Origin of the sequence: Massilia aurea, from assembly GCF_040790145.1 — a bacterium.
Taxonomy (GTDB): Bacteria; Pseudomonadota; Gammaproteobacteria; order Burkholderiales; family Burkholderiaceae_D; genus Telluria; species Telluria aurea_C.
Genome location: NZ_JBFMMP010000002.1, coordinates 399,683 through 456,296 on the forward strand (window position 1 = coordinate 399,683; position 56,614 = coordinate 456,296).

The 56,614-nt window shown below is 65.2% G+C and carries 54 protein-coding genes (2 of these 54 cut by a window edge); 32 read left to right on the forward strand and 22 right to left on the reverse strand.

Features of this window, described 5'->3' with window-relative positions:
• Positions 1 to 1,002, reverse strand: the 5' portion of a protein-coding gene (locus tag AB2N08_RS06330; protein WP_367609782.1) for a TonB-dependent receptor. It extends 1,212 nt beyond the left edge of the window; 1,002 of the gene's 2,214 nt are visible here — the first part of the coding sequence; its start codon is at positions 1,000 to 1,002; its stop codon lies off the left edge, out of view.
• Between the two features lie 281 nt (positions 1,003 to 1,283).
• Positions 1,284 to 2,339, reverse strand: a complete 1,056-nt coding sequence (astA, locus tag AB2N08_RS06335; protein WP_367609783.1) for an arginine N-succinyltransferase — start codon at positions 2,337 to 2,339, stop codon at positions 1,284 to 1,286.
• Positions 2,340 to 2,685: 346 nt separating this feature from the next.
• On the opposite strand from astA, the gene AB2N08_RS06340 reads away from it, so the two are divergent.
• Entirely contained in the window at positions 2,686 to 3,246 is a 561-nt protein-coding gene (locus AB2N08_RS06340; protein ID WP_367609784.1) for an Lrp/AsnC family transcriptional regulator, read from the forward strand.
• 17 nt (positions 3,247 to 3,263) lie between these two features.
• Here AB2N08_RS06340 and AB2N08_RS06345 read toward each other — a convergent pair whose 3' ends face one another.
• Positions 3,264 to 3,677: a VOC family protein gene (locus AB2N08_RS06345; protein ID WP_367609785.1), complete on the reverse strand. Its 414-nt coding sequence runs from the start codon at positions 3,675 to 3,677 to the stop codon at positions 3,264 to 3,266.
• 75 nt (positions 3,678 to 3,752) lie between these two features.
• On the opposite strand from AB2N08_RS06345, the gene AB2N08_RS06350 reads away from it, so the two are divergent.
• From AB2N08_RS06350 to AB2N08_RS06360, 3 genes are all read left to right on the forward strand, one after another.
• Entirely contained in the window at positions 3,753 to 4,436 is a 684-nt protein-coding gene (locus AB2N08_RS06350; protein WP_367609786.1) for a helix-turn-helix transcriptional regulator, read from the forward strand.
• A 66-nt stretch (positions 4,437 to 4,502) separates the two neighbouring features.
• On the forward strand, positions 4,503 to 6,212 hold the full coding sequence (locus AB2N08_RS06355; RefSeq protein ID WP_367609787.1) for a PQQ-dependent sugar dehydrogenase: 1,710 nt from the start codon (positions 4,503 to 4,505) through the stop codon (positions 6,210 to 6,212).
• A 63-nt stretch (positions 6,213 to 6,275) separates the two neighbouring features.
• Complete coding sequence (locus AB2N08_RS06360; RefSeq protein ID WP_367609788.1) at positions 6,276 to 6,707, forward strand: hypothetical protein; 432 nt, start codon at positions 6,276 to 6,278, stop codon at positions 6,705 to 6,707.
• Between the two features lie 514 nt (positions 6,708 to 7,221).
• Here AB2N08_RS06360 and AB2N08_RS06365 read toward each other — a convergent pair.
• A complete protein-coding gene (locus tag AB2N08_RS06365; protein ID WP_367609789.1) occupies positions 7,222 to 8,232 on the reverse strand; it encodes a hypothetical protein in 1,011 nt (336 codons plus the stop codon).
• A 7-nt stretch (positions 8,233 to 8,239) separates the two neighbouring features.
• Here AB2N08_RS06365 and AB2N08_RS06370 point away from each other — a divergent pair, with 7 nt between their 5' ends.
• Together AB2N08_RS06370 and AB2N08_RS06375 are read left to right on the forward strand one after the other, a co-directional pair.
• On the forward strand, positions 8,240 to 8,665 hold the full coding sequence (locus AB2N08_RS06370; RefSeq protein WP_367609790.1) for a histone: 426 nt from the start codon (positions 8,240 to 8,242) through the stop codon (positions 8,663 to 8,665).
• A 115-nt stretch (positions 8,666 to 8,780) separates the two neighbouring features.
• Positions 8,781 to 9,311, forward strand: a complete 531-nt coding sequence (locus tag AB2N08_RS06375) for a YggT family protein (RefSeq protein WP_367609791.1) — start codon at positions 8,781 to 8,783, stop codon at positions 9,309 to 9,311.
• Positions 9,312 to 9,381: 70 nt separating this feature from the next.
• Here the strand turns inward: AB2N08_RS06375 and AB2N08_RS06380 are convergent, their stop codons facing one another.
• From AB2N08_RS06380 to AB2N08_RS06415, 8 genes are all read right to left on the reverse strand, one after another.
• Positions 9,382 to 10,323: a carbohydrate kinase family protein gene (locus tag AB2N08_RS06380; protein ID WP_367609792.1), complete on the reverse strand. Its 942-nt coding sequence runs from the start codon at positions 10,321 to 10,323 to the stop codon at positions 9,382 to 9,384.
• Positions 10,324 to 10,333: 10 nt separating this feature from the next.
• A complete protein-coding gene (locus tag AB2N08_RS06385; RefSeq protein ID WP_367609793.1) occupies positions 10,334 to 11,644 on the reverse strand; it encodes a DUF3426 domain-containing protein in 1,311 nt (436 codons plus the stop codon).
• 4 nt (positions 11,645 to 11,648) lie between these two features.
• Positions 11,649 to 12,602 carry a 50S ribosomal protein L11 methyltransferase gene (gene prmA, locus AB2N08_RS06390; RefSeq protein WP_367609794.1) on the reverse strand — a complete coding sequence of 318 codons (954 nt, stop codon included), beginning with the start codon at positions 12,600 to 12,602 and terminating at the stop codon, positions 11,649 to 11,651.
• The gene (gene accC, locus AB2N08_RS06395; protein WP_367609795.1) at positions 12,599 to 13,999 is read right to left on the reverse strand and encodes an acetyl-CoA carboxylase biotin carboxylase subunit; all 1,401 of its coding nucleotides are present in this window, start codon (positions 13,997 to 13,999) and stop codon (positions 12,599 to 12,601) included. The genes prmA and accC overlap by 4 nt, the downstream gene beginning before the upstream one ends.
• Positions 14,000 to 14,118: 119 nt before the next feature.
• Positions 14,119 to 14,577 (reverse strand): acetyl-CoA carboxylase biotin carboxyl carrier protein, encoded by a 459-nt coding sequence (gene accB / locus AB2N08_RS06400; RefSeq protein ID WP_367609796.1) that lies wholly within the window; start codon positions 14,575 to 14,577, stop codon positions 14,119 to 14,121.
• A 94-nt stretch (positions 14,578 to 14,671) separates the two neighbouring features.
• Complete coding sequence (gene aroQ, locus AB2N08_RS06405; protein WP_367609797.1) at positions 14,672 to 15,103, reverse strand: type II 3-dehydroquinate dehydratase; 432 nt, start codon at positions 15,101 to 15,103, stop codon at positions 14,672 to 14,674.
• Between the two features lie 131 nt (positions 15,104 to 15,234).
• Positions 15,235 to 15,801: a TlpA family protein disulfide reductase gene (locus tag AB2N08_RS06410; RefSeq protein WP_367609798.1), complete on the reverse strand. Its 567-nt coding sequence runs from the start codon at positions 15,799 to 15,801 to the stop codon at positions 15,235 to 15,237.
• The gene (locus tag AB2N08_RS06415; RefSeq protein ID WP_367609799.1) at positions 15,798 to 16,427 is read right to left on the reverse strand and encodes a hypothetical protein; all 630 of its coding nucleotides are present in this window, start codon (positions 16,425 to 16,427) and stop codon (positions 15,798 to 15,800) included. The genes AB2N08_RS06410 and AB2N08_RS06415 overlap by 4 nt, the downstream gene beginning before the upstream one ends.
• A gap of 88 nt (positions 16,428 to 16,515) precedes the next feature.
• Between AB2N08_RS06415 and mpl the strand changes: the two genes are divergently transcribed.
• The 8 genes from mpl to corA all read left to right on the forward strand — a co-directional run bounded on the left by mpl (position 16,516) and on the right by corA (position 24,796).
• The gene (gene mpl / locus AB2N08_RS06420; protein WP_367609800.1) at positions 16,516 to 17,892 is read left to right on the forward strand and encodes a UDP-N-acetylmuramate:L-alanyl-gamma-D-glutamyl-meso-diaminopimelate ligase; all 1,377 of its coding nucleotides are present in this window, start codon (positions 16,516 to 16,518) and stop codon (positions 17,890 to 17,892) included.
• Complete coding sequence (locus AB2N08_RS06425) at positions 17,889 to 18,506, forward strand: YqiA/YcfP family alpha/beta fold hydrolase (RefSeq protein ID WP_367609801.1); 618 nt, start codon at positions 17,889 to 17,891, stop codon at positions 18,504 to 18,506. The genes mpl and AB2N08_RS06425 overlap by 4 nt, the downstream gene beginning before the upstream one ends.
• 89 nt (positions 18,507 to 18,595) lie before the next feature.
• Positions 18,596 to 19,114 (forward strand): chorismate--pyruvate lyase family protein, encoded by a 519-nt coding sequence (locus tag AB2N08_RS06430; RefSeq protein WP_370662401.1) that lies wholly within the window; start codon positions 18,596 to 18,598, stop codon positions 19,112 to 19,114.
• 2 nt (positions 19,115 to 19,116) lie between these two features.
• Entirely contained in the window at positions 19,117 to 21,141 is a 2,025-nt protein-coding gene (locus tag AB2N08_RS06435) for a ribonuclease catalytic domain-containing protein (protein WP_367609803.1), read from the forward strand.
• 167 nt (positions 21,142 to 21,308) lie between these two features.
• Positions 21,309 to 22,163 (forward strand): energy transducer TonB, encoded by an 855-nt coding sequence (locus AB2N08_RS06440; protein WP_367609860.1) that lies wholly within the window; start codon positions 21,309 to 21,311, stop codon positions 22,161 to 22,163.
• Positions 22,160 to 22,978 (forward strand): shikimate dehydrogenase, encoded by an 819-nt coding sequence (gene aroE, locus AB2N08_RS06445; protein WP_367609804.1) that lies wholly within the window; start codon positions 22,160 to 22,162, stop codon positions 22,976 to 22,978. Before AB2N08_RS06440 ends, aroE begins: the two co-directional genes overlap by 4 nt.
• A gap of 12 nt (positions 22,979 to 22,990) precedes the next feature.
• Positions 22,991 to 23,734 carry a monofunctional biosynthetic peptidoglycan transglycosylase gene (mtgA, locus tag AB2N08_RS06450; RefSeq protein WP_367609805.1) on the forward strand — a complete coding sequence of 248 codons (744 nt, stop codon included), beginning with the start codon at positions 22,991 to 22,993 and terminating at the stop codon, positions 23,732 to 23,734.
• Positions 23,735 to 23,830: 96 nt separating this feature from the next.
• On the forward strand, positions 23,831 to 24,796 hold the full coding sequence (corA, locus tag AB2N08_RS06455; RefSeq protein WP_367609806.1) for a magnesium/cobalt transporter CorA: 966 nt from the start codon (positions 23,831 to 23,833) through the stop codon (positions 24,794 to 24,796).
• A 177-nt stretch (positions 24,797 to 24,973) separates the two neighbouring features.
• Here the strand turns inward: corA and hemL are convergent, their stop codons facing one another.
• Together hemL and thiD are read right to left on the reverse strand one after the other, a co-directional pair.
• Positions 24,974 to 26,272 carry a glutamate-1-semialdehyde 2,1-aminomutase gene (hemL, locus tag AB2N08_RS06460; RefSeq protein WP_367609807.1) on the reverse strand — a complete coding sequence of 433 codons (1,299 nt, stop codon included), beginning with the start codon at positions 26,270 to 26,272 and terminating at the stop codon, positions 24,974 to 24,976.
• Between the two features lie 61 nt (positions 26,273 to 26,333).
• Positions 26,334 to 27,137 (reverse strand): bifunctional hydroxymethylpyrimidine kinase/phosphomethylpyrimidine kinase, encoded by an 804-nt coding sequence (gene thiD / locus AB2N08_RS06465; RefSeq protein WP_367609808.1) that lies wholly within the window; start codon positions 27,135 to 27,137, stop codon positions 26,334 to 26,336.
• Between the two features lie 98 nt (positions 27,138 to 27,235).
• On the opposite strand from thiD, the gene AB2N08_RS06470 reads away from it, so the two are divergent.
• From AB2N08_RS06470 to AB2N08_RS06495, 6 genes are all read left to right on the forward strand, one after another.
• Positions 27,236 to 27,388 (forward strand): rubredoxin, encoded by a 153-nt coding sequence (locus AB2N08_RS06470; RefSeq protein WP_029755924.1) that lies wholly within the window; start codon positions 27,236 to 27,238, stop codon positions 27,386 to 27,388.
• 139 nt (positions 27,389 to 27,527) lie between these two features.
• Positions 27,528 to 27,923: a response regulator gene (locus AB2N08_RS06475; protein WP_367609809.1), complete on the forward strand. Its 396-nt coding sequence runs from the start codon at positions 27,528 to 27,530 to the stop codon at positions 27,921 to 27,923.
• Between the two features lie 26 nt (positions 27,924 to 27,949).
• Entirely contained in the window at positions 27,950 to 28,348 is a 399-nt protein-coding gene (locus tag AB2N08_RS06480) for a response regulator (protein ID WP_367609810.1), read from the forward strand.
• Positions 28,345 to 28,890: a chemotaxis protein CheW gene (locus AB2N08_RS06485; protein WP_367609811.1), complete on the forward strand. Its 546-nt coding sequence runs from the start codon at positions 28,345 to 28,347 to the stop codon at positions 28,888 to 28,890. Before AB2N08_RS06480 ends, AB2N08_RS06485 begins: the two co-directional genes overlap by 4 nt.
• Positions 28,891 to 28,947: 57 nt before the next feature.
• A complete protein-coding gene (locus AB2N08_RS06490) occupies positions 28,948 to 31,203 on the forward strand; it encodes a methyl-accepting chemotaxis protein (protein WP_367609812.1) in 2,256 nt (751 codons plus the stop codon).
• A 7-nt stretch (positions 31,204 to 31,210) separates the two neighbouring features.
• A complete protein-coding gene (locus AB2N08_RS06495) occupies positions 31,211 to 36,553 on the forward strand; it encodes a hybrid sensor histidine kinase/response regulator (RefSeq protein WP_367609813.1) in 5,343 nt (1,780 codons plus the stop codon).
• Positions 36,554 to 36,708: 155 nt separating this feature from the next.
• On the opposite strand, the gene AB2N08_RS06500 is transcribed toward AB2N08_RS06495, so the two are convergent.
• Entirely contained in the window at positions 36,709 to 38,184 is a 1,476-nt protein-coding gene (locus AB2N08_RS06500) for a cryptochrome/photolyase family protein (protein ID WP_367609814.1), read from the reverse strand.
• A gap of 194 nt (positions 38,185 to 38,378) precedes the next feature.
• Between AB2N08_RS06500 and AB2N08_RS06505 the strand changes: the two genes are divergently transcribed.
• The 6 genes from AB2N08_RS06505 to AB2N08_RS06530 are packed head-to-tail and all read left to right on the forward strand — an operon-like array spanning position 38,379 to position 43,019.
• Complete coding sequence (locus AB2N08_RS06505; protein WP_367609815.1) at positions 38,379 to 39,035, forward strand: YqgE/AlgH family protein; 657 nt, start codon at positions 38,379 to 38,381, stop codon at positions 39,033 to 39,035.
• Positions 39,036 to 39,061: 26 nt separating this feature from the next.
• Entirely contained in the window at positions 39,062 to 39,448 is a 387-nt protein-coding gene (gene ruvX, locus AB2N08_RS06510; RefSeq protein WP_367609816.1) for a Holliday junction resolvase RuvX, read from the forward strand.
• Positions 39,449 to 39,452: 4 nt separating this feature from the next.
• On the forward strand, positions 39,453 to 39,983 hold the full coding sequence (gene pyrR, locus AB2N08_RS06515) for a bifunctional pyr operon transcriptional regulator/uracil phosphoribosyltransferase PyrR (RefSeq protein WP_367609817.1): 531 nt from the start codon (positions 39,453 to 39,455) through the stop codon (positions 39,981 to 39,983).
• Positions 39,964 to 40,938, forward strand: coding sequence for an aspartate carbamoyltransferase catalytic subunit (locus tag AB2N08_RS06520; protein ID WP_367609818.1), 975 nt, complete (start codon positions 39,964 to 39,966; stop codon positions 40,936 to 40,938). The genes pyrR and AB2N08_RS06520 overlap by 20 nt, the downstream gene beginning before the upstream one ends.
• Positions 40,935 to 42,221 (forward strand): dihydroorotase, encoded by a 1,287-nt coding sequence (locus AB2N08_RS06525; protein ID WP_367609819.1) that lies wholly within the window; start codon positions 40,935 to 40,937, stop codon positions 42,219 to 42,221. The genes AB2N08_RS06520 and AB2N08_RS06525 overlap by 4 nt, the downstream gene beginning before the upstream one ends.
• A 54-nt stretch (positions 42,222 to 42,275) precedes the next feature.
• On the forward strand, positions 42,276 to 43,019 hold the full coding sequence (locus AB2N08_RS06530) for a lysophospholipid acyltransferase family protein (protein ID WP_367609820.1): 744 nt from the start codon (positions 42,276 to 42,278) through the stop codon (positions 43,017 to 43,019).
• A gap of 39 nt (positions 43,020 to 43,058) precedes the next feature.
• On the opposite strand, the gene AB2N08_RS06535 is transcribed toward AB2N08_RS06530, so the two are convergent.
• Positions 43,059 to 43,907, reverse strand: coding sequence for a symmetrical bis(5'-nucleosyl)-tetraphosphatase (locus AB2N08_RS06535; protein ID WP_367609821.1), 849 nt, complete (start codon positions 43,905 to 43,907; stop codon positions 43,059 to 43,061).
• Positions 43,908 to 44,172: 265 nt separating this feature from the next.
• Here AB2N08_RS06535 and AB2N08_RS06540 point away from each other — a divergent pair, with 265 nt between their 5' ends.
• The 6 genes from AB2N08_RS06540 to AB2N08_RS06565 all read left to right on the forward strand — a co-directional run bounded on the left by AB2N08_RS06540 (position 44,173) and on the right by AB2N08_RS06565 (position 50,140).
• Positions 44,173 to 45,267 (forward strand): MraY family glycosyltransferase, encoded by a 1,095-nt coding sequence (locus AB2N08_RS06540; RefSeq protein WP_367609822.1) that lies wholly within the window; start codon positions 44,173 to 44,175, stop codon positions 45,265 to 45,267.
• Between the two features lie 102 nt (positions 45,268 to 45,369).
• On the forward strand, positions 45,370 to 45,681 hold the full coding sequence (locus AB2N08_RS06545; protein WP_367609861.1) for an H-NS histone family protein: 312 nt from the start codon (positions 45,370 to 45,372) through the stop codon (positions 45,679 to 45,681).
• A gap of 246 nt (positions 45,682 to 45,927) precedes the next feature.
• The gene (locus AB2N08_RS06550; RefSeq protein WP_367609823.1) at positions 45,928 to 47,310 is read left to right on the forward strand and encodes a phosphomannomutase/phosphoglucomutase; all 1,383 of its coding nucleotides are present in this window, start codon (positions 45,928 to 45,930) and stop codon (positions 47,308 to 47,310) included.
• 10 nt (positions 47,311 to 47,320) lie between these two features.
• Positions 47,321 to 48,301 (forward strand): lipopolysaccharide heptosyltransferase I, encoded by a 981-nt coding sequence (waaC, locus tag AB2N08_RS06555; protein WP_367609824.1) that lies wholly within the window; start codon positions 47,321 to 47,323, stop codon positions 48,299 to 48,301.
• A gap of 1 nt (position 48,302) precedes the next feature.
• Positions 48,303 to 49,583, forward strand: coding sequence for a lipid IV(A) 3-deoxy-D-manno-octulosonic acid transferase (waaA, locus tag AB2N08_RS06560; RefSeq protein WP_367609825.1), 1,281 nt, complete (start codon positions 48,303 to 48,305; stop codon positions 49,581 to 49,583).
• A 50-nt stretch (positions 49,584 to 49,633) separates the two neighbouring features.
• The gene (locus AB2N08_RS06565; protein ID WP_367609826.1) at positions 49,634 to 50,140 is read left to right on the forward strand and encodes a YcxB family protein; all 507 of its coding nucleotides are present in this window, start codon (positions 49,634 to 49,636) and stop codon (positions 50,138 to 50,140) included.
• Between the two features lie 189 nt (positions 50,141 to 50,329).
• Here AB2N08_RS06565 and AB2N08_RS06570 read toward each other — a convergent pair whose 3' ends face one another.
• The 6 genes from AB2N08_RS06570 to lnt all read right to left on the reverse strand — a co-directional run.
• On the reverse strand, positions 50,330 to 51,232 hold the full coding sequence (locus AB2N08_RS06570) for a M48 family metallopeptidase (RefSeq protein WP_367609862.1): 903 nt from the start codon (positions 51,230 to 51,232) through the stop codon (positions 50,330 to 50,332).
• Between the two features lie 44 nt (positions 51,233 to 51,276).
• Entirely contained in the window at positions 51,277 to 52,017 is a 741-nt protein-coding gene (locus AB2N08_RS06575) for a lysophospholipid acyltransferase family protein (RefSeq protein WP_367609827.1), read from the reverse strand.
• Between the two features lie 51 nt (positions 52,018 to 52,068).
• Entirely contained in the window at positions 52,069 to 52,638 is a 570-nt protein-coding gene (gmhB, locus tag AB2N08_RS06580; RefSeq protein ID WP_367609828.1) for a D-glycero-beta-D-manno-heptose 1,7-bisphosphate 7-phosphatase, read from the reverse strand.
• A 26-nt stretch (positions 52,639 to 52,664) separates the two neighbouring features.
• A complete protein-coding gene (gene glyS, locus AB2N08_RS06585) occupies positions 52,665 to 54,761 on the reverse strand; it encodes a glycine--tRNA ligase subunit beta (protein WP_367609829.1) in 2,097 nt (698 codons plus the stop codon).
• 17 nt (positions 54,762 to 54,778) lie between these two features.
• Positions 54,779 to 55,693 carry a glycine--tRNA ligase subunit alpha gene (glyQ, locus tag AB2N08_RS06590; protein WP_367609830.1) on the reverse strand — a complete coding sequence of 305 codons (915 nt, stop codon included), beginning with the start codon at positions 55,691 to 55,693 and terminating at the stop codon, positions 54,779 to 54,781.
• Between the two features lie 96 nt (positions 55,694 to 55,789).
• Positions 55,790 to 56,614 carry the 3' portion of an apolipoprotein N-acyltransferase gene (gene lnt, locus AB2N08_RS06595; protein WP_367609831.1) on the reverse strand. It continues 756 nt past the right edge of the window, so 825 of the gene's 1,581 nt are visible here — the last part of the coding sequence; its start codon lies off the right edge, out of view; it ends in the stop codon at positions 55,790 to 55,792.

Consider the following 56,614-nt stretch of genomic DNA (forward strand, 5'->3'; position numbering starts at 1 on the left):
GGTCTGCGTCTTCTTGTTCTGCGCGGCGATGGCGGTCAGCTTGGCGAAGCCGAAGTCGTGATCGAGGCGCGCGCTGTGCAGCGCGAAGTTCAGGTCGAACCTGGTCGGCAGCGAGGTCGAACGTTCGAGTTCGCCGTAGCGCGTCATGCGGTACGACGCGTCGTCGGCGTCCGAGTCCTGCCACAGGCTCAGCCAGCTCAGTTTCGTGTGGGCGCCCGGGGTCCAGACCACCGACACGCGGCCGTCTTCGACCTTGTTGTCGTTGCTGCCCTTGCGGTTGATGCCGATATTGTCCAGATAGCCCGGCATCTCGCGGCGGCTGACGACGAAACGCGCCGCCAGTTCATCCTTGATCAGCGGGACGTTGAGCATGGCCTTGCCGGTATAGCCGATGCTCTTGGTATTTTTGGTGGTGCTCAGCGACGTTTCGACGGCGGCGTCGACGCCGCCGGCATCGGCTTCCTTGGCCACGTAGTTGATCGCGCCGCCCAGCGACGAGGCGCCGTACAGCGTGCCTTGCGGGCCGCGCAGCACTTCGACGCGGCTCACATCGAAGGTGTCGATGTCGGGAATCGACACCGCGTAACCGGGCTCGCTCAGCGGAATCTCGTTGATGTAGTAGCCGGTCGGGCCCTGGCCCTGGTCCAGGCCTGCGGTGGTGCCCACGCCGCGGATGACGGCGGTGGAGTTGCCGCTTGGGCCGGCGTTGAAGACGACGCCCGGCAGCTTGCCCAGGTAGTCTGCATACGATTGCGCGCCCATCCTGGTCAGGTCGGTGCCGCTCATGACGCTGGCGCCGCCGGCGATGTTCGCGACGCTCTGTCCGCGTTTGCCGACCACCACGACTTCTTCGACCGGCGCGCTCGCGGCGGGGGCCTTGTCCGTGCCCGGGGCCGGGGCAGCGGTGGAGGTTTGTGCGTGGGCCTGACCGGCGAACAGGCTCAGGGGCAGCGCCAGCGAACAGGCAGTGTGACGCAGCAGTGCAGAAGATCTTGGTTTCATTCCAGGTGACTTTCCGTAGCAGTGGGGCAGCGTGTTGGGAAGGGCGGCTCCAGCTCTCATGCGGCTGAATGCCGGTGTTGCAATGCCGTTCCACTGTAGGGTCAATCGCAGCGGTTAGTCCATCCTCCCCGGCGCTACCCAGCATCACCTATGTCATTGAGTTGTAATGCCTTTTTTATCGCGAACAGCAGATTCGCCGCATCCGGCCACCCCATAAACGCAGAACCGGCGCGATTGGACCGTTGAAATACGCAGTTCCTGCACCACGGGGGAAAATCGCCTTAGCTCATGCGTGCGCCAAACTGAGGCGCGGGGGGCGATGCGGCCATGCGCAGCACGCGAATGGTGCAGCCGGTGTCGCATTGCAGTGCATGCTGTTCGGCGCGCGTCAAACGCAGCGCGCCGTCGGTCGCCGCAGCGCCGGTCGCAATCACCCGGAAACCACTCGCGCGCGTGGTGCAGGCCAGTGACTGTCCGTCGCCACCGGGCCGCTCGAGCGGCTCGCCCAGGCGCACCTGCACGCTTTCGCGCGTGGCGCGCAGCGACGCGGCGTCGGCCAGCAGCACGGGGCCGCCGTCGAAGATGTCGATGTACTGGCTGGCCTGCAGGCCTTCCTGTTCCAGCAGGCGCCGCGCCGGCGCGGTGTCGACGTGGGTCTGGCCGATCACCGCGCGCGCGGCCTCGGACAGCAGGCAGGTATAGATCGGATAGCGTGGCATCAGTTCGGCGATGTAGCTCTTGCCGCCGGGCTGGCACAGATCGTCGGCGCGGTCGAAATCCATGCCGAAGAATGTGCGGCCGATGCTTTCCCAGAACGGCGAGACGCCTTGTTCGTCCTGGAATCCGCGCATCTCGGCGAACACGGTGCGCGCACACAGGTGCGGGAACTGGGTGATGAACAGGAGGCGGCTTTTCGAGAGCAGCTTGCCGTTGCCGCCGCGGCGGTAGTCCGGGTGCAGGAACAGCGAGCAGAGTTCGGCGCAGCCGGTCAGGTCGTGCGACAGGTACAGCACCTCGTGCTTGACGTAGACGTCGGCGGCGGCGGCCGACTGCACCAGCGTGCCGCGGCGGTAGTTGTAGAACGGTTCATCCAGGCCCACCGCGCCCTTGATCGCGGCGATGCCGGCCACGCGGCCGTTGGCGCAATCTTCGAGGATGAAGACGTAGTCGCGCTGTTCGAGCGGGACGGTTTGCAGGAACGAGGCCTGCGCCAGCGCGAGACGTTCGCCCAGGGCTTCGCGGTTGGCCTTGAGCGTGGTCATGCCGGCGCCCGCCGCTTCGGCCAGGGCCAGCACGCCATCGAGGTCGGACGGGCGCGCGGTGCGCACGACTAGCATGATGCACCTGGCCAGCGCTGGAGGTGGGTAGGGACGTGGGGCAGCATGCCGGACTCCGTGGTTGTTGGCAGAGACGAAAAGGGTAGGGTGAAACCGGCTGTCCGTCCAATCGCCGCAGGCGTCCTCAAGAATTTGCAGGTGCTTGATTTGACATGGTATTTTATCGAGTGCGCGCAAGTTTCACGCCGTCGCCAGGGGTATTTAAGGCCGATTCCAGCGGTATCGCCCCGCGATTTCGGCAGTTCCTGCACCTTGCAATGGGCATGGATCTTGCACTCGGCAGTAGAGCGGCGCTGCCGGCTGCATGAAGCCGATGACGCGCACGCCACCAGGAGCGTTACCCGACATGACCCAGAAAGACATCGACCGCATCGATCGCAAGATCATGGACCTGCTGCAGCAGGATGCGCGCGTGACCAACCAGGCGCTGGCCGACCGCGTCGCGCTTTCGCCCAGCGCCTGCCTGCGCCGCGTGCGCGACCTCGAAGACCGCGGCTTCATCAAGGCCTATCGGGCGCAGATCGCCGTCGACAAGATCCAGAACGTGCTGATCGTGATGGCGCAGGTGTCGTTCGAGCGTCATACCCTGAGCGACTTCGGTTCGTTCGACGACTGCATCGCCGGCCTGCCCGAGATCGTCGAATCGTGCCGCGTCAGCGGTTTGTACGACTACATGCTGCGCGCGGTCGTCGACGACATGCAGGAATGGAAGCGCGTGATGCTCATCCTGCTCAATGGCGGCTACGGCGTCGAGAAGATCGTGTCGCATTTTTTGATGGACGAGATGAAGTCGTTCAGCGGCTACCAGCTGATCAAGGAGCCGGCCAGGGATGCGAAGAAGCCGGCGCGCGTGCGCGAGGCAAGCGAGCCGGCGATCGAACACGCGCCGCAGATTACGGCGCGCTGATCCGGAGAGTCAAGCCGTCAAGCCGTCATCACGTCGACCACCCACACGACGCCGAACCGGTCCTTCAGCATGCCGTACAGCGGCGACCAGCCGGACGGCGCCAGATCATGCACGACGGCCGCGCCGTCGGCCAGCTTGCCCCACAAGTCCGTGATTTCTTCTTGCGTGTCGCCGCGCAGGGACACGTAGAACGCATTTTCTCCCTGCTGCCACGGCGCGCCGCTGGCGACATCAAAGGCCATGATGCGAAAGCCGTTGGGCGCCTCGACCTGGCCCCAGACGATCAGGTCGAGGTCGAGCGGATTGGCCGTGCGGCCCGCATCCTGGTACGTGAACTGCAGCAGCTGGCCGCCAAAGACGCTTTGGTAGAAGGCCAGCGCGGCGCGCGCCTGGCCCTGGAAGTTGAGGTGGGTGGTCGTTTGTACGGACATGAATAACTCCTTGTGTTGGTTGAGAAGACAGGTGCTACGATAGCAATCCCTCCTGTCACTTCCTGTCAGTTGCCAATGTCCCGTCCGAACCGCCTGTTTCACCTGCTAGATGCCTTGCGTCGCCTGCCGTCACCGGTCACGGCAGCGCAGTTGGCGCACGCTACCGGCGTCTCGGTGCGCTCGGTCTACCGCGACATCGAGACGCTGCGCGCGGGCGGGGCCGATATCGGCGGCGAGCGCGGGTTCGGCTATACCCTGGTCGACGACGGCACGCTCCGTCCGCGCACGTTCAGCCGCATCGAGATCGAGGCGCTCACGCTGGGCCTGGGCGAAGTGCGGCAGATGGGCGACCCGGCGCTGGCGCTGGCGGCCGACGCGGTGCTGGCCAAGGTGGCGGCGACCTTGCCGTCGCTCGGCCAGCAGCATCTGCTGCATGCGGTGTCGCAGGTCCACCGCTTTGGCCAGCGCTTTACCAGCCTGCCCGACATGGCCACGATCCGCACCTGCTGCTGGCGCGAAGAAGCGTTGGCGATCGATTACCGCGACCGCCATGGCGCCCTCAGCACGCGCACCATCTGGCCGCTGGCCATCGTCTACCTCGACGGCATGCTGGTCGTGCTGGCGCGTTGCTGCCTGCGCGACGACTTTCGTATGTTCCGCGCCGAGCGCATCGCCGCGCTGGCGCCGACCGGTGCGACATTCCGGCCACGGCGGGCGGCGCTGCTGCGCGACTACCGGGCCATTCTCGACGCCAGGTAATTACGTACACAGACGATCGGTGTTGACCTATGATGACGATTTTTCACGTCCAACCAGGAGACACCTTTGCACGCCAACTCCCTGTCGCTCGCCCTCACGTTTGCCGGCCTGGCGATGGTATCTGTCGCCCAGGCTGCGCCCAAGGCTGCGCCCAACGTCGCCGCCGGCCGCACCATCTTCCAGAACAACTGCGCCAGTTGCCACACGGTCGACGCCGCGCTGGCGCCGCTGGCCGGTCCCGGCCTGTTCGGCGTCGTTGGCCGCAAGGCGGCGGGCGTGGCGGGGTTCAACTATTCGGCGGCGCTGGCCAAGGCCGGCGCGGCAGGCACGAACTGGACGCGCGCCGAACTCGATGTGTTCCTGCTCGATCCTGCCAAACGCGTGCCCGGCACCACGATGCCGGTCGGCTTGCCGGACGCGACCATGCGCGGCGCGCTGATCGACTACCTGGCCAGCCTGCAGGGCGCTGCCACCGCGCCAGTTGCCGCACAAGCTTCCGCACAGCCAGCAACCCGCAGCGGCTCCTGGACCGAGAACCAGCCCGGCAAGCTCTATCACATCAAGCCGACCGACCTGGCCGCGCCATTTGCCACCGACAGCGCCGGCAACAGCGCGCGCGTGCAGGCGCGCCCCAACGGCACGCTGCCGACCGTGATGCCGGGTTTTGCCGTCAGCGTGTTTGCGCAGGACGCCGACAAGCCGCGCGTGGCGCTGCGCGCGCCGAACGGCGACGTGTTCCTGGCGGCGACCGGCGCTGGCGCCATCAAGGTGCTGCGCTCGAAAAACGGCAAGAAGGCCGACAGCGCGGGCGTGTTCGCAACCGGCCTGGCGCGCCCGTACGGCATGGCGTTCTGGCCGTCCGGCGCCAATCCGCAGTACCTGTATGTTGCCGGCGTCAATTCGGTGGTGCGCATCCCGTACCGCAACGGCGACCTGACAGCGCGCGGTGAGCCTGAAATCATCGTGGCCGAACTGTCCGAGACCAGCGGCGGGCACACGACGCGCACGCTGGCATTCTCGAAGGACGACCGGACGTTATTGCTGTCAATCGGCTCGGCCACCAACGTCGCCGCCGACATCGGCCGCACGCCGCCGGCGCCGCTCGCGCAGTGGGAGCAGCAGCACGGCCTGGGCGCTGCCTGGGGCGTCGAGACCGACCGCGCCACCGTGATGGCGTTCGACCCGGACGGCAAGCACCGCCGCACGTTCGCGACGGGCCTGCGCAACTGCGTGGGCCTGCTGGTACTGCCGGCCACGGGCGACGTCATGTGCAATGTGAACGAGCGCGATGCACTGGGCGACAACCTGCCGCCGGATTACCTCACGCGCGTGAAGCAGGGCGGTTTCTACGGCTGGCCGTGGTACTACATCGGCGACAACGAAGACCCGCGCCTGGCCGGCCACCGGCCCGACCTGAAGGGCAAGACGATCGTGCCCGACGTGCTGCTGCAGGCCCACTCGGCGCCGCTGGGCATGGTGGCCTACCACGCGCCAAAGGGAGCGGCGAGCGCGTTCCCGAAAGAGTACGAGGGCGACGTGTTCGTCGCGCTGCACGGCTCGTGGAACCGGGGCGTGCGCACCGGCTACAAGGTCGTGCGCGTGTTCATGAAGAACGGCGTGCCCACCGGGCAGTACCAGGACTTCATGAGCGGCATGGTGGTCAGCGACCGCGATGTATGGGGCCGGCCGGCAGCGGTCGAGGTCGCGCGCGACGGCGCGCTGCTGGTGGTCGACGATGCCGGCGGCACGCTGTGGCGCGTGGCGCCCAAGCGCTGAAGAAATGTGCGCGAGCGGTAGCGCCTGCGCTACGATGGTCACTCCGCCACCCACTGGACGACCATGAACCCGACGACGATCACGCTGGCCCTCTGCTGCGCCGCCTTGCTCACCGGCTGCGCCGGCACGCCGCCCACGGCGTCCACGCCGACAAGGCCGACGCTGGTCCTGGAAGACTATATGGAAGGCGGGCCGCGGGACGCAGCGTGCGTGGCGCTGGACGAGCGCGCGCTCGCGCGGGGCCGGAACAGCGGCTTCAAGCTGGTGGCAAAGGAGATGACCGTCGCGGCCACGCCCGGCGCGTCGACCGAGGCGGCGCAGCGGCAGCTGGATTCCCGGGTGCCGCTTGGCAGCCATCCGGTGGACCGGATGGCGCGCCAACTCGACGGCACGTTTCACTCGTTATTCGTCAATTGCCAAACGCGCCTGGCTTATATTGCCAAAAGAGGCGGGGTCATCGACAGTATCTATTGGTTCGGGCCGTTCGATCTGTGAGTCGATTTAACGACGGGTTGAAATGGCGCGCTAATGGCCGCGCCGCATTGCAGAATCCCCGTCAATTCAGGCGCGCCGTGCCAATTCGGTTGATCATATCGCGCGACGTGTTTCAGATTCTCGGTTGCGCACACACAAAGAATGCACGTACTTTACGCGATTGAATTTGTCAAATCGAGAAGATGTGATATTGTCGCGGGCATCGGGCAAATCGATCGAATAATAGGGCGCTGAACCAAACAGTATGCACGGAAGCGAAGCGAAAAGAACAAGCCGCCTTGCCTGACCAATTGCTCAGGCAAGGCGGCTTTTTCTTTTCGCACCCGCAAGGGTAGCGATGTGACGACGCTGGAACAGTAACCTGTCGACGTTGGCTGAAGCGCTGCAACTGTGAGGAGTTGCAGCAGTTCAGCCGGTGCCGGATTCATTGGCGCATATCGATTGACGGTTTGCGCCGATGAATAACTCGCGGGTCAACAATGGCCGGGCGGGTTTTAAACCCTGAGCGTATTTCTCATCGCAGATGAAGGAGAATTAAAATGGCAACCGCTAAAAAAACAGTTGTAAAGGCAGCAGTGAAGAGCGCGCCTTCGTCCACGACGAAGTCGACCGCAAAGGCTGCAGCACCGAAACCAGTCGCGAAAAAAGCCGCGACCAAGACCACCACCAAGTCAGCAGCCAAGCCGGCAGCCAAGGCTGTGAGCAAGCCAGTGGCAAAAACCACGGCGAAACCTGTTGCAAAAAAAACCACGGCAACCAAAACCGCCGCGACCAAAACCACTGCCACCAAGGCACCGGTTAAATCGACCGCCAAGCCAGCAGCAAAGCCGGCAGTAAAGAAAGCCGTCGCTAAAACCGCAGCCAAGCCGGCCGCCAAGAAAGTCGCTGCAAAACCTGCCGCCAAGCCGGCAGCAAAGAAAGTCGCTGCTAAATCGGCTGTAAAGCCGGCAGCAAAGCCAGCCGCAAAGAAAGCAGCAGCCAAACCGGCGGCCAAGCCAGCAGCGAAGAAAGCTGCAGCGAAACCAGCAGCCAAGAAAGCGGCAGCGAAACCAGCGGCAAAGCCGGCAGCGAAGAAAGCAGCAGCCAAGCCAGCAGCTAAACCTGCAGCCAAGAAAACTGCAGCAAAGGCAGTTACCAAGCCAGCAACCAAGTCGGCAACCAAGTCGACCGCTAAATCGGCCACGAAGTCGGCAGCTAAATCGCCAGCCAAATCGACCGCTAAATCGGCAACCAAGCCGGCAGCAAAGAAAACCGCCGCCAAGCCAGTCGCTAAAACCACCAAAGCAGCAGCCAAGCCGGTCGCTAAAAAAGCCACCACCAGCAAAGCAGCCGCCAAACCGGTGGCCAAAAAAGCAGCCTCGACCAAAGCAACGGCAAAACCTGCGGCCAAAAAAGCAACCGTCACCAAAGCCGCCGCCAAACCGGCAGCCAAGAAAACGACTGTTACTAAAACCGCCGCCAAGCCAGTCGCGAAAAAAGCGACCGTGACCAAAACCGCGGCCAAACCAGCAGTGAAAAAAGCCACGCCAGCCGTGACCAAAGCTGCTGCGACCAAGACCGTTGCCGCCAAGCCTGCCGCTACCAAGACCGTTGCCAAGCCAGCTGCAACCAAAACCGTCGCCGCCAAGCCTGCCGCCACCAAGACCGTCACTACCAAGACTGTCGCGGCCAAGCCAGCTGTCGCCAAGCCGGTGGCTGCCAAGCCAGTCGTCGCCAAGCCGGAGGTGAAGGCCGACGTCAAAGCCGATACCAAGCCGGAAGTCAAAGCCGACGTGAAAGCCGACGCCAAGCCGGAAGCGAAGAAGCCAGCGGCCAAGAAGGCAGCAGCCAAGCCGGCAGCGACCGAAGCCAAAGCGGGCGAGACGCCTGCTGCAGCGCCGGCAGCGCCAGCGGCCACGCCTGCAAAGAGCGTGATCGCACCAACCGCCTGGCCGTTCCCGACCAGCAGCCGTCCGTAATTGCGAACGTCGTCCTGCTTGCGGCGCGCTTCAGGTGCGTGGCAGGCAGGGCACGCTTCAGGCACAATGCCGCTGTGTGATTCTTCGCACAGCGGTTTTTTTTTAAGGAGAGTCCGTGCTGTCCATTCTTCAGTTTATCGTCGATATCGTCGCAGGCCTGCTGGGCGGGGTGCTGTTGCTGCGCTTCTGGACGAATGCCATCCGCGTGCGCATGCCCGACCAGATTCGCCAGTTCGTCCACACGATCACCGACTGGCTGGTGATGCCGCTGCGGCGCGTGGTGCCCGGCACCCGCGGCTACGACTGGGCAAGCCTCATCGGCGCCTTCCTGGTGGTCCTCGTGGCCAGCACCGTGCTGCTGCTGGCCGGCGCCAGTGGCGAGATGATGCTCCTGTACGCGCTGCACCGCTTCCTGAACTGGATCCTGTACGGCTTCATGGCGCTGTTGATCATCGAAGCGATCTTCAGCTGGGTCAATCCGAATGCGCCGCTGGCGCCGTTCGTGCACGCCCTCAACCAGCCGCTGCTGCAACCGATCCGTAAAGTGGTCAAGCCGATCGGCGGCATGGACTTGTCGGTGCTGGTGGCGCTGGTGGTCATCCAGATCCTGCTGTTCGTGCTGCGCCAGGTGTTCGGGTACGCTTGAACATTGGTGCAACATGAAAAAGGCCTCTGCATGCAGAGGCCTTTTTTTCGTGCTGGGCTGGCGTTGCGCCTTAGCGGAACTTGAAGCCGAACGCCGCCTCGAACTGCGCGTCGAATTCTTCCGGCGTGAAGCGGTGGTTCTGGCCGCCGGCCGAGGCGATCTTGATCGCGCCCAGCAGGCTGGCGATGCGGCCGCTGGTGGCCCAGTCCAGGTCATTGGTGATACCGAACAAGAGGCCTGCGCGGTAGGCGTCGCCGCAACCGGTCGGGTCGACCACGTTCGTTGCCGTCACGGCCGGGATCTCGATGTGTTCGCCGCCGGCGTAGATGTCCGAGCCGGCTTCGCCGCGCGTGATGATCAACGCATCCAGGCGCGCCGCGATGTTGGCCTGGGTCAGGCCCGTGCGGTCCATGATCATTTCGAATTCGTAGTCGTTGCAGGCCAGGTAGCTGGCTTGTCCGATGAAGGTGGTCAGTTCGTCGCCCGAGAACATCGGCAGTTGCTGGCCCGGGTCGAACATGAACGGCACCTTTTGCTCGGCGCAGTCGCGCGCGTGCTTGAGCATGCCGTCGCGGCCGTCGGGCGAGATGATCGCCACGCGGATCGCGCCCTGGTCGGCCACGTTGTTCTGGTTCGAGTACTCCATCGCGCCCGGGTGGAAGGCGTTGATCTGGTTGTTGTCCTGGTCGGCCGTGACGAAGCACTGCGCCGTGTAGGCCTCGGGGATCGAGCGGATGCCGCGCGTCTCGAGCCCTTGTTCCTGCATGCGTTTCAGGTAGTCGCCGCCGTCCTGGCCGAGGGTGCCCATCATCAGCGGCTCGCCGCCGAGCTGCTTGAGGTTGTAGGCGATATTGGCCGCGCAACCACCGTATTCGGTGCGCAGGGTCGGCACCAGGAACGACACGTTCACGCGGTGCAGCTGGTCGGCCAGCAGCGTGTCGCCAAAGCGGCCGTGGTACTGCATGATTTTGTCGAACGCGAGCGAGCCGCAGATCAGGGCGGTTTTGGTCATGGGGTGGCTTTCAAGGATAGAACACTGCAATGTGGTAGCCGGACGGCTCTACGCCCTCCAGCCTGAAATGGATGCGCACCTGCTGCTCGGCGCGTGCGCCGAAGCCGGTCGGCGCGGCAGCGGCGGCGCCGGCATAGTCGCGCGGGCCGAACACGCGGCGCACCAGCGGCTTGTCGTCGGCATCGTTCAGGGTCAGTTCGATGCTGGGCCAGGCCAGCACCATGTCGCCCTGGTTGCGCAGCACGGTGCTGAAGGTATACGCGTTGCCGCCGAGCGTAATGAGTTCACCGGTTTCGATCACCAGTTGATCCGGCCGCGCGGGCAGGTCGACGCGGCAGCCGAGCAGCGCGCAGGTCGACACCAGCGCCGGGCGCAGGCCCGGATAGCGCGCCGCCAGCACGTCGCGAAAACTGAAGGCCGCCTGCAAGGCCAGCACCAGCAGCAGCACCAGGCTGCCGACGGCCAGCGCGATGCGCCGCGTCTTGCCCAGTTCTTCGCGCTGGCGCGTGAGGCGCACGAACTCTGGTTCGTCGGCGTCGGGCTTGGGCGGCGGAGGTGGCTTGGGTGGCTCTTCGATGCGCGGTGGCGCGGCCTTCACGCGGCGCGCGCGGGCTTCGGCGGCGCGGTTGCGTGGTGAGACCGGGGCGTGCGATGCGATCGGCGGCGAGCCATCGGACGATTCGCGCAGCAGCAAGGTTGGCGGCCCGTCCGAGTCGGCCTTGTGCTCACGCGTTGGCGCGGGAACTGTAGGCTCGGGTTCAGGCTCGGGCACCACGACAGGTGCCGGTTCCGGTTCGGGCGCCGCAACGGGCGCCGGCTCTGGCTCGGGCAGCGGCTCAGGCTCAGGCAGCGGCTCTGGCTCAGGGATCGGCTCTGGCTCGGGCTCGGACTCGACGACTGGCGCCGGTACGTTGACTGGCGCCGACCAGCCGGACTTGATCGACCCGGGAATCGCGTACCAGTCGGCAGGCCGCGTTGGCGTCTCGATGTCGGGTGGCGGATCGAAGACGGCCAGGTCGATCGGTGGTGGCGCCGGGGTTTCCGGTTCGGGGAGGATGCCGTGCGGCGCGAACGTGTGGTCCAGTTCCAGCGTGTAGACCGGCGCATCGTCACTCGACGGCGGAGCAGGCACGGGAGGTGGGGGAGGGGGCGCAGCGGGAGGGGTTGTAGCAGGCGGCGCCGCCAGATCGATCAGCGCGCTGGTCCCGTCAAAGATCTGCTGGCAGGCGCCACAACGCACGATGCCCCCACGCAGCTTGAGCTGGTCCGCGGCGACGCGGAACTGCGTGCCGCAGTGGGGGCATTGTGTGGCGAGCGCCATGCCTTCAACCGGCGGTGGCAGTGCGCGCCGGCGGGGTGTCCTGGCCGAGCGTGCCGTGCAGGGCAACCCAGCCATCCTGCTCGGCCCAGACGCCCAGCTTGATGAACGGCGCGTAAGCCGCAGCCACTTCGTCGGCCTGGCGCGCCAGCACGCCCGACAGCACCAGCGAGCCGCCTTCGGCCACACGGCCGGCCAGCATCGGCGCCATCAGCTTCAATGGGCTCGACAGGATGTTGGCCACGACGATGTCGAACTTGCCGCCGGCATGACGCGCATTGCCGGAAGCGGCAAAGGTGTCGGGCAGGTAGAAGTCGATCTCGACGTTGTTGCGCGCGGCATTGTCGCGCGCCGATTCAATGGCTTGCGGATCGATGTCGACGCCGGCCACGTCCTGCGCACCGAGCTTCTTGGCCACCATCGCCAGGATGCCCGAGCCGCAACCATAGTCGAGCACCGATTTGCCAGGCGCAGGGTGGGCTTCGAGCCACTCCATGCACAGGCGCGTGGTCGGATGGCTGCCGGTGCCGAACGCCAGGCCCGGATCGAGTTCGAGAATCAAACCGTTTGGATCGGGCGCCACGTGCCAGCTCGGCACGACCCAGATATTGGTGCCGATGTGGATCGGCTCGAACTGCGACTGGGTCAGGCGCACCCAGTCGGCGTCTTCCACCTTGCGGGTGGTGAACGCCGGCACGGCGGTGAGGCCAATGGCTTGCGCCGCTTCGGTGACGATGGCCAGCTGGTCGGCGTCGATGTCGGTCAGGGCCACCACGCGGCTGTGGTCCCACGCGGCTTCGGTGGGTTCCATGCCCGGCTCGCCGAACAGCGGTTTCTCGTCTTCGGTGCCTTCGTCGGCGTCTTCCACCGACACCGACAGCGCGCCGGCTTCCATCAGGGCGTCAGACAGCGCTTCGGCGTGCTCGCGCGCCAGTTCGATGACGACTTCAGTCCAGCTCATTCTTTAACCTTGGCTTCCGATTTGGCGCTCAGCGCCGTTTCCTTCGGCAGGTCGGGCTTGGCGGCCAGTTTCTGCTCGAGGTAGTGGATGTTGGTGCCGCCTTCGATGAAGCGGGCGTCGACCATCAGTTCGCGATGCAGCGGAATATTGGTGAGGATACCCTCGACCACCATTTCGGAGAGCGCGATCTGCATGCGGCGAATCGCCTGTTCGCGCGTGGCGCCGTACGAGATGACCTTGCCGATCATCGAGTCGTAGTGCGGCGGCACGTAGTAGCCGGCGTACGAGTGCGAGTCGACCCGGATGCCAGGGCCGCCCGGCGGATGCCAGCTGGTGATGCGGCCCGGGGAGGGCGTGAACTTGAACGGGTCCTCGGCATTGATGCGGCACTCGATCGAGTGACCCGACAGCATGATGTCGCGCTGGCGGAAACGCAGCTTTTCGCCGCAGGCGATGCGGATCTGCTCTTGCACGATGTCGATCCCGGTGATCATCTCGGTCACCGGATGCTCGACCTGGACGCGCGTGTTCATCTCGATGAAGTAGAACTCGCCATTCTCGTACAGGAATTCGAAGGTGCCGGCGCCGCGGTAGCCGATCTTGCGGCAGGCTTCGGCGCAGCGGTCACCGATCTTTTCAATCAGCTTGCGCGGGATGCCCGGCGCCGGCGCTTCTTCGATGACCTTCTGGTGGCGGCGCTGCATCGAGCAATCGCGCTCGCCGAGCCACACGGCGTTTTTATGTTCGTCGGCCAGGATCTGGATTTCCACGTGACGCGGATTTTCCAGGTACTTCTCCATATAGACTTCCGGATTGCCGAACGCGGCGCCGGCTTCGGTCTTGGTCATCGCCACGGCGTTGAGCAGCGCCGCTTCGGTGTGCACCACGCGCATGCCGCGTCCGCCACCGCCGCCGGCGGCCTTGATGATGACCGGATAGCCGACGCGGCGCGCCGTCTGCACGATCTCTTTCGGATCGTCCGGCAGGGCGCCGTCCGAGCCTGGCACGCAGGGCACGCCGGCGCGGATCATGGCCTGCTTGGCCGAGACCTTGTCGCCCATCAGGCGGATCGAGTCGGAACGCGGGCCGATGAAGACGAAGCCCGATTTCTCGACGCGCTCGGCGAAGTCGGCGTTTTCGGACAGGAAGCCGTAGCCCGGGTGGATCGCTTCGGCGTCGGTCACTTCGGCCGCGCTGATGATGGCGGGCATGTTCAGATAGCTGAGTGCCGACTGCGCCGGGCCGATGCAGACCGATTCGTCCGCCAGTTTCACGTACTTGGCGTCCTTGTCGGCCTCGGAGTGCACGACGACCGTCTTGATGCCCAGCTCGCGGCAAGCGCGCTGGATACGCAGCGCGATTTCACCACGGTTGGCGATGAGGATTTTTTCAAACATGGTAGGTCCGGTGGTTCAGTGAAAACCGGCGCGGCTGACTTGCAAGCGGCGCCGGACACGTCATGGGTGAGCTGGCGGCAGGACTGCCGCACAACTTGAAGGCAAGTCTAACGAAAAACTTAACCAATCACGAACAGTGGCTGGCCGAATTCGACCGGCTGGCCATTTTCCACGAGGATCTTGGTGACAACGCCCGACACATCGGCGTCGATTTCGTTCAGGAGCTTCATCGCTTCGATGATGCAGAGCGTGTCGCCTTCCTTGATGTTCGCGCCCACTTCGACGAACGCGGCGGCGCCCGGTGCCGACGAACGGTAGAAGGTGCCTACCATTGGCGACTTGACCACATGGCCGGTCGGCTCGGCAGGGGCTGCCGGCACAGCGGCGACTGGTGCGGCGGCCGGGGCAGGGGCCGCGTATTGTTGCACGCCTTGTTGCGGCATCATCATCATCTGGCCTTGGCCGACGGCCGACGATTTGACGATGCGGACCTTGCTTTCGCCTTCGGTCACTTCGAGTTCGGCGATGTCCGATTCAGCGACCAGGTCGATCAAGGTCTTGAGTTTTCGTAGATCCATGTGAAACCCCTTGGAATTATTCGTTTTAGAGAGCAGGCCGGCGCGTCAAACAGGCCGCGCAGCCGCTGATACATGAAGTTGACGTAGATTAACGCTATTTAAGTGCGAAGTCGATGGCAAACCTATATCCGTCCGGCCCCAGTCCGCAGATCACGCCACGCGCGATGCCGGAGAGGTAGGAATGCTGCCGGAACGATTCGCGGGCATGCACGTTGGAGACGTGCACCTCGACGAACGGAATGGCCACCGATGCGAACGCATCGCGCAGTGCTACGCTGGTATGGGTCAAGCCGCCAGGGTTGATCACGATAAAATCCACGCCTTCGGTGCGCGCGGCGTGAATGCGATCGATCAGGGCGCCCTCATGGTTGCTCTGGAAATGCTCCAGTGCTGCGCCGGCTTGACTGGCTTGTGCAACTGCTGCGTTCTCGATGTCGGCCAGTGTCGTCGTGCCGTACACCGCAGGCTCGCGCGTCCCCAATAAATTGAGGTTGGGGCCGTTGAGAAGCAGTAGCTTTTTCGCCATAATGAGAGTCTGGTAGCCCGAAAGTCAGGCATTGTGCCGCCTAGCTCGGCTGTTGGCAAGCGGTAAAATGGCTGGTGAATCGGCGCATTTGGCAGCAATTACAATCGTACGGTCGTTCGCTAAATGCGCGATCAACCGTTCAATTTGGCGAGGTCGGCGCGCAGTTCGTCGAACTTGAGCTTGCCAAGATAGGTCTTGAGCACTTGCCCGTCGGCGCCGATCAGCACAGTGTACGGCAAGCCGCCCATCGTGTTACCCAATGCCTTCGACAGCTCGGTGCCGCCCATGCCCGCCACATACAGTGGATAGGCAATCTGGTGCTTGGCGGCGAATTCGCTCATATTCGTCGGCGAATCGATGCCGATGCCGATCACGTTGAAACGCTGGCCCTTGTCTTCGCCCGCCAGGTGCGACAGCTCCGGCATTTCTTGTACACACGGCCCGCACCAGGTCGCCCAGAAGTTGACCAGGAGCGGCTTGCCCTTCCACTGGGCCAGCGCCTGCGGTTCGCCGGCCAGGTTGTTGAGCGACTGCGCATACAGATTGGTGACGGCATCCGTCACCGCGCCGGCGCCGGCGGCGGTGCTGATCTGGGGCGAGGCCGGGGCCGGCGCCTTCTTGTAGTGCGCAACGACGGCGCCCATTGCGCCGAACAGCACGGCCACTGCCGCGTAGGCGGCCAGATGTTTCTTGTTCATTCGTCCTGTTCCAGGGTTGAGTCGGCGGCAATCAGCGCGCGAAAGCCGGCCGCGTCGAGGCGTTGTGGCCGGCCATCCGCGCGCGGCTTGAGCGCGCCGCGCAGGTCTTGGTATTCAAATAATTGCGCGTGTACAGTTTCTTTCATCCACGGGAAACTGACGGTCTCGACCGGTTTGCGGCCCCCCTTGAAATGCGGGGTTTCCGAGATCTCGATATTAACATTGCGGTTCAGCAGATAGATCTGGACTTCTTTCGCGCTGTCGGCGAACAGTTGCAGGTGGATGTCGTCGTAGTCACCCGCGGTGCCTTGCAGTACCGGCCCCGTGATATAGGGATTGAAGTCGGCCAGGGCATCCATGACCTGCAGCGCGGTGGCGCGCAATTGCGCCAGGCGCTCGCCGTGAGCCGGGCCACCGAACAGCGCCAGATACTTGCGCACTTCGTCTTCGACCTGGATGTCGTCGGGCATCATATTGGGGACAGGCTGGCTCACGCCGAGCACCTGGCGGGCCGCCTTGCGGCGTGCGGTATCGATGTCGGCGCCGTCCTGGGCAATCATGCGCGCAGCCACGAGGGCGATCTCGGCGCGCAATTGAATGAGATCGTTGTTCAAGTTCGGCATCATGCCCACAATCATACTCTGAACGGAAAACGACTGCGGCTCGGGTAGAATCCCGGTTTCGTCCATTTACATCGCCCCAGCGCACCTTCCCATGCACATTCATATCCTCGGCATTTGCGGCACCTTCATGGGTGGCCTGGCGGTCCTGGCCAAGGAAGCCGGCCACCGCGTGACCGGTTGCGACGCCAACGTCTATCCCCCGATGAGCACCCAGTTGCAAGCCCAGGGGATCGAGCTGATCCAAGGCTATGGCCCGGAGCAAGTGTCGCTGAATCCAGATCTGTATGTAATCGGCAATGTGATGACGCGCGGCAATCCGCTGATCGAGGAAATCCTGAACCGCGGCTTGCCGTATGTATCTGGCCCGCAGTGGATCGGCGAGCATATTCTGCGCGAAAAATGGGTGCTGGCCGTGGCCGGCACGCATGGCAAGACCACCACCACGTCGATGCTGGCCTGGATCCTGGAAGATGCCGGCTACGCGCCGGGCTTCTTGATCGGCGGCGTGCCGATGAACTTTGGCGTCTCGGCGCGCCTGCATGGCGACAAGCCTTCGAACTTTTTCGTCATCGAAGCCGATGAATACGACACGGCGTTCTTCGACAAGCGCAGCAAGTTCGTGCACTACCACGCCAAGACGGCCGTGCTGAACAACCTCGAATACGACCACGCCGACATCTTCCCCGACATCGGCGCCATCGAAACCCAGTTCCACCATCTGGTGCGCACGGTGCCGGGCGTGGGCCGCCTGGTCGTGAATGGCGACGAAGCGTCGATCGGGCGCGTGCTCAAGCGCGGTTGCTGGAGCGAGAAAGAGAGTTTCGGCGGCGCCGATGGCGTCGACTGGACGATGGTCGAGCATCCGGGTGGCGCCAGCTTCGATGTGCTGTTCAAGGGCGAGGCGCAAGGCACCGTGCATTGGAGCCTGACCGGCAAGCACAACCGCTCGAACGCGCTGGCCGCGATTGCCGCCGCGCGCCACGTCGGCGTGCCGGTCGCGCAAGCCATTGAGTCGCTGGCCCGCTTCGAGAACGTCAAGCGCCGCATGGAAGTGCGTGGTGTGGTGGGTAACATCACCGTGTACGACGACTTCGCCCACCATCCGACCGCTATTGCCACCACCGTCGGTGGCCTGCGCCAGAAGCTGGGCGCGGCGGGGTCGGGGCGCATCCTGGCCGTGCTCGAGCCGCGCTCGAACACGATGAAGCTGGGCGCGATGAAGGATGCGCTGCCGGGCAGCCTGAAGGATGCGGATCTGGTGTTCGGCTTCGGCAGCCAGCAGGCGCTGGGCTGGTCGCTGGCCGATGCGTTCAAGCCGATGGGGAACATTGCGCACAGCTTCGACCAGATCGACTATATGGTGCAGGCCATCGTGCAGCAGGCACGGCCGGGCGACCATATCCTGGTGATGAGCAACGGCGGCTTCGGCGGCGTGCACCAGAAACTGCTGGACGCGCTGGCCCCATGACGTCGGCGCTGCATTTACCACCGTACTTGCTGTATCTGCACGGCTTTCGTTCGTCGCCCAAATCGATGAAGGCGCAGGTGGTGCAGGCGGCCCTGGAGGAACGCGGGCTGCTCGATCGCCTGATCTGCCCGCAACTGCCGGCCTCGCCGAAAGCGGCGCTGGCGCTGGCACTGGAGCTCGCCGCACACCATGCACCGGACAATCTCGCCATCGTCGGCTCGTCGCTGGGCGGCTTTTATGCCTGCGCGCTGGCCGAGCGGCTTGGCGTGCGCGCCGTGCTCATCAATCCTTCGGTCGACCCGACCCGCAACCTCGAGCACCACGTGGGCGTGACGACCAACTGGCATTCGGATGAACCGTTCGAGTTTCGCGCCGAGTACATCGATGAACTGAAAGCGATGCGCGTCGACACGATCACGCAGCCGGAACGCTATTTCTTGCTGGCGGCGACGGGCGACGAAGTGCTCGACTACCGCGACATGGTGGCCCACTACGCCGGCGCGCGCCAGCACGTGATCCCCGGCAGCGACCATGCCGTGTCGGAATTCCCGATCTATGTCGACGATGTGCTGGCGTTCTGCGGGTTCGGTCCGGCAGCGGACGTGGTGCGGTGAAGGTGACGGTGTCGGTGACTTCAAGTAAGCGCTCGCTGCGCCTGGCTGCCTGGCAGCCGCATGCGCGCGCCGTGCGCGCCGCCGCGCCGATGCACGACTGGCTCGTCACGCCCGGCTCGCTGACCGCGCGCCTGGTGGCGGCGAGCAAAGCCTTCCGCGTGCGCCGCCTGCACCAGCATGGCGCCGTGTGCCTGGCCGACGAGGCGGCGGCCATCGGCCTGGCGCGCCCGCAGCGTGTGTGGGAGCGTGAAGTGCTGCTCGTCTGCGACGGCACGCCGGTCGTGTTCGCGCACACGGTGGTGCCACCGAGCGCCGACGCGAGCGACTGGCCGCTGTTTTCGGCGCTGGGCGAACGCTCGCTCGGCTCGACCCTGTTTTACGATCCGCTCGTGCGGCGCGGATCATTGGAATTTGCGCGCCTGGGCTTCGAGCATCCGCTGGTGCGCCGTGCGCATGCCGCCGTTGGCGGCGCGGGCGCTGACAATGCTATTTACTACGCGCGGCGCTGCGTCTATCGCCGCCGTCAAGGCCTGCTCCTGGTCACCGAGGTATTCTTGCCGACGGTGCTTAGCCTGGGAGCGGGTGCAACCATGAACAACACAGAATAATCATGAATGTATTTTTTGAGGAATCGGGCGACTTCAAGGTCGGCGCCATCCTGTCGCAAGCCGGCGAGGCATACCAGGTCGAACTGGCCAGTGGCAAGCGGACCAAGGTCAAGACGCGCGACGTGCTGCTGCAATTTGAAAAGCCCAGCCCGCAAGAGTTGATGGATGCGGCCAAGGCCGTGGCGGCGGACGTCGACCTCGAGTTCCTGTGGGAAGTCGCGGGCGAAGAAGAGTTCGGCTTTGCCGAGCTGGGCGCCGAATACTTCGGCCACGCACCGCTGCCGCACGAAGCCGCCGGCCTCGTGCTGACGCTGCACGGTTCGCCGATCTACTTCTACAAGAAAGGCCGCGGCCGCTACAAAGCTGCCCCTGAAGCCTCGCTGAAAGCCGCGCTGGCCGGCATCGAGAAAAAGAAACAACAGGCCATCATCCAGGCCGGCTATGTCGATGAACTGAAAGCCGGCAAGCTGCCCGAATCGATGCAGCCGCTCGTGCACCAGCTCTTGTTCAAGCCGGACAAGAACACCATCGAATACAAGGCGTTCGAAGCGGCGGCCAACGAGCTGCAAACCAACCAGGCGCGCCTGATGCTGGACGTCGGCGGCCTGGCCTCGCCCAAAGACTTGCACATGGGCCGTTTCTTGTTTGAGAACTTCCCGCGCGGCGCCGGCTTTGCGCCAGTGGACGTGCCCAAGGCGCCGACCGATCTGCCGCGCGCCGACGTCGCCGCGTTCTCGATCGACGACGTCACCACCACCGAGATCGACGATGCATTTTCCGTCGTCAAGCTCGATGACGGCACCGTGCGCGTGGGCATCCACATCGCGGCGCCGGGCCTGGCCGTGCGCCCGGACGATGCGATCGACAAGATCGCGCGCGCCCGCATGTCGACCGTGTATATGCCCGGTGACAAGATCACGATGCTGCCCGACGACGTCGTCAATGCGTTCACGCTGGCCGAAGGCAACGATTGCCCGGCGCTGTCGCTGTACGCGGTCTTGAATCCGGAAGACTGGAGCGTGATCTCGACCACGACCCGCGCCGAACTGGTACCGATCAAGAGCAATCTGCGCCACAACGACCTCGATGACCTGGTGAACGAAGAAACCCTCGCGAGCGGCGCGGGCGACTATCCGCACAAGGAAGAGCTGGGCCAGTTGTGGCAGTGGGCCTTGAAGCTGGAAGCGGGCCGCATGCAAAAGCGCGAAGCCTTTGGCCTCAAGCCCGAGCAAGCCAACCGCGTCGACTTCAATTTCTATGTCGACAACGACGTGGTCTCGATCCTGCGCCGCAAGCGCGGCGCGCCGCTCGACAAGATCGTCGCCGAGCTGATGATCTTTGCCAACAGCACCTGGGGCAAGCTGCTGCATGACTCGGGCGTGCCGGGCATCTACCGCTCACAAGGGCCGGGCGCCGGCGGCTGGGCCGCCAAGATGCAGGTGCGCATGGTCACGCACGCGGCGCCACACCAGGGCCTGGGCGTGGACCAGTACGCATGGAGCACCTCGCCGCTGCGCCGCTACACCGACCTGGTCAACCAGTGGCAGATCATCGCCGCCGCCGAAAATGGTGTGACCGCGCCGCTGGTCGCGCCGTTCAAGCACCGCGATGCGACGCTGTTCTCGATCGTGTCGAGTTTCGACGCGGCGTACGCGGCCTATAACGAGTTCCAGCAGAATATGGAGCGCTACTGGTGCCTGCGCTGGCTGGGGCAAGAGGGCGTCAAGATGGCCGAGGCCGTCGTACTCAAGGATGAGTTGGTGCGCCTGACTGACGTGCCGCTGGTGGTGCGCCTGCCGGGCATGTCGCAGGTGGCGCGCGGCGCGCAGGTCAAGCTCGACATCGTCCGTTGGGACGAGATCGACCTGAATCTCGAGGCGCGTTTGCTGGAAGTGGCCAGCAGCGCGCCGGACAGCGAGGTCGACGATGAAGACGCCGATACCGGGGAAGCGGCCGTGGCCGAGGCGGTGGAGGCCGAGGGCGCGGTGGCGGCGGTGGATGCGCGCGAGGCGCCGCCAGCGACGTAACTGCCTGATAACGCCTGTTATCCTGCTGACATTATCGAACAGGCCACGGCGTGCCGCACGCCAATTTCTACCTCCCCCATCACTGCGCCTCAGGTTAGAATGAATCAATTCTCCGATTCAATTCTCACCTGCAGCGCGTGAAGTCTTTCCTACACAACCGTCCCCTGATGATCGCCCTGGCCGTATCGGTGGCAGCCCACGCGGCGCTGCTGGCGGTGCGGTTTGCTGCGCCCGACACGTTCCGCCAGCGCCCGGCCGATCCGGGCCTCGAGGTTATCCTGGTCAACGCCAAGCACGACCGGGCGCCGGCCAAGGCCGATGCAGTGGCCCAGGCCAATCTGGACGGTGGCGGCAGTGCCGACGTGGGCCGCGCCAAGTCGCCGCTGCCCGACCTGCGCAAGAATGAAGACGGCGACAGCATCAAGGCCCTGCAGCGCCGCATCGCCGCGCTCGAGCAGTTGCAGCAGGACGTCGTCACGCGCGCCCGCACGTCGAGCTTCACGGCGCCGCCTGTCACCGAAAAGGAAAAGCCGGACCCGACACGCACGGGCGAAGACAACCTCGACACGTCGCGCGCGTTTGCGCGCAGCGTCGCCGAAATCTCCGAGCGTATCGAAGAAGAAAACCGCCGCCCGAAACGCACGCAAATCACGCCGAGCACGCGCGAAGCCGGTTACGCCCTGTACTACAAGGCGATGCAGAAGAAGATCGAGGAAGTCGGCACGCTGAACTTCCCGCAGCAGGCCGGCAAGAAGCTGTATGGCGAGCTGGTGGTATACATCCCCGTGTACCAGGACGGCACGCTGTACCTGAAGGATGGCGGCCCGAAGGTCGAGCGCAGCTCGGGCAATGCCGCGCTCGACAAGGCGGCGCTCGACATCGTGCGCCGCTCGGCGCCGTACGGCGCGTTCCCGGCCAATATGCGCACCAAGGGCAAGGACGATTTGTGGGAAGTGTTTACGCGCTTCCAGTTCACCCGCGACGACAAGATCCGCGCGACCCTGGGGAATGCGACGCCATGACCGACCGTTACTGCGTCATCGGCAACCCGATCGCTCACAGCAAGTCGCCCCGGATCCACGCACAATACGGTGCGCAACTGGGCGAGGATATCGGTTACGAACAATGCCTGGCGCCGCTCGACGGTTTCGCCGCCACCGTGCAGCGCCTGATTGGCGAGGACTTTAAAGGCGCCAACGTCACCGTGCCGTTCAAGCTTGAGGCGGCGCGCCTGGCCACGCGCCTGACCCCACGCGCGCAGGCGGCCGGCGCCGTGAACACGCTGGTCTTTGGCGGCGGCGAGATCGTCGGCGACAACACCGACGGCGCCGGGCTGGTGGCCGACATCGTGCGCAATGCAGGCGTCTCGCTCGAGAATAAACGCGTGCTGCTGCTGGGCGCCGGCGGCGCGGCCCGTGGCGCGCTGCTGCCGCTGCTCGGCGCCGGCCCGCGCCAGATCGTCATTGCCAACCGCACGCTGGCCACGGCCGAGGCGCTGGTCGCCGGGTTCGCCGCACACGCGGCGCGCCTGCAGGTCAGCGGCTTCGCCGATGTCGAGGGCCGCTTCGACGTGATCGTCAACGCCACCTCGGCCAGCCTCGACGCGGCCGTGCCGCCGGTGCCGACGTCGGTCTTCGGCCCAGGCACGCTCGCGCTGGATATGATGTACGGCGATCAGCCGACCGTGTTCATGGACTTCGCGGCCGGGCACGGCGCCACCGTGCGCGACGGCCTGGGCATGCTGGTCGAGCAGGCCGCCGAGGCGTTCGCGCTGTGGCGGGGAAAGCGGCCAGACACGGCCCAGGTGCTGGCATCGATGCGTCAATCACCACAATAACAGGGGCACCCCGTGGCAAAATCGCGCAAGGCCGCATCGAAGACACCGTCGAGGCGGCGCTGGATCAAGTGGATTTTTCTCGGCCCGCTGCTGCTGGTGCTGCTGGTCCAGCTGTATTTCTTCCTGATGGTGTGCTGGTATTCGCAGTTCGATCCCGGCTCGACGAGCTTCATGCGCGCCCAATTGTCGGTGCTGCGCGAGACGGATCCGGACGCGACGCTCAAGCACCAGTGGGTGCCGTACGAGCGGATTTCGTACAATCTGAAGCGTGCGGTGGTGGCGTCCGAAGACGCCAATTTCAACGAGCACTACGGCGTGGACTTCAAGGCGATCGAGCGCACCTACGAGCGCAACGAGCGCCGCGGCAAGGTATCCGGCGGCGGCTCGACCATCACCCAGCAACTGGCCAAGAACCTGTTTTTGTCCGGCTCGCGCAGCTATCTGCGCAAGGGGCAGGAACTGATCATCACGTTCATGATTGAAACGGTGATGAGCAAGCAGCGCATCCTCGAGATCTACCTCAACGTGGTCGAGTTCGGCCGTGGCGTGTTCGGCGCCGAAGCGGCCGCGCGCTACTATTTCAAGACGTCCGCCGCCAAGCTGAGCACGGCGCAGGCGGCGCGGCTGGCCGTCATGCTGCCCAATCCGCGCTTCTATGACAAGAACCGCTCGACCCGCTACCTGGAGCGCCGCACCAGCACGATCCAGCGCCGGATGCCGTCGGCCGACGTGCCGCGCACGGACGAGCGGCCGTAAACCCGCGTTTGTCGTGCCCGAGTTGGCCCCCCGGCGGGCAAACGGTTACACTTGCGCTACTTTTGTCGACCGGCCAAGAATAGCGAGACCCAGCGCATGATCAATGTATTTGTCCTACAGAACGGCCGCCTGAACCAGGTCACGATCGAATCCCGCGAGGAACTCGAAAGCGTGGCGCCGGTCTGGGTCGACCTGACCGACCCGAGCGAAGAAGAGCGCGTCTGGGTCAAGGCCAAGTACAACGTGATCCTGCCGGGCGAGGACGAAGTCCAGGACATCGAAGCCTCGGCGCGCTACTACGAAGCCGAAAATGGCGACCTGCACCTGCGCACCGACTTTTTGCTCGAAGAAGAAGACGGCCCGTCGCGCGTGATCACGGTGGCGTTCATCTTGTCGGGCAAGATCCTGTTCTCGGTGCACAACGACGATTTGCCGGTGTTCCGCCTGGTGCGCATGCGCGCCCGTTCGCGGCCCGGCTCGATCGAAGACTATATGGATGTGCTGCTCGACCTGTATGCGACCGACGCCGAGTATTCGGCCGACTCGCTCGAAGGCATCTACGAGAGCCTGGAAGAAGTCTCGACCCGCGTGCTGCAGAAAGAGTTTACCGACCAGGACGCGGCCGCCGCGTTGAACGCGATCGCGCACGAGGAAGACTTGAACGGCCGCATCCGCCGCAACATGATGGACACGCGGCGCGCAGTGAGCTTTTTGATGCGCGGGCGTCTGCTGAACTCGGACCAGTTCGAAGAAGCGCGCCAGATCCTGCGCGACATCGAGTCACTCGACGGTCACACCTCGTTCCTGTTCGACAAGGTGAACTTCCTGATGGACGCCACGGTCGGTTTCATCAACATCAACCAGAACAAGATCATCAAGATCTTCTCGGTGGCCTCGGTCGCGTTCCTGCCGCCGACGCTGATCGCCAGCGTCTACGGCATGAACTTCGACGTGCTGCCCGAGCTGCAATGGCGTTTCGGGTATCCGTTTGCGATTGCGTTGATGATTGCCTGTGGGGTGGCGCCGTTGTGGTATTTCAGAAGGCGCGGTTGGTTGAAGTAAGGCGGGGCACGCAGGCGCTCGCATTCTTTCACTACCCTAAAAACCGTCATTCCCGCGGAGGCGGGAATCCAGGTCATCAGCGTCGCCACGACGATATATTTAGTGGCAGCGCATGAAACTGGGATTCCCGCCTCCGCGGGAATGACGTTTACGGGCCAACAAAAGAATCGGTAATGGTTACCCAATCCGCTTGAACACCCGCCGCGCCGCTTCGATCGTCTCGTCGATCGCCGCATCGTCGTGCTGGATCGACACAAACCCCGCCTCGAACATCGCCGGTGCAAAGTACACGCCTTCGTCCAGCATGCCGTGGAAGAAGCGGTTGAAGCGCTCTTTGTCGCCAGCCATCATCGCGCTGTAGCTGCCCGGGATGGCCTTCGAAAAGTACATCCCGAACATGCCGCCCACGGCGTCGCCGCAGAAGTCGATGCCCGCTTCGCGCGCCGCTTCCGTCAGGCCCGCCACCAGGCGCTGCGCCGTCGCCGTCAGCCGTTCATAGAACCCGGCTTCCTGGATCAGCTTCAAGGTCGTCATGCCCGCGGCCACCGCCACTGGATTGCCCGACAGCGTGCCGGCCTGGTACACCGGGCCGATCGGCGCCATCTTCTGCATCAGCTCGGCGCGCCCGCCAAACGCCGCCACCGGCATGCCGCCGCCGATGACCTTGCCCAGCGCCGTCAGGTCGGGCTGGATGTTGTAGAGGCCCTGCGCGCCCTCCAGCCCCACGCGGAAACCGCACATCACTTCATCGAAGATCAGCACGGCGCCGTGCTCGGTGCACAGCTCGCGCATGCGCTGCAAAAACTCGGGCGTGGCGCGGATCAGGTTCATGTTGCCGGCCACCGGCTCGACGATCACGCAGGCGATCTCGTCGCCCATCGTGGCGAACGCGTCGTCCAGTTGCGCCACGTTGTTGTAGTCGAGCACCAGCGTGTGCTTGACGAAGTCTTCCGGCACGCCGGCCGAGGTGGGATTGCCGAACGTGAGCAGGCCGCTGCCGGCCTTCACCAGCAACGAGTCGGCGTGGCCGTGGTAGCAGCCCTCGAACTTGACGATCTTGTCGCGGCCGGTGGCGCCGCGCGCCAGGCGCAGCGCACTCATCGTCGCCTCGGTACCCGACGAGACCAGGCGCACCTGCTCGATCGATGGCAGCAGGCGGCAGATTTCTTCGGCGATCTCGATCTCGCCTTCGGTCGGCGCGCCGAACGACAGGCCATTGGCGGCCGCGGCTTGCACGGCCGACACCACTTCAGGGCGGGCGTGACCGAGGATGGCCGGGCCCCACGAGCCGATGTAGTCGATGTAACGCTTGCCGTCGGCATCCCAGAAGTGCGGGCCGAGCGCGCGCGTGATGAAGCGCGGCGTGCCGCCGACCGAGCGGAAGGCGCGCACCGGCGAATTGACGCCGCCGGGCGTGGTCAATTGGGCGCGGGCGAACAGGGTATCGTTGCGCGAAGTAGATTGTTCAGTGGTCATGTCAGAGCTTCAAGAAAGAGTGAAGCCGTCCGCGCAGCACGCCGGACTAAGCTTGATGACGTCAGGGACGGAAGAATTTGGCGGGAATGAATTTGCCCATGCCGAAGCGTTGCGCGTTCTCGAGCGCGCCGGTGGTGTATTCCTGGGCCACGGCCAGTGCGGTCGGTGCATCCATGCCACGCGCCATCAGGGCGGTGAATGCGGCCGAATAGGTGTTGCCGGCGCCCAGGAACGGGCCGGGCAGGTGCTGCCAGTCGACCCGCGCGACTTCGCCGCCCGTGTCGAACAGGCGGTTCGAGCAGGTGCCGGCGCCGTCGCGGGTGCCGGTGACAAGCACGTACTGCAGGCCGGACGAGGTCAGTTCGGCCACGTCTTCGTCGAGATTGCCCAGGTCGCCGCCGTCGCGCCACAGCTCGGCCATGCGGCCCAGTTCGGCTTGCGACAGGATCAGGGCGGTCGCTTGCGGGGCCAGGATGGAGCGCAGGGCCGAGAGCATTTCTTCGTCGCCCATGCCGGCATCGGGCAGGGCCGACAGGAAAGGGTCGAGGATGAGCGGCGCGTCGGGATAGTCGGACACGATCTCGGCGATGGCAGCCAGGTGCAGCGCGCTGCCGACGGCGCCGACCTTGAAGGCAGCGATCGGCATGTCTTCAAGCAGCGCGCGCGCCTGTTCGGCCATCCAGTCGCTGTCGAGTTCATACAGGTGCTCGACGCGGGCGCTGTCGGACACGAGCAGGCCGGCAATGGCCGACAGCCCGTGACACCCGAGGGCGGCGAAGGCGGCGACGTCCGATTGCACGCCCAGCGCGCCGACGGGATCGCAGACGCCAAAACTCAGGATGAGGGGTAACGGTTGGTTTTGCACGACGGGTAGATTAAGATGCCGGATTCTGATTCCACATTTTACTAGATACAAGGATCAACACTGTGAGTACTGAATCGACCGCCCCGTACCTGACCTGGATGTGCCTGATCTGCGGCTGGGTATACGATGAGGCCGCCGGCGCGCCGGATGACGGTATTGCACCGGGTACCCGCTGGGCCGACGTGCCAATGAACTGGACTTGTCCCGAGTGCGGCGCGCGCAAGGATGACTTTGAAATGACGGCGATATAACAGGTGTTGTAGTGCTTGCATTGGCATCCGGACAAGGCTGGATGCCATGTAAAAGTATGTAGTTGAATCTCTGCAACACTTTGCCCACAAGAAAGATTCGCTGTGCTATCGTGACGCTTCAAGCCGAAGTGAAACGACCATGACGACATCGCCGCAATCATCAAGCCTGACCATCATGGTGATCGATGACAGCAGTACGATCCGCCGGTCAGCACAGATTTTCCTGACCCAGGCTGGCTACCAGGTGGTGCTGGCCGACGATGGCTTCGATGCCCTGGCCAAGATCAACGACCACCATCCCGCGCTGGTATTTTGCGACATCCTGATGCCACGCCTCGACGGGTACCAGACCTGCGCGCTGATCAAGAAGAGCGTGCGGTTTCACGCGACCCCGGTGCTGATGCTCTCGTCCAAGGACGGCCTGTTCGATCGCGCACGCGGCGCGATGGTCGGCGCCAGCGCCTACCTGACCAAACCCTTTACCAAAGACAGCCTGCTGGCGGCCGTGCGCGAGCACACCCAGGCGGCAGGCTGACGATTCAACCAGATCTGGAGCCCGACGTGGCCATTCAAAAAATTCTCATCGTCGACGATTCGCCGACCGAACGACTGTACCTGACCGACATCCTGGTCAAGAACGGCTTTACCGTATGCACCGCCGTCAGTGGCGACGAAGCGATCGAGCGCATTCGCGCCGAGCGTCCGCAACTGATCCTGATGGACGTGGTCATGCCCGGCACCAACGGTTTCCAAGTAACCCGCGCCATCTCGCGCGATCCTGAACTGTCGGCCCTGCCGGTCATCATCTGCAGCAGCAAGGACCAGGAAACCGACCGTATCTGGGGCATGCGCCAGGGCGCGAAGGAATACCTGGTCAAGCCGGTCGATCCGGCGCGCCTGCTGGCCGCCATCGCGTCGCTGGCTGCCCCTGGCGACGCTGCCGGGGCCGTGAAGGCATGACCACGACCGGCGCGGACGATAGTGCAGGGCGCCGCGATCCCGCGGCGCGGCGCACCCGCCTGCGCCAGTACCAGGAGCAGCTGCTCGAACGGATGCAGGCGGCGAAAAACGGCGCCGGCGCCAGCGTGGCCCAGCTGGGCCTGGGCATCGGCGGCGCGCGCTACCTGGTCGACCTGGCCGACGTGGGCGAGATCGTCGCGCCCGTGCCGGTCTCGCCCGTGCCGCTGACCCGTCCCTGGTATCTGGGGCTGGCCAACGTGCGCGGCAGCCTGCTGGGGGTGATCGACCTGGCCCGCTATCTCGATGAAGACAACGCCCCCGCCACGCCGGCGGCCCCTGGCAGCTCGCCGCGCCTGCTGGTATTCGCACCGGGCCTGGGCCTCAACTGCGCGCTGCTGGCGTCCTCGGTGTATGGCTTGCGCCACGCCGGGACGATGACGCGCGACGGCGACGCCCTGCGCGACGTCGACGGCAACACATGGATGCCGCTGTCGCTCGCGGCGCTGGTGCGCGAAGAGCGCTTCCTGCACATCGCACGCTAACCGAACACACTAACTGCAGTACAGGGAGCCGGAATGGGATTCGCCACGAAATTGACCATGAATGTCTTCGCCAAGGGCGGCGCAGCCGACGACGGGGTGCCAGCGGCAACGCCGGCGCACGTTGCCGACACTGCGGCATCGGACGCAGCCGCCAGCGGCTCGGCCAGTGCGGCCGCGCGCCGACTGGGCGGCTTTCGTGGCCGTGACGACACCGACGCCGACAGCGCGGGCGATCTGCGCCCCGCGGCGCTCGGCAACGGCTTCCAGCCGAACCGCCTGCGCCTGCTGCTGGGCGCCGTCGCCGCCGGCGCGGTGCTCACCGTGCTGGCCATGTGGCAGAACGCCGCCAGCGACGCCCGCCTGGCCGGTCGAAGCCAGGTGGCCGGTGACGCCGTGATGCACTCGCAGCGTTTCGCCAAAGCGGCGCCGATCGCGCTGCGCGGCGACGTGCAGGCCTTCTCGCAGCTGGAGGAAAGCCGCACCGAGCTGGGTCGTGAACTCGATCTGCTGGCGCGCGGCGGCCAGTCGCCAACCGGCCGCATCCCGGCCGCCAGCGGCCAGCAAGCCGAGGACCTGCAAAAAGCCATCGTGCTGTGGAACCGGTCGTCCAAGGCCGCCGCCAACATTCTGGGCAACCGGCGCAACCTGCTCGCCTTCGGCGTGAGCCTGACCCAGTACGAAGAAGTCGGTCCGGAACTGATCGCCATTGCCGAACGCCTGCAACGCGACGAGGCAACGGACGCGCGGCGCCAGGTCGCGGCACTGAGCCTGCTGTCGGTGACCCAGCGCCTGTCGGCTGGCGCCCAGACTTTCACCACGCCGGGTTCGGCCCAGAACGCGGTGACCTACATCATGGGCGACATCGCCTCGCTCGAGGCGCTGATCGACGGCCTGCTCGATGGCGGCGGGCGCTATGGCCTGGCGCCGCTGACCGACCTCGAACTGCGCGTGCGCCTGACCCGCACCCGCGACAGCTTCCGCGAATACGTCAAGACTGTCACGCCCTTGATCGGCAACCTGACCAGCTACGCCGGCGCACGCGCCGCCGAACGCCTGATCTCGCGCGACAGTGAGCCGCTGCGCGTGATGCTCGCGAACCTGCACGAGAATTACCAGCGTGACCAAGCCGAGATCAGCCCCTGGTTCTGGTTCTCGATCGGCGCCGGCGTGTTCACGCTGCTCGCCGCCTTTGGCACCGCCTACGCCATGCTGCAAGAATCGCGCGAGCGCGCCTTCGGTGCCGAACAGCGCCGCCAGGAAGCCGAAGCGATGCGCCACCTGGCGCAGACCAAGGAAGAAGAAGCCAAGGCCACCAATGAACAGAACCAGGCCGCGATTTTGCGCCTGATGAACGAACTGCAGGACGTCGCCGACGGTGACTTGACGGTGCAGGCGACGGTGTCGGAAGACATCACCGGCGCGATTGCCGACTCGGTCAACTACACGGTTGAAGAGCTGCGCGAGCTGGTGGTGCGGGTCATCCGCACGGCGGAACAGGTGGCGCGCGCCTCGGGCGGTGCGCAGCAGGTGTCGACCGAGCTGCTGGGCGCCGCCGAGCAGCAGTCGCGCGAGATTCAGGATGCGTCGACCACGACGCTGCGCCTGGCCGGCCTGATTACCGACGTGTCGCGTTCGGCCCTGGAATCGGCCGACGTGGCGCGCCAGTCGGTGGCGGCGGCGGCGCAGGGTTCGACCGCGGTGCAAAATGCGATCGAGGGCATGCAGGAGATTCGCGAGCAGATCCAGGAAACTTCCAAGCGCATCAAGCGCCTGGGTGAATCGTCGCAGGAGATCGGCGAGATCACCGAGCTGATTTCGGACATTACCGAGCAGACCAACGTGCTGGCGCTGAACGCCGCGATCCAGGCCGCATCGGCCGGCGAAGCGGGTCGCGGCTTCTCGGTGGTTGCCGAAGAGGTGCAGCGACTGGCCGAACGCTCGGGCGACGCGGCCAAGCAGATCGGCGCGCTGGTGCGCACCATTCAGACCGACACCCACGATGCGGTGGCGGCAATGGAAAAATCGACCCAGGGTGTGGTCGAGGGGGCGCGCCTGTCGGACGCCGCCGGCGCCGCGCTGTCGGACATTTCGCGCGTCTCGAACCGCCTCGGTGAACTGATCGGCGACATGTCGACCGCCACCGAACGCCAGGCCACCAAGGCCACCGGCGTGGCCGACAAGATGCAGCAGATCCTCGCCGTGACCGAACAGACGCGCCAGGGTACCCGCCAGACTGCCCTGTCGATTCAGGAACTGTCGACGCTGGCGCAGGAACTGAAGGATTCGGTGTCCCGCTTCCGCGTGGTATCCTGACCGGGCAATGACGACCTTGAACCGCTCCAGCAGTTTTGATACCGGCCCGCTGTCCTGGGTCATTGGCGAAATCCGCGATGCCCTCACGCGCGCCGCCACGTCCCTGCGCGATGCCGCGGGCCGCTCGCCCGAGGCGCAGCCGACGTTGCTGCTGCATGCGAAATCGCATCTGCACCAGGCGCATGGCGCCTTGCAGATGGTCGATGTCGAAGGCGTTGGCGTATTCACCGGCGCCGCCGAAGCGGTGCTCGACCGCTTCAAGGACGGGCAACTTCCCTGCACGCTCGAGAGCGTGCAGGTGGTGCTCGATGCCTTCGGGGCGTTGGGCGAATACCTCGACGAACTGCTGGCCGGTGCGCCGCAACAGCCGGCCCGCCTGTTCCCGTATTACCGCGACATGGTCGAACGCCAGGGTGAGCTCAAGGTCCATCCGGCCGACCTGCTGCCGCTTGATGTGCCGCGCGAGCTGTCGGCGCTGCCCGCGCTGGCTCCCGCCGCCGTCGGCGAGGTCGATATCGCCACCTGCCGCACACAGTTCGAAAAAGCACTGCTGCCGTACCTGAAGGCCGAAGACGATGCCGCGCGTCGCGCGCAGGCAGAAGACATGGTCGCCGCGATCGCCCCGATCGCCGGCGCGCAGGAAGCCCCGCGCGCGCGCCTGTTCTGGCAGGCGATGCACGCGTTTGCCACCGTGGTCGCCGACGGCCAGGTCGCCACCGACCTGTATATCAAGCAGCTCTTCGGCCAGATCAACCTGCAGTTGCGGCGCCTGGCCAAGGGCCAGCAGGATTCGCCCGAGGCGATGCTGCGCGACGCGCTGTTCTTCGTGGCCGCTGCGCGCACGCCGGGCCTTGAAGCGCGCACGCTGCGCCAGGCCCTGGGCCTGGACGGCGCGGTGCCGCACGACTACGCCGAACGCCGCTACGGCAAACTCGATCCGCAAGCCCTGAAGGAAGCGCGCGAAGCACTGGCGCGCACCAAGTCGGACTGGGATCTGATCGCCGGCGACGGCAAGCCTGACGCCGCCGTCGAAAACGACTTCAACGACGCCCTGGCGCGCCTGGCCGGCGCCAGCGAAAAGCTGGGCGCGCCCGCGCTGGCGCAGCTGCTGCGTGAACTGGGCCGCGCGGCCGGCGACTCGGTGCAATCGGGCCGCGACGACCAGTTCGGCCTCGAGATGGCTGCAGCCATGCTGTTCGTCGAGAACAGCCTGGACCAGCTGCGCCAGCTGCCCGACGATTTTTCGCAGAACGCCGAAGCCGTCGGCGCGCGCCTGCTGGCGCTGGCCGCCGGCGAGACGCCGCCCGACGCGCCGCACTGGCAGGGCGAACTGGCGCGCCAGATCCAGCAGGGCCAGACCGTGGCCGTACTGGCGGGCGAAGTCAAGGCTGGCCTGCGTCAGATCGAAAAGCTGCTCGACGATTACTACGACGACCCGTCGAAACGCCAGGTGCTGGAACAGGCCGGGCCGGTGCTGCATAGCCTGCAGGGCGCGTTCGCGATCCTCGACCAGGAGCAGGCCGTGCTGACCCTGCACCATGTCGAAGGCGCGGTGCGCCTGCTGGCCGACAGCGGTCTCGATGTCACGGCGCAGCATGCGTCGCTGCACAACATCGCCCAGAACATCGGCGCGCTCGGCTTCTTTGCCGATCTGCTGGCGCAAGACAGCGCGCTGGCGCGCGGTCGCTTCACGTTCGACCTTGACAAGCAGCTGCTGCGCGAACTGCCGTTCGAGTTCGTCGAGGCGCCGCAGCCCGCTGTGGCCAGCGACGTCGATGCGCCGGCCGCGCCGGTCGTTGTCGACGCTGCGCAGAACGACGCACAAGACGACGCACAGAACGACATCGATGCCGAACTGCTCGAGATCTTCATCGCCGAAGCGCAGGAAGTGCTCGCCTTCGTGGTCGAGACGCTCCCGCGCGCGGCCGACGAGCCGGGCAACCAGGAAACCCTGACAGGGCTGCGCCGCGCCTTCCACACGCTCAAGGGCAGCAGCCGCATGGTGGGCCTGGACGAGTTCGGCGCGACCGCCGCCAGCATCGAGCGGGTGATGAATGTCTGGCTGGCCGATGGCCGCGCTGCCACCGCCGACATGCTGGCGCTGCTCGCGCACGCCTATGCCGAACTCGATGCCTGGGTGACCGAACTGGCCGCCGGGCAGGTGTCGCGGCGCGATGGCGCGGCGCTGATCGAGGTTGCCGCGCGGGTGCAGGACGGTGGTGCATTCGAGCCGTTGACCGACGCTGCGCCGGCACCGGCCGCCGAACCCGATGTCGATGCGCAGTTGGATGCGCAGTTGGATGATATCCCCGTGCTCGACTTGCAGATCACGCCAGCGGGCGCTGACGCCGTGCGGCGCGTGGGCGACCTGGCCATCGGCCAGGCGCTGCACGACGTGTACCTGCTTGAAACCGAATCGCTGTGCGCCACGCTGGAAACCGCATTCGCGCAGCTGCGCAGCGATCCGGCGCAGGGCGCTTCGCCCGATGCGATCACTGCGGCGCACACGCTGGCCGGCACTTCGGCCACGGTCGGCTACACCGACCTGTGCGAACTGGCGCACGCGCTCGAGATGACGCTCGAGAATCTTGCCGTTCCGGGAGCACTGATCGACGAGGACGGGCTGGACCTGTTCGACGCGACGCTGTCGCGCATGCGCACGATGCTGCAAGTGTTCACGCTGGGCGAACTGGCGCCGGCGCAGCTGGACCTGATCGAACAGCTGGCCGCGCTGCGCGCGCGCCTGGACGCGTCGCCGTTCGACAAGCTTGAACCGGCGCTGGCGACGCAACTCGATGCGCTGTTCGCCGAAGCCTATGACCAGTTGCTGGCCGACCCGCCACCGTTCGCGGCGCCTGCTGCGCGCGACGTCGGACCCAAAGCCCCGGCCGCGCCGGACGATATCGACGACATCTTTGCGTCGATGGGCGACGATCCGTTCGCCGCGCCAGCGCTGGAGCAGGCCACCCCGCCGCCGCAAGCCGCCGACTTCGTGGCGGTGACGCCGGATGAAGCGGTGCTGTCCAAACCGGAATCCGAGCCGGAGCCAGAGCCGGAAATCGAACCGGAATTCGAACCGGAACCCGAGGATCAACCGGCGCCCGAATCCGACGACCTGCTCGAGCCGGAACTGGTCGGCGTCAATGCGTATGTCGACGAGATCGACGCCGACCTGCTGCCGGTGTTCCTGGAAGAAGCGACCGACCTGTTGCCGCGCATCGGCCACGACCTGCGCAAATGGCAGCAAGAGCCGTCCAACGGCGCCGTCGCGCAGCGCATGCAGCGCGACCTGCATACGGTCAAGGGCAGCGCGCGCATGGCCGGCGCAATGCGCCTTGGCCAGCACGCGCACGAACTGGAAACGCAGATCGAGAACATGGTCCACGCCGGCACCTCGACGCTGCTGGCGACCGCATTCGACGAATTGCTGGCCAATTATGACGGCGCGATGCTGTTGTTCGAGCAGTTGCAGCAGCCGGCGACAGCGCAAGCGGATGCGTCTGCGACCGCGACTGCCACCGCGCCAGCGCTGGCGCCGACCGAGCCGGCGCGCGCGCCGCTGGTGCGCGTGCGCGCCGACATCCTCGACCGCGTGGTGAACCAGGCCGGTGAAGTGTCGATCACGCGCTCGCGTCTCGAAAATCAGATCGGCGTGCTCAAGTCGTCGCTGGGCGACTTCTCGGACAACGTGGGCCGCCTGCGGCGCCAGTTGCGCGAGATCGAGATGCAGGCTGAATCGCAGATCGCCTCGCGCCTGTCGATCGCCGGCGAGCGCGAATTCGATCCGCTCGAATTCGACCGCTTCACGCGCTTGCAGGAACTCACGCGCATGCTCGCCGAGAGCGTCGACGACGTCGCTTCGTTCCAGGAAAGCCTGGCGCGCACGGTCGATTCGGCCAACGAAGAACTGTCGTCCCAGGCGCGCATGACGCGTGACCTGCAACGCGACCTGATGCGCGTGCGGATGGTGCCGTTTGCCAGCTTGTCCGAACGTCTGTTCCGCGTCGCGCGCCAGACGGCGAAAGAAACCGACAAGCGCGTGAACCTGGACATCCGGGGCGGCGCGGTGGAGATCGACCGCGGCGTGCTGGAGCAGATGGCCGCCCCGTTCGAGCACTTGCTGCGCAACGCGATCGTGCACGGCATCGAGCCGCGCGCGGCGCGCCAGGGCGCAGGCAAAGCCGAGACGGGCGAGCTGCTGGTGCAGGTCAGCCAGCACGGCAACGAAGTGTTGATCAACTTCAGCGACGACGGCGCGGGCCTGGACCTCGAGCGCATCCGCGCCAAGGCGCTGGCAGGTGGCCTGATCGCCGAGGGCGACGATGCGCCCGACGAACAAGTCACCGACCTGATTTTCGAACCGGGCTTTTCGACGGCGGACACGCTGACCGAATTGGCCGGCCGGGGCGTGGGCATGGACGTGGTGCGTTCCGAAGCCCAGGCGCTGGGCGGCCGCGTCGCCGTGGTCTCCGAAACGGGGCAGGGCGCGCGCTTTACCATCACGCTGCCGCTCACGCTGGCCGTGGCGCAGGTGGTGCTGGTGGTGGCCGGTGGCCGCACGCACGCAGTGCCGTCGACGCTGGTCGATGCGGTGCAGCAGGTGCGCGAAGCCGACCTGGCAGTCGCGATCGAGGACGGCAGCATCGCACTGGCCGGCCACGAGCTGGCGCTGTATGGCTTGCCGGGCCTGCTGGGTGACGAAGAAGAAGCCCGAACCACGACGCAGCGCTCGACGCCGGTGCTGGTGCTCAATGGCGGCAGCCGCCGCATCGCGCTGCGCGTGGACGAGGTGCTGGGCAACCGCGAGGTGGTGGTCAAGAACATCGGCCGTCAAATGGCGCGCATGCCGGGCATCGATGGCGCCACTGTCCTGGGCTCGGGCGAGATCGTCCTGATCCTCGATCCGCTGGCGCTGGCCCAGCAGCCGCAGGGCGAAGCGCGCACGAAGCAGGCGGCGGCAGCGCCGCAGGCGCGACGTCCCACGGTGATGGTGGTCGACGATTCGCTGACGGTGCGACGCGTGACGCAGCGCCTGCTCGAGCGCGAAGGTTATCGCGTGGTGCTGGCCAAGGACGGGATCGAAGCACTGGAGTTGATCGGGGAGGGCGCACCGGACCTGATGCTGGTCGATATCGAGATGCCGCGCATGGACGGTTTCGACCTGACGCGCAATGTGCGTGGCAACGAGGCGACGCGCGCGATCCCGATCATCATGATCACGTCGCGCACGGCCGACAAGCACCGCAACGTGGCGCTGGGGCTGGGCGTGAATGCCTACTTCGGCAAGCCGTATCAGGAGACGGTGCTGCTGGCCGCGATCGAAGGGTTGCTGGGGCGCGAGGCGGCGTAGCTGGTGGGTGCGGTGCCTTTACTTGGATTCCCGCCTCCGCGGGAATGACGTGCACAGGCAGCGGGTGCAAACCTGCGGCGCCACGCAACCAGCTAGCTGTAGAACCGTCGTTCCCGCGGAGGCGGGAACCCAAGTTTGCCCGCACACCCACCACGTCAATCCTCGGCCTCCTCCACGTCGGCCACCACCTTCTTCACCACCGCAAACCGCGCCAACGTGCGCTGTCTCGCCGTGTCGTGCTCCACGACCGGCGCCGGATAATCCCGTCCCAGCACCACGCCACGCGCCGCCAGCACGTCATCCTTGACCAGCCATGGCGCGTGGATCTGCTTGCCGTCGAGCTGCGCCAGTTGCGGCAGGTAGCGCCGGATGAATTCACCGCGAGCGTCGAAGCGTGTCGATTGCGTCACCGGATTGAAGATCCGGAACCACGGCTGCGCATCGCACCCGGTCGACGCCGCCCACTGCCAGCCGCCGTTGTTCGACGCCAGATCGTAATCATTGAGCTTGAGCGCGAAATAACGCTCGCCGCGGCGCCAGTCGATGCCGAGGTCCTTGGTCAGAAAACTCGCCGTGACCATGCGCAGCCGGTTGTGCATGAAGCCCGTCTGGTTCAGTTGCAGCATGGCCGCATCGACCAGCGGAAAGCCCGTGCGGCCGTCGCACCAGGCCGCGAACAGCGCGTCGGCGTCGTCCCCGGTATCCCACTCGATCACGTCGAACGCCGGCTTGAACGAGCGCAGGGTGACGTGCGGGTTCTGCGACAGCACCATCGCATAGAAGTCGCGCCAGATGAGTTCGGACAGCCACACCGCCGCGCCGGTCCCGCCCGCGCCCGACTGCACCATCTGCTGCGCCGTGCGCACCAGGTGGCGGATCGACGTGGTGCCAAAGCGCAGGTGCGCCGACAGCCTGGACGTGCCTTCCTCGGCCGGGAAGTCGCGCGCGCGGCCGTAGTCGGCCATCTCGCTCACGAATGCTTCGAACAGTTCTTCGGCCCCATCCATTCCGGGTGGCAGCGGCGCCTCGCCCGACGTGAAGCCGATGTCGTCAAGGCTCGGCAGCGCAGGCGCTGCGCCGGTGGGCCTGGCGAACGTGTGGGCAAAGGCATCGACCGGGTACGTCGCCAGCGTTTCAGGATGGGCCGCCAGGCGCTTGAGCCAGGCGTTCTTGTATGGCGTAAAGACCGAGAACACGCCGCCGGCGAGCGTGAGCACTTCCTGCTTTTCAAAAATGACCTGGTCCTTGTAGCCGTGGAAGGCACAGTCGCGTTCGGCCAGGCGCGCGGCCACCTCGTCATCGCGCGCGATGGCCGACGGTTCATAGTCGCTGTTGGCATGCACGGCATCGATGTCGAGTTCTTCCACGAGAGCAACGACTTCATCGCGGGCGCTCCCGTGGCGCACGATCAGGTAGCCTCCAAGACGACGCAGTTCGGCGTCCAGCTGGGCCAGGCTGGCATGGATGAAACGCAGACGCCGGTCATCTTGTGGCAACCCATTCAGGATGTCGGTGTCGTACACAAACACGCAATACACCTGTTGCGATGAACGCAAGGCGTGGTGCAGGGCGGCGTGGTCGAACGCACGCAGATCGCGGCGAAACCAGACTAAAGACTTGCTTAAATTCATCATCGTGTTCGAGGTCAAGGCGGGTGCAGATTCTACCGCCCATGATCGAAACCTGTGGCGCTCGCGGAGCGCTCAGGATGGCCTGCGGGGCAAATGGGTGTAAACTGTCGAAAAGCGTAAGGTTGTTCTGCAGATATTTGGCAGCCGTTCAACAGAAGTAATAACGCGAGAGTGCGCCTTTTGAGAGCAATCGTATGAAAAAAAGCAAAGTTGGCAAAACTCTTCCAATGCCGGGCCTGTCCCATGAGCAGGCTGATGCCCTGGCGGTGCCGGGGCCTGCCGCGTCCGGCCTGAACCTGGCGAACCACTTCCTGATTGCCATGCCGTCGATCCAGGATCCCGTCTTCGGCGGCACCGTCGTCTATGTCTGCGAGCACAACGACAAAGGCGTGCTTGGCGTGGTCATCAACAAGCCGACCGACATGACGATGGAAACCCTGTTCGACCGCGTCGACCTCAAGCTGGCCGAAGGCTTGCGCGCCACCGTCGTCGACGAACCGATCATGTTCGGCGGCCCCGTGCAAGACGACCGCGGCTTCGTGCTGCATTCGCCTGGCGGGCGCTACTCGTCGTCGCTCACGGTCACCGACGACGTCTCGTTTACCACCTCCATCGACGTGCTCGAAGCCGTCGCCAATGGCGGCGGGCCGGCGCGCATGCTGGTGTCCATCGGCTATGCGGGCTGGAGCCCGGGCCAGCTCGAAGAAGAAATCTCGCGCAACGGCTGGCTGACGGTGGGCGCCGACGCGCGCGTGCTGTTCGACCTGCCGATCGAAGAGCGTTACCACGCCGCCATCAAGCTGCTGGGCATCGACCCGTTCATGCTCGCCACCGAAGCCGGCCATGCGTAAGGCGTTCCAGTGCAAGAATCGCGTGCATGGTTGATATCGTCCTGGGCTTCGACTTCGGCATCAAGCGCATCGGCATTGCCATGGGCAACACCCTGACTGGGCAGGCCCAGCCCCTGCGTGTCGTCAGCGCGATCGACAACGCCACCCGCTTCAAGATCATTGGCGACCTGATCGCGCAGTGGCAGCCGGCGCGCCTGGTCGTCGGCGAACCGCGCCATCCCGATGGCGCCGAGCACGACATGACATTGCGCAGCCGCCGCTTCGCCAACCAACTGCACGGCCGCTTCAACCTGCCCGTCGAACTCGTCGATGAACGCTATTCGTCGGCCGTGATCGCATCAAAGCGCGGCGACGTCATCGACGACAAGGCGGCCGCCATTATTTTGCAACAGTATTTTGACGCCTCACGCTAACCCTATGTCCACCAACAAACACGCATTCGATGCCGAAGCGCTTTATCGCGAGCTGCTCGCCCAGGTCCGCGCGGGCCTGGACGGCGTTCTCGATCCGGCCATCGTCGGCATCCATTCCGGCGGCGCCTGGCTGGCCGAGCGCCTCGCGCGCGACCTCGACCTGACGCACCGCCTCGGTTCCATCGACGTCTCGTTCTACCGCGACGATTATGCGCGCAAGGGCCTGCACCCCGACGTGAAGCCGACCCACATCCGCTTCGCGGTCGACGGCGCCACCGTGGTGCTGGTCGACGACGTGCTGCAGACCGGGCGCACCACGCGCGCCGCGATCAACGTGCTGTTCGACTACGGCCGTCCGGCCTGCATCCGCCTGGCCGCGCTGGCCGACCGGGGCGGGCGCGAGCTGCCGGTGGCCGCCGATTTCGTCGGCGCCCACGCCTCGCTCGAAGCCAACGAGTCGCTGTGCCTGCAGCGCGATGAAACAGGCCAACTTTCGCTTACCATCGAACAAGACAATGCCGATCCTGCACAATAATCCGCAACTGAATAAAAACGGCGAGCTGCAGCACCTGCTCACCATCGAGGGTCTCAAGAAGGCGCACATCGACCACATCCTCGATACCGCATCGAGCTTCGTGGGCATCTCGGACCGCGAGGTCAAGAAGGTCCCGCTCATGCGCGGCAAGAGCGTGTTCAATCTGTTCTTCGAGAACTCGACGCGTACCCGCACCACGTTCGAGATCGCGTCCAAGCGCCTGTCGGCCGACGTCATCAACCTGAACATCCAGGCCTCATCGACCACCAAGGGCGAATCGCTGCTCGACACGATCGACAACCTGGCCGCGATGCACGCCGATATGTTCGTGGTGCGCCACGCGCAATCGGGCGCGCCGTACATGATCGCGCAGCACCTGAACCGCACGCGCTCCGACGTCCACGTCGTCAACGCCGGCGACGGGCGCCATGCGCACCCGACCCAGGGCCTGCTCGACATGTACACGATCCGGCACTACAAGAAAGACTTCACGAACCTGCGCGTGGCCATCGTCGGCGACATCCTGCACAGCCGCGTGGCCCGTTCGGACATCCACGCACTGACCACGCTGGGCGTGCCCGAAGTGCGCGCCATCGGCCCGCACACCCTGCTGCCGGGCGGCCTGGATCAGATGGGCGTGCGCACCTTCACCAATATGGATGAAGGGTTGAAGGACGTCGACGTCATCATCATGCTGCGCCTGCAGAACGAGCGCATGAGCGGCGCGCTGCTGCCGTCGGCGCAAGAATACTTCAAGAGCTACGGCCTGACGCCCGAGCGTCTCGCGCTGGCGAAACCCGACGCGATCGTGATGCACCCGGGCCCGATGAACCGCGGCGTCGAGATCGATTCGGCGGTTGCCGATGGCAGCCAGGCGGTGATCCTGCCGCAGGTGACGTTCGGGATCGCGGTACGGATGGCAGTCATGAGCATTTTGGCAGGAACCCACGCATGAAACTCCATATCAAGAACGGGCGCGTGATCGACCCGGCGAACGGCATCGACGCCGTGCAAGACCTGTTTATCGTCGACGGCAAGATCGCCGCCGTCGGCAGCGCACCGCAAGACTTCACGGCCGATCGCAGTATCGACGCGAGCGGCCTCGTGGTCGCCCCCGGCCTGGTCGATTTGTCGGCGCGCCTGCGCGAGCCGGGCTACGAATACAAGGCCACGCTCGAATCCGAGCTGCAAGCTGCGATGCAGGGCGGCGTCACCTCGCTGGTGTGCCCACCCGACACCGATCCGGTGCTCGACGAACCGGGCCTGGTCGAGATGCTCAAGCACCGCGCGCGCATGCTCGATCAAGCCAATGTGCACCCGCTGGGCGCACTGACCGTGGGCCTGAAAGGCCAGGCCCTGACCGAGATGGCCGAACTGACCGAAGCCGGCTGCATCGGCTTCGCGCAGGCCGAGGAACCGATCCTCGACACCACCGTGCTGCTGCGCGCGATGCAGTACGCGAAAACGTTCGAGTACACCGTGTGGCTGCGCCCGCAGGACGCCCACATCGGCCGCGGCGGCGTGGCCCATGCCGGCCCGCTGGCTTCGCGCCTTGGCTTGTCGGGCGTCTCGGTGATGTCCGAGACCATCGCGCTGCACACGATTTTCGAACTGATGCGCGCCACCGGCGCGCGCGTGCACCTGTGCCGCATTTCGTCCGCCGCTGGCCTGGACCTGATTCGCGCGGCGAAGAAGGAAGGCCTGAACGTGACGGTCGACGTGGGCGTGCACCACTTGCACATGACGGATGCCGACATCGGCTTCTTCGACTCGAACGCGCGCCTGACGCCACCACTGCGCTCGCAGCGCGACCGCGACGCGATCCGCGCCGCGCTCACCGACGGCACGGTCGATGCGATCTGCTCCGACCACACGCCGGTCGACGACGACGAAAAGCTGCTGCCGTTCGGCGAAGCCTCGCCCGGCGCCACCGGGCTCGAGCTGCTGCTGGCGCTTACGCTCAAGTGGGCGCAAGACCAGCACACCGATGCCGATGCGGCGCTGGCGCTGGCCATCGGCAAGATCACCTGCAACGCGGCGCGCATCGCCGGCCTGCCGGCGGGAACGCTCAGCGTGGGCGCGGCGGCCGACGTGGTGCTGTTCGACCCGGCCGCGCGCTGGATGGTCGATGGCCGTGCGCTGGCCAGCCAGGGCAAGCACACGCCGTTCCTCGGCTACGAACTGGCCGGCCAGGTGCGCGCGACCGTCGTGCGCGGCCGCGTGGCGTACCAGCGTTAATGCAACCCGGCGCGGGCTTCGCGTGAAGCCCGCGCCTTCACGGCTTCCACCATTTTGAATATCCCGCTTGCCTGGCGCCTCGCGCGCATTACCGCCCATCTGTGCGAAGGATTGGCGACCTGCGCGCTGGTGTTTCCGTTTGCGTCTTCGCCACGGCGCGCGCGCATCACGCGCCGCTGGTCGAGCCAGCTGCTGCGCCTGTGCCGCGTGAACGTCGCGCGCGACGGCGGCGTGGCCCCGCTCGCGCATGCGCTGGTGGTGGCCAATCACGTGTCGTGGCTCGACATCTTCGTCATCAACTCACTGACCCCAAGCCGTTTCGTGGCCAAGGCCGAAATCCGGGAATGGCCCGTGATGGGGCGCCTGGCCGCCGGCGCCGGCACCGTGTTCATCGCGCGCGGCAACCGGCGCGAATTGCGCCACGTGTTCAAGGGACTGGTCGACGTGCTGCAGCAGGGCGAGCGCGTGGCGCTGTTCCCGGAAGGCACGACCGGCCTGCAAGGCCAGGTGCTGCCGTTTCACGCCAACCTGTTCGAGGCGGCGATCGATGCCGGCGTGCCGGTCCAGCCATATGCGCTGGCCTATGTCGGCGCCGACGGCGCGCACCACCCGTCGATCGAGTACATCGGCGAGACCACCTTTGTCGACAGCCTGTTCAGGATTTTGCAGGGGCCGCCTGTGATGGCGCGCCTGACCTGCCTGGCGCCGCTCGAGAGCGTCGGTGCGCACCGGCGCGAACTGGCGCAGGCGTCGCAGGAGGCGGTGGCGGGGGCGGTGGCAGAGGCGGTAGCCCGGTAATGTAAACGATGTCTCGGGGCTATTGGGGAAAGCCGGCCCTTACCCCTTCTTGCCGCCGTGCTCCCGGTACTCGGGACAATCCACCTGAATCAGCGTGCGGTCATCCAGGCACACGGCCGTCAGCTTCCCGCCCCAGACGCAGCCGCTGTCCAGGCCGATCAGGTTGGGCCGCTGCACCACGCCCAGCGCCGACCAGTGGCCGAATACCACCGTCACGTCCTGCGTCCTGCGCGCCGGCAGGTCGAACCATGGCAGCAGGTCGCTGCCGGTCGGGCCGGTGTCGGTTTCCTTGTGCTTGAAGTCCATCGCCCCATCCGGCGCGCACAGGCGCATGCGCGTGAGCGCATTGACGATGCAGCGCAGGCGCTCGATGCCCGTCAGGCGCTCGTCCCAGCGGTCGGGCTGGTTGCCGTACATCTCGGAGAGAAAAGCGAGCCAGTCGTCGCCCTGCAGCGCGCGTTCGACTTCGCCGGCCAGCGCCATCGTCTGCGCCGCATCCCATTGCGGCGCCACGCCGGCGTGCACCAGCAGGTGATTGTCGACGAACATCGCCAGCGGCCGCGCGCGCAGCCAGGCGATCAGTGCATCGCGGTCGGGCGCATTCAGGATCTCGTCGAGTGTATCGGAGCGGCTCAGGCGCTGGGCGCCGCCCGCCACCGCGATCAGGTGCAGGTCGTGGTTGCCGAGCAGGGCGTCGACCCGCCCGCCGCTCGATTCGTTCAGTGCCTTCATGCGCCGCAGCGCCATGAGCGACTCGGGGCCGCGGTTGATCAGGTCACCCACGAACAGGATGCGCGCGTCGTCGCCCGCCACGAGGGCAATGCGGTCAAGCAGCAGCTGCGCTTCATGCGCGCAGCCTTGAAGGTCGCCAATGGCGTAAGTGGTCATATTCTTGTTCTGGCAAGACCTCGCGGCCTGGCGTTGTAAAGGGCGGTGCGGGTGATGCTTTGGCGGATACTAAATGATTTTGCGCGCGAGAGGTGTTTTTGCGTCGCCGCGCACACCGATGAAAAGATAAATACGGGTGCCCGGCAGGCCGGTACAGTCCGGTACAATGAAGCCGGCTTTCCCTTGATGAATAGAGTGCCGTGGCTGCTTCCATTCCCGTCTTTTGCGGAGGGCTGCACAAGAATAGCACCGAAAGAAAACAATAATGTTCTCGTTTTTTGTCAGTTTCCTTTCCTGCGCATTGCTTACGCTGCTGGTCATCAAGACCGCGCGAAAACATGGCATGGGACTCGATGGTGATTTTACCGGCGTACAAAAAAACCATACGCATGCGGTCGCGCGCATCGGCGGCATTCCAATCTTTCTGGCGGTGGTGGTGGCGTCCGGTTTATCGATCTTGCGCCAGCCGCAAATGGCATCGTGGCTGGCAACCTTGATTGCCTGCGCCACGATTGCTTTGTCCGGCGGCATTGCCGAAGACTATACGGGAAAGGTCTCGCCGAGCCGGCGCCTGTTTCTGACGATGCTGGCGGCAGGCTTTGGCTATTGGTTGCTCGACGCGCGTGTCGGTCGACTCGATCTGCCGTGGACCGTGGTGCCGCTGGAATCGATCTGGATCGTGCTGCCATTGACGTTGCTTGCCGTGGCCGGTATTGCCAACGCCATCAATATCATCGACGGCTTCAATGGTCTGGCCGGCGTGATCAGTATCTTCATGCTGCTGTCGCTCTCGTATGTGGCCTTGCAGGTGGGCGATATGTTCGTGCTGGTGGCGGCATTGATCGTCGCCGGCGCCACGGCCGGCTTCCTGATCTGGAATTATCCGGTGGGCCTGATTTTCCTTGGCGATGGCGGGGCGTATTTCCTCGGCTTCCTGCTGGGCGAACTGGCCCTGTTGCTGGTGATGCGAAATCCATCCGTGTCGACCTGGTACGCGGCGCTATTGCTGATTTACCCAGCCTTTGAAACCATATTCTCCGCGTACCGCCGCATGTTTGTCCGTGGTAAATCGCCAACACTGCCCGACGGTATTCATCTGCACAGTTTGATTTTCCGGCGCATCGTGCAATGGACGGTGGGCCCGCGCGAAGCGCGTGCACTGATGAAACGCAATGCGCGCACCTCGCCTTATTTATGGCTGTTTTCATTGCTGGCCGTGATACCGGCAACCGTGTTCTGGGAAAGCACGGGCGCATTGATGGTGTTCTGTCTGTTGTTCATAATCAGTTACCTGTGGTTGTATGGGCGCATTGTCCGATTCAAGTCGCCACGCTGGCTTTTTTTAAGCAAGAAAGACTAATCAGGTATTAATGATGTAGTATATTGCGACATTTGGTGAGTATTCACTGATAGCCAGCAATTGCTGAATCTGCATTCAATTTTTAACGAACGAGGAACGATGATGGATCTGTCGAATATGTCGGTAGGCGATTTGCGCAACCTGCAAGAACAAATCAAGCAGGAAATGAAAACGCGTGAAACCCAGGAAGTGCAGAAAGCACGTGAACAAATCCTGGCAATCGCGCAAAGCGTTGGCGTGTCGCTGAAAGACCTGATGGCAACCACCGGCCGTGGTTCGAAAGGCGCGACTGTCGCCGTGCGTTACCGTCACCCGCAAGATTCCAGCCAACAGTGGACCGGCCGTGGCCGTCAACCAAAGTGGGTCAAGGAATGGGTCGAAGGCGGCAAGTCCATCGACGACCTGCGCGTTTAAGCAGTATCTATCGCTCCGCCACGCGGAGCATGCGCCGCGCGCTTGCATGAGCGCCGGCGCCAGTGGCTCGCCGCTACTGAAAACCGGGGTACGCATTCGCCGTCCCCATTAGTCCTCATACCCTTGTTCTTCAATTATTGCTCCCCCCGCGCCTGCCTGTCCCTGCGCGCGCCATTCCCACGCCTGTCACGCTTGCCGTTACAATAGCCACTACTTATCAATCCTCCAATATTCCAGGGAATAAAAATGGTTGCTCTCTCCAAAACGATTTTCAAGGCCTATGATATTCGCGGCATTATCGACAAGACCCTGGACGCCGGCATTGCGCGGCACATCGGTCGTGCATTCGGCGCTGCCGCGCTGGCCAAGGGAGAGAGCAAGGTCGTCATCGGCCGCGATGGCCGCCTGTCCGGCCCTGAACTGACCGCCGCATTGGGCGAAGGCCTGCGCGACGCCGGTGTCGACGTGATCGACCTGGGCATGGTCGCCACGCCGATGGTCTACTTCGGCACCAACGTGCTCGATACGCGTTCGGGCATCATGGTCACCGGCAGCCACAACCCGCCCGACTACAACGGCTTCAAGATGGTCCTCGCGGGCGAGGCTATTTATGGCGACGCCATCACCGGCCTGCACGACAGCATCGCAGCCTACGATGGCGCCATCGCCGCGCAGCGCGGCGGCTACAGCACCCACGATATCCGCGCCGCCTACCTCGAGCGCATCATTGGCGACGTCAAGCTGGCGCGCCCGATCAAGATCGCGGTCGACTGCGGCAACGGCGTGGCCGGCGCGTTCGCCGGCGACCTGTATCGCGGCATGGGCGCCGAGGTGGTCGAGCTGTTCTGCGAAGTCGACGGCACCTTCCCGAATCACCATCCCGACCCGGCGCACCCGGAAAACCTGCAAGACCTGATCCGCGCGCTGCAAGAGACCGACGCCGAAATCGGCCTGGCCTTCGATGGCGACGGCGACCGCCTCGGCATCGTCACCAAGGATGGCCAGATCATCTTCCCGGATCGTCAGATGATGCTGTTCGCGGCCGACGTGCTGTCGCGCGTGCCGGGCGGCGAGATCCTGTACGACGTCAAGTGCACGCGCCACCTGGCGCCGTACATCGAGCAGCATGGCGGCAAGCCGCTGATGTGGAAGACTGGCCACTCGCTGGTCAAGGCCAAGCTCAAGGAAACCGGTGCACCGCTGGGCGGCGAGATGAGCGGCCATATCTTCTTCAAGGAGCGCTGGTACGGCTTCGACGACGGCATGTACGCCGGCGCGCGCATGCTCGAGATCCTGACCAAGCAGCAGGACCCGTCCGCGCTGCTCAATAGCCTGCCGATGGCCAGCAGCACGCCCGAACTGCACCTGCACCTGCAAGAAGGCGAGAACTTCACGATCATCGACCACCTGCGCGCCAACGCCACCTTCCCGACGTCGGAAAAGATCAACGATATCGACGGCCTGCGCGTCGAGTACGCCGACGGCTTCGGCCTGGCCCGTTCGTCGAACACGACGCCAGTGGTGGTGCTGCGCTTCGAAGGCGAATCGCCGGAAGCGCTGGCGCGCATCCAGGCCGAGTTCAAGACCGTGATCCTGGCCGCCAAGCCCGACGCCGATCTGCCGTTCTGAGGACTATCGCTTGAAGATTCTACTGGTGCGCGTGTCGTCGCTGGGCGACGTGCTGCATAACCTGCCGATGGTGGCCGACCTGCTGCGCGCGCATCCGGGCGCCACGATCGACTGGGTGGTGGAAGAGGGCTATGTGAGCCTCGTGCGCCTCAATCCGCACGTGCGCAAGATCATGCCGTGGGCGCTGCGCCGCTGGCGCAAGAGCCTGGGCAAGAAAGAAACGCGGGCCGAGATCCGCGCGTTCTTTCGCACGCTGCGCGAAGAAGAATACGACTACGTGTTCGACACCCAGGGCCTGCTCAAGACCGGCATCATCATGGGCGCCGCGCGCGTGCGCAAGGGCGGCAAGAAGGTCGGCCTGGCCAATGGCAGCGAAGGCTCGGGCTATGAAGGCATCTCGCGCATCTTCCATACCGACAGCATTCCACTGAACCCGCGCACGCACGCCGTGGCGCGCGGGCGCATGGTGGCCGGCGCGGCGCTCGATTACAGCGTCGACTCGGCGCCAGAATTCGGCCTGCCGGCGCCGAGTGCGGACAGTCGGCCCGCGTTCCTGCCGCTCGAGGACTACGCGGTGTTCTTTCACGGCACTGCACGCGCGGCGAAGAAGTGGCCGGATGCAAGCTGGATCGCACTGGGCGCGGCGCTCGCGCCGATGCCGGTGCTGCTGCCGTGGGGCTCGAAGGCCGAGCACGAGGATGCACATGCACTGGCCGCCGCGATGCCCAACGCCCGCGTGCTGCCGAAGCTGTCGATGATGGATGCGGTGCTGCTGGCGCAGCATGCGCGCCTGGCGGTCGGCGTCGACACGGGCCTGACCCATATCGCCGCCGCCTTCGTGCGGCCGACGATCGAGATTTATTGCGACTCGCCGAAGTGGAAGACCGAGGGCAACTGGTCGGATCGCATCGTCAACCTGGGCGACCTGGGCGCGCCGCCCCCGAGCGACGACGTCATCGCCGCGGCGCGGCGTTTGCTGGCGTCGGCGTGACATGAACCGCACGCTGTACTCCACGCTCTGGTGGCTGGCCATGCCGGCCGTGCTGGGCCGGCTGTGGTGGCGCGGTCGCAAGGAACCGGGCTATCGCAAGCACTGGGACGAACGCCTGGCCCTCGGCGGGCCTGTGGCTGGCGAGCGGCCCACGATCATGGTGCACGCCGTGTCAGTCGGCGAAACCCGCGCCAGCGAGCCGCTGGTCGATGCGCTCTTGCTGGCGTGGCCCGACAGCCGCATCCTGCTTACCCACATGACGCCCACCGGCCGCGCCACCGGGCGCGACCTGTTCGCGCACCACGGCGAACGCGTCGTGCAGGCGTACCTGCCGTACGACACCGGCGCCATGACGGCGCGCTTCCTGCGCCGCCATCGGCCGCGCGTGTGCATCCTGATGGAGACCGAGGTCTGGCCAAACCTGATCCACGCCTGCATGCGGCAGGGCGTGCCGATCGTGCTGGCCAACGCGCGCCTGTCGGAACGCTCGCTCAAACGGGGCCGCAAGGCCGGGGCCGTGATGGCCGAGGCTGCGCGCTCGTTCACACTGGTCGCGGCGCAGACCGATGCCGATGCACAGCGTATCGCGTCGCTGGGCGCGCCGAACGTGGTCGTCACCGGCAGCGTCAAGTTCGACATCGTGCCGCCGCCGCCGGCGCTCGAGAAGGGCGCCTGGCTGCGCGCGCGCATCGATGGCGCGGCGCGCCGGCCGGTGTTCCTGTGCGCGAGCACGCGCGAAGGCGAAGAGGCACTGATCCTCGATGCATGGCAGCGCGCCGACAAACCGGCAGGCGCTTTGCTGCTGCTGGTGCCGCGCCATCCGCAGCGCTTCGACGAAGTCGCGCAGCTGGTCCAGGCGCGCGGCATGCGGCTTGCGCGCCGCTCGCAGCTCGATGAGAATGCCGGCGCCATCGACGCCGACGTGCTGCTGGGCGACTCGATGGGCGAGATGTTCGCCTATTACGCGGCCTGCGACTGCGCCTATATCGGCGGCAGCCTGCTGCCGCTGGGCGGCCAGAACCTGATCGAAGCCTGCGCACTGGGCAAGCCGGTGCTGGTGGGCGAACACACCTTCAACTTCCTGGACGCGACGTGTGACGCGGTCGCTGACGGCGCCGCAGTGCGCGTGCGTGACGCCGACGCGCTGGTCGCGGAGGCGGCGCGCCTGCTGCGCGACGACGCGGCCCGCGCGGTAATGGGCGCAAAGGCGCTGGCATTCGCCGGGCGGCACCGCGGCGCGACCCTGCGCACTGTTGAACTCGTGCAACGGCTATTTGGGTAGGTTTTGTTACCATTCCCATCTGCACGCTACAAAACTAAAGGGGATGCGCCATGTTGTCATTGAATCGCGCGACACCAGGCAGTGATGGAAAGCCAGTCTCTCTTCTGGTCCAGGAAGAGGCGCCAGCAATACCGCAGACGGCAAACGTGCTGCCGCTCGATGCACTGCATTTTTTCGTGCGCTATTCGCTGGGCGAATACGTCAGCTTCATGTGGCAGCACGGAGGCTTCCTGATCCGCCGCCGGCGCGTGCGCTGGCCCGCCAGCTTCCTCTTGCGCCTGCGCAGCACGCTGAGCGCAGGCCTGAACTTCGTGCTGCTCGGGCGCGGGCGCCGCACCTATGAATTCACCATCGACGAACACGGCATCGTGCGCACCAGTGGCGGCGTGACGCTGATCGAATGGGATGACGTGGCCGCCGTGCGCACTTACTCGCGCGGCTTCATGATGGTACTGAAACGCGGCACGCTGCCGATCCCGTTTCGCTGCCTGTCGCAGCAGCAGACCGCCACCATGCGCGATCTGGCGGCGGCGCGGCATGCATTGAGTTTGCGGTAGGCTGTTTGCCGACCTGCGCAACTTGCATCACCGCCGCACGCAAGACCGTCGTTCCCGCGGAGGCGGGAACCCAAGTCTTCAGCGCACCGATTACGTTTGATTTTGCAGGCACGCTGGCAAACTTGGGTTCCCGCCTTCGCGGGAACGACGGTTTTTAGGCCATGGGCTGACCGCCACGCCGACGTTCAACTACTCCTCGAACAACACCGGCATCTGGTGCGACTGCTTGCGCAGCGCCAGGCGTGCGCCGTCGTAGTCCGGGTACACCTCGGCCACCGTCGCCCAGAACGCCGGGCTGTGGTTCATCTCGCGCAGGTGCGCCAGCTCGTGCGCCACGACGTAGTCGATCAGCGCCAGCGGATAGTGAATCAGGCGCCAGTTCAGGCGAATGCTGCCGCCCACCGTGCACGAACCCCAGCGCGAACCGGCCGACGACAGCGTGCAGGCACTGTAGCGCACGCCAAGCAGCGGCGCGTAATGATCCAGGCGCTCGACGAACAAGCGCTTGGCCTCGGCCTGGAACCACAACTTTACCCGTTCCTTGAGCTGCCACTCGGCCAGCCCCGCGACGACGCCGATCGCCAGTTCGCGCGTGGCTTCGTCAAAATGGCAGTGGCTGCGCGTGGCCGGTTCGAGCCGCAAGGTGATGTCGCCACCGATGAACGGCAGCACGGCGCCATCGACCCACACGACCGGGGCGCGCTGCTGGCGCAGCTCGCGCCGCTCGCCGCGTTCGAGCAGCTTGGTGACGATCCAGCGGCTCTTGGCGCGCAGGGCGTTTTCAATGTCTTCTTGTGTCACGCGGCGCGGGGCGGTCACGCGCAGGCCGTCGTCGTCGATCATGAAGCCGATCGAGCGGCGCGAGGAGCGGCGCAGCGCATAGTCGACGTAGTGCTGGCCGAGGGCGATGCGTTTGAGGGGAGGGTCTTGCGGGCCGACGGGCGGCGAGGGAAGCTTGATGCGGGGCGGCGCCGGCGGCGCCTTGAACAGCGGCTGGGATGGCGGCGCCGGCCTGTCGGAAGGCTTGAGCGCCGCGAAGAATTCTTGCGCAAACAGCTCGAGCTGGTCGCCGTCGATCTTCGACGACGCCATCGTCTGCTGCGGGCGCGAATTCCTGATCTGGGTGCTAACGTCGCTCAACCACCTTTGTAGGCGTGGGGCGAAATGACGCGCATTTCCGATTCTATCCAATTTTCTACCTCTTGCATCAAGCTGTCAGGGGTATGGCCTTGCGGCGATATCGGTTTGCCGACCGAGACCGTGATCGTTCCGGGCCGTTTGATGAACGAATTCTTGGGCCAGCACTCGCCTGAATTATGCGCGATCGGCACCACGACTGCCTGGGTTTCCACGGCCAGGCGCGCGCCGCCGCTTTTGTACTTGCCCTTCCGGCCGACGGGAATGCGGGTACCTTCAGGGAACATGATAATCCACTGGCCGTCGGCCAGGCGGCGTTTACCGTGACGCACCACGTGCGAGAACGCGTTCTTGCCCTGCTTGCGGTCGATCGGGATCATGCGCAGCAAACCCATGGCCCAGCCGAAGAACGGGATGTACAGGATTTCCTTCTTGAAGACGTAGACCAGGGGCCGCGTGAGGTTCGGCAGCAGGAAGATGGTTTCCCACGCCGACTGGTGCTTCGAGAGCACGATGGCCGGCGCGTCGGGCAGGTTGTCGTAGCCTTTGAATTCGTAGCGGATGCCGCAGATGACGCGCGCGCACCAGATGATGAAGACGTTCCAGCGCGAGGTGAACCAGAAGCGCTGGTTGTACGGCAGCGGCGCCGCGAGAAAGCACAGTGAAGCCCAGATGACCGTCGCGATGGCCATGATGACCGTGAACAGCAGGGAACGCAGGAACAGACTGAAATTACGCAAAGGGGCTCCGGACAAAACGATCTGGTTGTTCTTATCGTGGTGGTGTATTGATTATGACGCCTGGGCGCTGCCAGCACCAGAGGCGCCGGGCTTGAGCAGGGCGCTGACCATCGCGGCCAGGTCCGCGTACACCTTCGTGCCAGGCGGCAGGCCGCCGGTGAGCTGCGTGCGCTCACCCTTGCCGGTCAGGACCAGGTAGGGCGTGCAGCCGCGGTTGAAGCCCGCCTGCAGGTCGCGCAGCGAGTCGCCCACGGTCGGCACGCCCTTCAGGTTGATCTTGAAGCGCTTGGCGATTTCTTCGAACATGCCCGACTTGGGCTTGCGGCAGTCGCAGGCATCGAGCGCCGCGTGCGGGCAAAAGAAGATGGCGTCGATGTCGGCGCCCACCAGCTGCGCCGCCGCGTGCATCTTGCTGTGGATGGCGTTGAGCGTGGCGATGTCGAACAGGCCGCGCGCGATGCCCGACTGGTTCGTCGCCAGCACGACCCGATACCCCGCCTGGTTCAGACGGGCGATCGCCTCGAGCGAGCCGGGAATCGGGATCCACTCGGCCGGCGACTTGATGAAGTCGGGCGAGTCGTGGTTGATCACGCCGTCCCGGTCGAGAATGATGAGTTTCATCGGGGTCACTTGCATGCGGGTCGCTGTTACGTCGCCAGTTTCGAGATGTCGGCCACGCGGTTCATCATGCCGTGCAACGACGCCAGCAATGCCAGGCGGTTGTTGCGCAGGGCGATGTCGTCGGCCATCACCATCACGTCGTTGAAGAACGCGTCGACCGGCTCGCGCAGCTGCGCCAGCGTCTTGAGCGTGCCGGCAAAATCGCCGCTGGCAAACGCCGCATCGACTTCTGGCTGCACGCGCGTGACCGCTGCGGCCAGGTCTTTTTCGGCCTGGTCTTGCAGCAGCGCCGCGTCGACCACGCCGGCTTGCGCCAACGCTTCTTCGTTCTTCTTGAGGATGTTGGTGATGCGCTTGTTGGCAGCAGCGAGCGACGCGGCTTCGGGCAGCGCGGCAAACGCCTGCACCGCTTCGAGGCGCTGCACGACGTCGTCGACGCGGTCCGGGTTCTGGGCCAGCACCGCTTCGACTTCGTTCGGCGAGAAGCCGCGATCGCGCAGCAGGCCGCGCAGCCGGTCGAGCACGAAGGCGGTTACTTCCGCGCTCGGGTCCTTGAACGCCGGCTGGTCGGCAAACGTGGTGACCGCATCGCGCAGCATGTCGGACAGTTCGAGCGGCAGGCGCTTTTCGACCAGCATGCGCATGATGCCCAGCGCGTGGCGGCGCAGCGCGAACGGGTCTTTTTCGCCGGTCGGCTGCAGGCCGATGGCCCAGATGCCCACCAGCGTCTCGAGCTTGTCGGCCAGTGCAACGGCCAGGCCCGTATTCGAGCCGGGCAGGGCGTCGCCGGCAAAGCGCGGCTGGTAGTGCTCGGACGCCGCGCGCGCGACGTCGTCATGCTCGCCATCGTGGCGCGCGTAGTACGTGCCCATGATGCCTTGCAGTTCCGGGAATTCGCCGACCATGTCGGTGAGCAGGTCGGCCTTCGACAGGCGCGCGCCGCGTTCGGCCAGCGAAGCGTCAAAGCCCAGGCGCGTGGCGATATACGTCGCCAGCTTGGTCACGCGTTCGCTGCGTTCGGCTTGCGAACCCAGTTTGTTGTGGTACACGACCGATGCCAGCTGCGGCAGGCGCGACTCGAGCGTTTTCTTTTTATCTTGCTCGAAGAAGAACTTGGCGTCCGACAGGCGCGGGCGCACGACGCGCTCGTTGCCGCCGACGATGGCCGACGGGTCATCGGTCGCGATGTTCGACACGATCAGGAAGCGCGAACGCAGCTTGCCGTCGGCGTCGGTCAGCGCGAAGTACTTCTGGTTCGTCTGCATCGTCAGGATCAGGCATTCCTGCGGCACGGCCAGGAATTCTTCTTCGAAGCGGCATTCGTACACCACCGGCCATTCGACCAGGGCTGCGACTTCATCGAGCAGCGACTCGGGCATCAAGACCTGGTCGGCGCCGGCTTTTTCAAGCAGCTGCGCGCGGATGCTGTCCTTGCGCGCTTGCGGCGACGTGATGACCTTGCCTTCGGATTCCAGGGTGCTCGCGTACCCGTCGGCATGCGCGATCGTGATCGCGCCGCCATGCGACAGGAAGCGGTGGCCGGCGGTTTCGCGGCCAGCGGTCAAGCCGAGCAGCGTCAGTGGCAGCACCTGGTCGCCGTGCAGCGCGAGCAGCAGGTGCACCGGGCGCACGAACTGCACGGTGTCGCCGTTCGGGCGCTGGTAGCTCATGAGCTTTGGAATCGGCAGCTTGTTCACCGACTCGAGCAGCACGTCTTGCAATGCACCCGTCAGGGCGCTGCCGGCGGCGGTGTAGGTGTAGAAGAAGCTTTCGGTCTTGCCGTCGGGGGCGCGTTCGAGCTGGTCGATCGTCAGGTCAGGAAAGCCCAGCGCGGCCAGCTTCTTGGCCAGCGGTGCACTTGGGTTGCCTTCCTTGTCCAGGGCCACCGTCACCGGCAGCACTTTTTCGCGGATCGCCTTGTCGGGCGAGGTGTTGCGCACATTGGTGATCGAGACGGCCAGGCGGCGTGGCGTGGCGTAGGTCGTGACGACGCTGTCGGCTTCGAGGAAGTCGCGCGCCTTGAGGCCGTTCGAGATGCCGGTGGCAAAGGCGGCGCCGAGCTTGACGAGCGCCTTCGGCGGCAGTTCTTCGGTCTGCAGTTCGACGAGGAGTGTTTGATTCATGGTCTGTTCTGTTCTTTTCAGGCGGCGACTTGTGCTGCCTGGGGTGCCATCGGGAAGCCGAGCTTTTCGCGCGAGTCGTAATAGGCTTGCGCCACCAGGCGTGACAGCGTGCGCACGCGGCCGATATAGGCGGCGCGCTCGGTCACGGAAATGGCGCCGCGCGCGTCCAGCAGGTTGAAGCTGTGCGAGGCCTTCATGATCTGCTCGTAGGCCGGCAGCGTGAGCGCCAGTTCGACCAGGCGCTTGGCCTCGGATTCGTGGTTCGCGAAGGCCTGGAACAGCATCTCGGTGTTGGAGTGTTCGAAGTTGTAGGTCGACTGTTCGACCTCGTTCTGGTGGAACACGTCGCCGTAGCTCAACGTCTTGGTCACACCATCTTCCTGCCACTCGGTCCAGACCAGGTCGTATACGTTCTCGACGCCCTGCAGGTACATGGCCAGGCGCTCGATGCCGTACGTGATCTCGCCCAGCACCGGCTTGCAATCGAGGCCCCCGACTTGCTGGAAATAGGTAAACTGCGTGACTTCCATGCCGTTGAGCCAGACTTCCCAGCCCAGGCCCCAGGCGCCCAGCGTCGGGCTTTCCCAGTCATCCTCGACAAACCGCACGTCGTTCTTTTTCAGGTCCAGGCCCAGGGCTTCGAGCGAGCCGAGATACAGGTCGAGGATATTCTCGGGCGCCGGCTTGAGCGCGACCTGGAACTGGTAGTAGTGCTGCAGGCGGTTCGGGTTTTCGCCGTAGCGGCCATCCTTCGGGCGGCGCGATGGCTGCACATAGGCGGCGCGCCATGGCTCCGGGCCGATCGCGCGCAGGAAGGTACCGGTGTGGAAGGTGCCGGCGCCGACTTCCATATCGTAGGGCTGGAGCAGTGCGCAGCCCTGCTTGTCCCAGTAGGACTGCAGGGTGAGGATGATTTGCTGGAATGTGAGCATGTCGAGTGGAACGCGGCCCGTGGACCGTGAACGCGGTATGTTTGCCAAATGACTAATTCTACTGAATTTCTTCGCCCCTCTGGGAGGTGATTTGGGTCAGCCGGTCGATTTGGCGTGGTTGTGAAGGTAACGACGGCCGGCGTACCAGGCGCCGAGCAGCATCAAGGCGCCCAGCAGCAGGAACGCGCCGCTGCCCAGGCGAATGAAGGGGGTCATGCCGGTTGCGCCGCGCACGGTGGCGGCCAGCACGCCGTCTTGATAGAACGGCAGCGAGTGCGTGAGATTGCCGCGGCGGTCGATGATCGCGGTGGCGCCGTCGTTCGTCGCGCGCAGCATCGGGCGGCCCGTTTCCAGCGTGCGCATGCGCGAAATCTGGAGGTGCTGCGGGATCGCCACCGACTGGCCATACCACGACAGGTTCGACACGTTCAGCAGCAGCGTTGCCGGCTGTGGCGCATTGCGCAGCTGGTAGGCGATTTCTTCGCCGAACACGTCTTCGTAGCAGATATTCGGCAGCACCAGCTGGTCCTTGACGGCGAACGGCGCCTGCAATGCGGCGCCGCGGGTGGCGTCGTTCAGCGGAATGTCCAGCATGTCGGTGACCCAGCGGAAACCCGGCGGGATGAATTCGCCGAACGGCACCAGGTGCGCCTTGTCGTAGCGGTAGGGCGTTGACTGCGCATGCGGCGTCAGGGTGACCAGGCTGTTGCCGTACTTGCCCGGGCCGTCGAGCAGCGGGATGCCGAGCGCCAGCGTGCTGCCGGTATCGGTCACGTAACGCTGCAGATTGGCCAGGTAGCCGTCGGGCAGGTTCTGCGGAAAGGTCGGGATCGCCGTTTCGGGTGTGGCGATCAGGTCGGCCGGGCCGGCCGTGATCAGGCCCTGGTAGCGCGTCAGGATGCTGTTCAAGAATTCGGCGTC

Coding starts and splice junctions, on each gene's coding strand:
- astA (WP_367609783.1), bottom strand. CDS start 2,339: ATGCTAGTCGTGCGCACCGCGCGCCCGTCCGACCTCGATGGCGTGCTG.
- AB2N08_RS06340 (WP_367609784.1), top strand. CDS start 2,686: ATGACCCAGAAAGACATCGACCGCATCGATCGCAAGATCATGGACCTG.
- AB2N08_RS06345 (WP_367609785.1), bottom strand. CDS start 3,677: ATGTCCGTACAAACGACCACCCACCTCAACTTCCAGGGCCAGGCGCGC.
- AB2N08_RS06350 (WP_367609786.1), top strand. CDS start 3,753: ATGTCCCGTCCGAACCGCCTGTTTCACCTGCTAGATGCCTTGCGTCGC.
- AB2N08_RS06360 (WP_367609788.1), top strand. CDS start 6,276: ATGAACCCGACGACGATCACGCTGGCCCTCTGCTGCGCCGCCTTGCTC.
- AB2N08_RS06380 (WP_367609792.1), bottom strand. CDS start 10,323: ATGACCAAAACCGCCCTGATCTGCGGCTCGCTCGCGTTCGACAAAATC.
- AB2N08_RS06385 (WP_367609793.1), bottom strand. CDS start 11,644: ATGGCGCTCGCCACACAATGCCCCCACTGCGGCACGCAGTTCCGCGTC.
- prmA (WP_367609794.1), bottom strand. CDS start 12,602: ATGAGCTGGACTGAAGTCGTCATCGAACTGGCGCGCGAGCACGCCGAA.
- accC (WP_367609795.1), bottom strand. CDS start 13,999: ATGTTTGAAAAAATCCTCATCGCCAACCGTGGTGAAATCGCGCTGCGT.
- accB (WP_367609796.1), bottom strand. CDS start 14,577: ATGGATCTACGAAAACTCAAGACCTTGATCGACCTGGTCGCTGAATCG.
- aroQ (WP_367609797.1), bottom strand. CDS start 15,103: ATGGCGAAAAAGCTACTGCTTCTCAACGGCCCCAACCTCAATTTATTG.
- AB2N08_RS06410 (WP_367609798.1), bottom strand. CDS start 15,801: ATGAACAAGAAACATCTGGCCGCCTACGCGGCAGTGGCCGTGCTGTTC.
- AB2N08_RS06415 (WP_367609799.1), bottom strand. CDS start 16,427: ATGATGCCGAACTTGAACAACGATCTCATTCAATTGCGCGCCGAGATC.
- mpl (WP_367609800.1), top strand. CDS start 16,516: ATGCACATTCATATCCTCGGCATTTGCGGCACCTTCATGGGTGGCCTG.
- AB2N08_RS06425 (WP_367609801.1), top strand. CDS start 17,889: ATGACGTCGGCGCTGCATTTACCACCGTACTTGCTGTATCTGCACGGC.
- AB2N08_RS06430 (WP_370662401.1), top strand. CDS start 18,596: ATGCACGACTGGCTCGTCACGCCCGGCTCGCTGACCGCGCGCCTGGTG.
- AB2N08_RS06435 (WP_367609803.1), top strand. CDS start 19,117: ATGAATGTATTTTTTGAGGAATCGGGCGACTTCAAGGTCGGCGCCATC.
- AB2N08_RS06440 (WP_367609860.1), top strand. CDS start 21,309: ATGATCGCCCTGGCCGTATCGGTGGCAGCCCACGCGGCGCTGCTGGCG.
- aroE (WP_367609804.1), top strand. CDS start 22,160: ATGACCGACCGTTACTGCGTCATCGGCAACCCGATCGCTCACAGCAAG.
- corA (WP_367609806.1), top strand. CDS start 23,831: ATGATCAATGTATTTGTCCTACAGAACGGCCGCCTGAACCAGGTCACG.
- hemL (WP_367609807.1), bottom strand. CDS start 26,272: ATGACCACTGAACAATCTACTTCGCGCAACGATACCCTGTTCGCCCGC.
- AB2N08_RS06470 (WP_029755924.1), top strand. CDS start 27,236: ATGTGCCTGATCTGCGGCTGGGTATACGATGAGGCCGCCGGCGCGCCG.
- AB2N08_RS06475 (WP_367609809.1), top strand. CDS start 27,528: ATGACGACATCGCCGCAATCATCAAGCCTGACCATCATGGTGATCGAT.
- AB2N08_RS06485 (WP_367609811.1), top strand. CDS start 28,345: ATGACCACGACCGGCGCGGACGATAGTGCAGGGCGCCGCGATCCCGCG.
- AB2N08_RS06490 (WP_367609812.1), top strand. CDS start 28,948: ATGAATGTCTTCGCCAAGGGCGGCGCAGCCGACGACGGGGTGCCAGCG.
- AB2N08_RS06495 (WP_367609813.1), top strand. CDS start 31,211: ATGACGACCTTGAACCGCTCCAGCAGTTTTGATACCGGCCCGCTGTCC.
- AB2N08_RS06500 (WP_367609814.1), bottom strand. CDS start 38,184: ATGAATTTAAGCAAGTCTTTAGTCTGGTTTCGCCGCGATCTGCGTGCG.
- AB2N08_RS06505 (WP_367609815.1), top strand. CDS start 38,379: ATGAAAAAAAGCAAAGTTGGCAAAACTCTTCCAATGCCGGGCCTGTCC.
- ruvX (WP_367609816.1), top strand. CDS start 39,062: ATGGTTGATATCGTCCTGGGCTTCGACTTCGGCATCAAGCGCATCGGC.
- pyrR (WP_367609817.1), top strand. CDS start 39,453: ATGTCCACCAACAAACACGCATTCGATGCCGAAGCGCTTTATCGCGAG.
- AB2N08_RS06520 (WP_367609818.1), top strand. CDS start 39,964: ATGCCGATCCTGCACAATAATCCGCAACTGAATAAAAACGGCGAGCTG.
- AB2N08_RS06525 (WP_367609819.1), top strand. CDS start 40,935: ATGAAACTCCATATCAAGAACGGGCGCGTGATCGACCCGGCGAACGGC.
- AB2N08_RS06535 (WP_367609821.1), bottom strand. CDS start 43,907: ATGACCACTTACGCCATTGGCGACCTTCAAGGCTGCGCGCATGAAGCG.
- AB2N08_RS06540 (WP_367609822.1), top strand. CDS start 44,173: ATGTTCTCGTTTTTTGTCAGTTTCCTTTCCTGCGCATTGCTTACGCTG.
- AB2N08_RS06545 (WP_367609861.1), top strand. CDS start 45,370: ATGGATCTGTCGAATATGTCGGTAGGCGATTTGCGCAACCTGCAAGAA.
- AB2N08_RS06550 (WP_367609823.1), top strand. CDS start 45,928: ATGGTTGCTCTCTCCAAAACGATTTTCAAGGCCTATGATATTCGCGGC.
- waaA (WP_367609825.1), top strand. CDS start 48,303: ATGAACCGCACGCTGTACTCCACGCTCTGGTGGCTGGCCATGCCGGCC.
- AB2N08_RS06565 (WP_367609826.1), top strand. CDS start 49,634: ATGTTGTCATTGAATCGCGCGACACCAGGCAGTGATGGAAAGCCAGTC.
- AB2N08_RS06570 (WP_367609862.1), bottom strand. CDS start 51,232: ATGGCGTCGTCGAAGATCGACGGCGACCAGCTCGAGCTGTTTGCGCAA.
- gmhB (WP_367609828.1), bottom strand. CDS start 52,638: ATGAAACTCATCATTCTCGACCGGGACGGCGTGATCAACCACGACTCG.
- glyS (WP_367609829.1), bottom strand. CDS start 54,761: ATGAATCAAACACTCCTCGTCGAACTGCAGACCGAAGAACTGCCGCCG.
- glyQ (WP_367609830.1), bottom strand. CDS start 55,693: ATGCTCACATTCCAGCAAATCATCCTCACCCTGCAGTCCTACTGGGAC.